53 protein-coding genes and 1 pseudogene (1 of these 54 running past the window's edge) are annotated in these 56,225 nt (G+C 63.3%); 30 read left to right on the top strand and 24 right to left on the bottom strand.

Features of this window, described 5'->3' with window-relative positions; all coding sequences use genetic code 11:
* Positions 1-125: the start of an agmatine deiminase gene (gene aguA / locus ABE456_RS13055; protein ID WP_346644285.1), read on the bottom strand. It extends 982 nt beyond the left edge of the window; the window shows 125 of its 1,107 coding nt (coding positions 1-125); the start codon lies at positions 123-125; the stop codon falls past the left edge of the window.
* Between the two features lie 278 nt (positions 126-403).
* Between aguA and rfbC the strand changes: the two genes are divergently transcribed.
* The 4 genes from rfbC to ABE456_RS13035 are packed head-to-tail and all read left to right on the top strand — an operon-like array spanning position 404 to position 4,664.
* Positions 404-949 carry a dTDP-4-dehydrorhamnose 3,5-epimerase gene (gene rfbC / locus ABE456_RS13050; RefSeq protein ID WP_346644284.1) on the top strand — a complete coding sequence of 182 codons (546 nt, stop codon included), beginning with the start codon at positions 404-406 and terminating at the stop codon, positions 947-949.
* Positions 950-991: 42 nt separating this feature from the next.
* A complete protein-coding gene (locus ABE456_RS13045) occupies positions 992-2,806 on the top strand; it encodes an ATP-binding protein (RefSeq protein WP_346644283.1) in 1,815 nt (604 codons plus the stop codon).
* On the top strand, positions 2,803-4,209 hold the full coding sequence (locus ABE456_RS13040) for a sigma-54 dependent transcriptional regulator (RefSeq protein WP_346644282.1): 1,407 nt from the start codon (positions 2,803-2,805) through the stop codon (positions 4,207-4,209). The genes ABE456_RS13045 and ABE456_RS13040 overlap by 4 nt, the downstream gene beginning before the upstream one ends.
* Complete coding sequence (locus tag ABE456_RS13035; protein ID WP_346644281.1) at positions 4,209-4,664, top strand: YiiD C-terminal domain-containing protein; 456 nt, start codon at positions 4,209-4,211, stop codon at positions 4,662-4,664. Before ABE456_RS13040 ends, ABE456_RS13035 begins: the two co-directional genes overlap by 1 nt.
* Positions 4,665-4,748: 84 nt before the next feature.
* Here the strand turns inward: ABE456_RS13035 and cysQ are convergent, their stop codons facing one another.
* Complete coding sequence (gene cysQ, locus ABE456_RS13030) at positions 4,749-5,567, bottom strand: 3'(2'),5'-bisphosphate nucleotidase CysQ (protein ID WP_346644280.1); 819 nt, start codon at positions 5,565-5,567, stop codon at positions 4,749-4,751.
* Positions 5,564-6,130, bottom strand: a complete 567-nt coding sequence (gene nudE, locus ABE456_RS13025) for an ADP compounds hydrolase NudE (protein ID WP_346644279.1) — start codon at positions 6,128-6,130, stop codon at positions 5,564-5,566. The genes cysQ and nudE overlap by 4 nt, the downstream gene beginning before the upstream one ends.
* 64 nt (positions 6,131-6,194) lie before the next feature.
* Between nudE and yrfG the strand changes: the two genes are divergently transcribed.
* Positions 6,195-6,857: a GMP/IMP nucleotidase gene (yrfG, locus tag ABE456_RS13020; RefSeq protein ID WP_346644278.1), complete on the top strand. Its 663-nt coding sequence runs from the start codon at positions 6,195-6,197 to the stop codon at positions 6,855-6,857.
* Positions 6,858-6,969: 112 nt separating this feature from the next.
* Here yrfG and lysM read toward each other — a convergent pair whose 3' ends face one another.
* Positions 6,970-7,410 (bottom strand): peptidoglycan-binding protein LysM, encoded by a 441-nt coding sequence (lysM, locus tag ABE456_RS13015; protein WP_286111984.1) that lies wholly within the window; start codon positions 7,408-7,410, stop codon positions 6,970-6,972.
* Positions 7,411-7,589: 179 nt separating this feature from the next.
* On the opposite strand from lysM, the gene fdhD reads away from it, so the two are divergent.
* The 3 genes from fdhD to ABE456_RS13000 all read left to right on the top strand — a co-directional run bounded on the left by fdhD (position 7,590) and on the right by ABE456_RS13000 (position 11,566).
* Positions 7,590-8,420, top strand: a complete 831-nt coding sequence (gene fdhD, locus ABE456_RS13010; protein WP_346644277.1) for a formate dehydrogenase accessory sulfurtransferase FdhD — start codon at positions 7,590-7,592, stop codon at positions 8,418-8,420.
* Positions 8,421-8,425: 5 nt separating this feature from the next.
* The gene (locus ABE456_RS13005) at positions 8,426-10,771 is read left to right on the top strand and encodes an FdhF/YdeP family oxidoreductase (RefSeq protein WP_346644276.1); all 2,346 of its coding nucleotides are present in this window, start codon (positions 8,426-8,428) and stop codon (positions 10,769-10,771) included.
* Between the two features lie 315 nt (positions 10,772-11,086).
* Positions 11,087-11,566: a glycine zipper domain-containing protein gene (locus ABE456_RS13000; RefSeq protein ID WP_027595195.1), complete on the top strand. Its 480-nt coding sequence runs from the start codon at positions 11,087-11,089 to the stop codon at positions 11,564-11,566.
* Positions 11,567-11,622: 56 nt separating this feature from the next.
* On the opposite strand, the gene ABE456_RS12995 is transcribed toward ABE456_RS13000, so the two are convergent.
* From ABE456_RS12995 to hslO, 3 genes are all read right to left on the bottom strand, one after another.
* Positions 11,623-12,063, bottom strand: a complete 441-nt coding sequence (locus ABE456_RS12995) for a thioesterase family protein (RefSeq protein WP_346644275.1) — start codon at positions 12,061-12,063, stop codon at positions 11,623-11,625.
* A gap of 170 nt (positions 12,064-12,233) precedes the next feature.
* Positions 12,234-13,775, bottom strand: coding sequence for a phosphoenolpyruvate carboxykinase (locus ABE456_RS12990; protein ID WP_346644274.1), 1,542 nt, complete (start codon positions 13,773-13,775; stop codon positions 12,234-12,236).
* A 179-nt stretch (positions 13,776-13,954) separates the two neighbouring features.
* Positions 13,955-14,854 (bottom strand): Hsp33 family molecular chaperone HslO, encoded by a 900-nt coding sequence (hslO, locus tag ABE456_RS12985; RefSeq protein ID WP_346644273.1) that lies wholly within the window; start codon positions 14,852-14,854, stop codon positions 13,955-13,957.
* A gap of 53 nt (positions 14,855-14,907) precedes the next feature.
* Here hslO and ABE456_RS12980 point away from each other — a divergent pair.
* Positions 14,908-15,225 (top strand): annotated as a pseudogene (locus ABE456_RS12980) (hypothetical protein).
* A gap of 28 nt (positions 15,226-15,253) precedes the next feature.
* On the opposite strand, the gene ABE456_RS12975 reads toward ABE456_RS12980, so the two are convergent.
* On the bottom strand, positions 15,254-15,655 hold the full coding sequence (locus ABE456_RS12975) for a S4 domain-containing protein (protein WP_019472833.1): 402 nt from the start codon (positions 15,653-15,655) through the stop codon (positions 15,254-15,256).
* Positions 15,656-15,797: 142 nt separating this feature from the next.
* Between ABE456_RS12975 and ABE456_RS12970 the strand changes: the two genes are divergently transcribed.
* Entirely contained in the window at positions 15,798-16,247 is a 450-nt protein-coding gene (locus ABE456_RS12970) for an ATP-dependent zinc protease (protein ID WP_174244688.1), read from the top strand.
* Positions 16,244-17,149 (top strand): 30S ribosomal protein S6--L-glutamate ligase, encoded by a 906-nt coding sequence (rimK, locus tag ABE456_RS12965; protein WP_012316721.1) that lies wholly within the window; start codon positions 16,244-16,246, stop codon positions 17,147-17,149. The genes ABE456_RS12970 and rimK overlap by 4 nt, the downstream gene beginning before the upstream one ends.
* 98 nt (positions 17,150-17,247) lie before the next feature.
* On the opposite strand, the gene ABE456_RS12960 is transcribed toward rimK, so the two are convergent.
* Together ABE456_RS12960 and ompR are read right to left on the bottom strand one after the other, a co-directional pair.
* Positions 17,248-18,561, bottom strand: a complete 1,314-nt coding sequence (locus ABE456_RS12960) for an ATP-binding protein (RefSeq protein ID WP_346644272.1) — start codon at positions 18,559-18,561, stop codon at positions 17,248-17,250.
* A 13-nt stretch (positions 18,562-18,574) separates the two neighbouring features.
* Positions 18,575-19,315, bottom strand: a complete 741-nt coding sequence (gene ompR, locus ABE456_RS12955) for a two-component system response regulator OmpR (protein WP_346644271.1) — start codon at positions 19,313-19,315, stop codon at positions 18,575-18,577.
* 217 nt (positions 19,316-19,532) lie between these two features.
* On the opposite strand from ompR, the gene ABE456_RS12950 reads away from it, so the two are divergent.
* From ABE456_RS12950 to ABE456_RS12935, 4 genes are all read left to right on the top strand, one after another.
* The gene (locus ABE456_RS12950; RefSeq protein WP_346644270.1) at positions 19,533-21,857 is read left to right on the top strand and encodes a Tex family protein; all 2,325 of its coding nucleotides are present in this window, start codon (positions 19,533-19,535) and stop codon (positions 21,855-21,857) included.
* Positions 21,857-22,240, top strand: coding sequence for a PaaI family thioesterase (locus ABE456_RS12945; protein ID WP_346644269.1), 384 nt, complete (start codon positions 21,857-21,859; stop codon positions 22,238-22,240). The genes ABE456_RS12950 and ABE456_RS12945 overlap by 1 nt, the downstream gene beginning before the upstream one ends.
* Positions 22,241-22,393: 153 nt before the next feature.
* Positions 22,394-23,971: a glutamate--cysteine ligase gene (gene gshA / locus ABE456_RS12940; protein WP_346644268.1), complete on the top strand. Its 1,578-nt coding sequence runs from the start codon at positions 22,394-22,396 to the stop codon at positions 23,969-23,971.
* Entirely contained in the window at positions 23,971-24,603 is a 633-nt protein-coding gene (locus ABE456_RS12935) for a TetR/AcrR family transcriptional regulator (protein ID WP_346644267.1), read from the top strand. Before gshA ends, ABE456_RS12935 begins: the two co-directional genes overlap by 1 nt.
* Positions 24,604-24,732: 129 nt before the next feature.
* On the opposite strand, the gene ABE456_RS12930 is transcribed toward ABE456_RS12935, so the two are convergent.
* From ABE456_RS12930 to ABE456_RS12895, 8 genes are all read right to left on the bottom strand, one after another.
* Positions 24,733-24,948 (bottom strand): molybdopterin-binding protein, encoded by a 216-nt coding sequence (locus tag ABE456_RS12930; RefSeq protein WP_003255829.1) that lies wholly within the window; start codon positions 24,946-24,948, stop codon positions 24,733-24,735.
* A 29-nt stretch (positions 24,949-24,977) separates the two neighbouring features.
* The gene (ssuB, locus tag ABE456_RS12925; RefSeq protein WP_346644266.1) at positions 24,978-25,790 is read right to left on the bottom strand and encodes an aliphatic sulfonates ABC transporter ATP-binding protein; all 813 of its coding nucleotides are present in this window, start codon (positions 25,788-25,790) and stop codon (positions 24,978-24,980) included.
* Positions 25,787-26,584 (bottom strand): aliphatic sulfonate ABC transporter permease SsuC, encoded by a 798-nt coding sequence (gene ssuC / locus ABE456_RS12920; protein ID WP_346644265.1) that lies wholly within the window; start codon positions 26,582-26,584, stop codon positions 25,787-25,789. Before ssuC ends, ssuB begins: the two co-directional genes overlap by 4 nt.
* A 10-nt stretch (positions 26,585-26,594) precedes the next feature.
* Positions 26,595-27,743 (bottom strand): FMNH2-dependent alkanesulfonate monooxygenase, encoded by a 1,149-nt coding sequence (gene ssuD, locus ABE456_RS12915; protein ID WP_346644264.1) that lies wholly within the window; start codon positions 27,741-27,743, stop codon positions 26,595-26,597.
* Positions 27,744-27,802: 59 nt separating this feature from the next.
* Positions 27,803-28,768, bottom strand: a complete 966-nt coding sequence (locus ABE456_RS12910; protein WP_346644263.1) for a sulfonate ABC transporter substrate-binding protein — start codon at positions 28,766-28,768, stop codon at positions 27,803-27,805.
* 84 nt (positions 28,769-28,852) lie between these two features.
* A complete protein-coding gene (gene ssuE, locus ABE456_RS12905; protein ID WP_346644262.1) occupies positions 28,853-29,446 on the bottom strand; it encodes an NADPH-dependent FMN reductase in 594 nt (197 codons plus the stop codon).
* Positions 29,447-29,733: 287 nt separating this feature from the next.
* Positions 29,734-30,372 carry a peroxiredoxin gene (locus tag ABE456_RS12900; RefSeq protein ID WP_019096904.1) on the bottom strand — a complete coding sequence of 213 codons (639 nt, stop codon included), beginning with the start codon at positions 30,370-30,372 and terminating at the stop codon, positions 29,734-29,736.
* A 165-nt stretch (positions 30,373-30,537) separates the two neighbouring features.
* A complete protein-coding gene (locus tag ABE456_RS12895; RefSeq protein ID WP_346644261.1) occupies positions 30,538-31,875 on the bottom strand; it encodes an OprD family porin in 1,338 nt (445 codons plus the stop codon).
* Positions 31,876-32,503: 628 nt separating this feature from the next.
* Here ABE456_RS12895 and tauA point away from each other — a divergent pair.
* Genes tauA through tauD form a run of 4 tightly spaced genes read left to right on the top strand, consistent with a single transcriptional unit; the run spans position 32,504 to position 35,998 of the window.
* Positions 32,504-33,475: a taurine ABC transporter substrate-binding protein gene (gene tauA, locus ABE456_RS12890; RefSeq protein WP_346644260.1), complete on the top strand. Its 972-nt coding sequence runs from the start codon at positions 32,504-32,506 to the stop codon at positions 33,473-33,475.
* A gap of 27 nt (positions 33,476-33,502) precedes the next feature.
* A complete protein-coding gene (gene tauB / locus ABE456_RS12885; RefSeq protein WP_346644259.1) occupies positions 33,503-34,291 on the top strand; it encodes a taurine ABC transporter ATP-binding subunit in 789 nt (262 codons plus the stop codon).
* Positions 34,288-35,127: a taurine ABC transporter permease TauC gene (gene tauC, locus ABE456_RS12880; RefSeq protein WP_346644258.1), complete on the top strand. Its 840-nt coding sequence runs from the start codon at positions 34,288-34,290 to the stop codon at positions 35,125-35,127. Before tauB ends, tauC begins: the two co-directional genes overlap by 4 nt.
* A 37-nt stretch (positions 35,128-35,164) precedes the next feature.
* On the top strand, positions 35,165-35,998 hold the full coding sequence (gene tauD / locus ABE456_RS12875; RefSeq protein ID WP_346644257.1) for a taurine dioxygenase: 834 nt from the start codon (positions 35,165-35,167) through the stop codon (positions 35,996-35,998).
* 119 nt (positions 35,999-36,117) lie between these two features.
* On the opposite strand, the gene betT is transcribed toward tauD, so the two are convergent.
* Together betT and epsC are read right to left on the bottom strand one after the other, a co-directional pair.
* Entirely contained in the window at positions 36,118-38,079 is a 1,962-nt protein-coding gene (betT, locus tag ABE456_RS12870; RefSeq protein ID WP_346644296.1) for a choline transporter BetT, read from the bottom strand.
* Positions 38,080-38,348: 269 nt separating this feature from the next.
* Positions 38,349-39,281: a serine O-acetyltransferase EpsC gene (gene epsC, locus ABE456_RS12865; RefSeq protein WP_346644256.1), complete on the bottom strand. Its 933-nt coding sequence runs from the start codon at positions 39,279-39,281 to the stop codon at positions 38,349-38,351.
* Positions 39,282-39,672: 391 nt separating this feature from the next.
* Here epsC and tcyJ point away from each other — a divergent pair, with 391 nt between their 5' ends.
* From tcyJ to ABE456_RS12820, 9 genes are all read left to right on the top strand, one after another.
* Positions 39,673-40,467, top strand: coding sequence for a cystine ABC transporter substrate-binding protein (tcyJ, locus tag ABE456_RS12860; RefSeq protein WP_233691831.1), 795 nt, complete (start codon positions 39,673-39,675; stop codon positions 40,465-40,467).
* Positions 40,464-41,132 carry a cystine ABC transporter permease gene (tcyL, locus tag ABE456_RS12855; RefSeq protein ID WP_051099126.1) on the top strand — a complete coding sequence of 223 codons (669 nt, stop codon included), beginning with the start codon at positions 40,464-40,466 and terminating at the stop codon, positions 41,130-41,132. Before tcyJ ends, tcyL begins: the two co-directional genes overlap by 4 nt.
* 2 nt (positions 41,133-41,134) lie before the next feature.
* The gene (gene tcyN / locus ABE456_RS12850; protein ID WP_346644255.1) at positions 41,135-41,893 is read left to right on the top strand and encodes an L-cystine ABC transporter ATP-binding protein TcyN; all 759 of its coding nucleotides are present in this window, start codon (positions 41,135-41,137) and stop codon (positions 41,891-41,893) included.
* Positions 41,894-42,157: 264 nt separating this feature from the next.
* Positions 42,158-43,399 (top strand): SfnB family sulfur acquisition oxidoreductase, encoded by a 1,242-nt coding sequence (locus ABE456_RS12845; RefSeq protein ID WP_346644254.1) that lies wholly within the window; start codon positions 42,158-42,160, stop codon positions 43,397-43,399.
* Positions 43,400-43,551: 152 nt separating this feature from the next.
* Positions 43,552-44,733, top strand: coding sequence for an SfnB family sulfur acquisition oxidoreductase (locus ABE456_RS12840; RefSeq protein ID WP_346644253.1), 1,182 nt, complete (start codon positions 43,552-43,554; stop codon positions 44,731-44,733).
* Positions 44,733-46,124 (top strand): LLM class flavin-dependent oxidoreductase, encoded by a 1,392-nt coding sequence (locus ABE456_RS12835; protein WP_346644252.1) that lies wholly within the window; start codon positions 44,733-44,735, stop codon positions 46,122-46,124. The genes ABE456_RS12840 and ABE456_RS12835 overlap by 1 nt, the downstream gene beginning before the upstream one ends.
* Positions 46,117-46,917 carry a MetQ/NlpA family ABC transporter substrate-binding protein gene (locus ABE456_RS12830; protein WP_346644251.1) on the top strand — a complete coding sequence of 267 codons (801 nt, stop codon included), beginning with the start codon at positions 46,117-46,119 and terminating at the stop codon, positions 46,915-46,917. The genes ABE456_RS12835 and ABE456_RS12830 overlap by 8 nt, the downstream gene beginning before the upstream one ends.
* A 1-nt stretch (position 46,918) precedes the next feature.
* Positions 46,919-48,028 carry a methionine ABC transporter ATP-binding protein gene (locus tag ABE456_RS12825; protein ID WP_346644250.1) on the top strand — a complete coding sequence of 370 codons (1,110 nt, stop codon included), beginning with the start codon at positions 46,919-46,921 and terminating at the stop codon, positions 48,026-48,028.
* On the top strand, positions 48,018-48,662 hold the full coding sequence (locus ABE456_RS12820) for a methionine ABC transporter permease (protein ID WP_008096606.1): 645 nt from the start codon (positions 48,018-48,020) through the stop codon (positions 48,660-48,662). Before ABE456_RS12825 ends, ABE456_RS12820 begins: the two co-directional genes overlap by 11 nt.
* Positions 48,663-48,692: 30 nt before the next feature.
* Here ABE456_RS12820 and dibA read toward each other — a convergent pair whose 3' ends face one another.
* Positions 48,693-50,588 (bottom strand): phosphodiesterase DibA, encoded by a 1,896-nt coding sequence (dibA, locus tag ABE456_RS12815; protein ID WP_346644249.1) that lies wholly within the window; start codon positions 50,586-50,588, stop codon positions 48,693-48,695.
* A gap of 146 nt (positions 50,589-50,734) precedes the next feature.
* Here dibA and desA point away from each other — a divergent pair, with 146 nt between their 5' ends.
* Together desA and ABE456_RS12805 are read left to right on the top strand one after the other, a co-directional pair.
* Positions 50,735-51,919 (top strand): delta-9 fatty acid desaturase DesA, encoded by a 1,185-nt coding sequence (gene desA, locus ABE456_RS12810; RefSeq protein ID WP_346644248.1) that lies wholly within the window; start codon positions 50,735-50,737, stop codon positions 51,917-51,919.
* Between the two features lie 100 nt (positions 51,920-52,019).
* The gene (locus ABE456_RS12805; protein ID WP_346644247.1) at positions 52,020-53,048 is read left to right on the top strand and encodes a sensor domain-containing diguanylate cyclase; all 1,029 of its coding nucleotides are present in this window, start codon (positions 52,020-52,022) and stop codon (positions 53,046-53,048) included.
* A 166-nt stretch (positions 53,049-53,214) separates the two neighbouring features.
* Here the strand turns inward: ABE456_RS12805 and ABE456_RS12800 are convergent, their stop codons facing one another.
* The 3 genes from ABE456_RS12800 to ABE456_RS12790 all read right to left on the bottom strand — a co-directional run.
* The gene (locus tag ABE456_RS12800; protein ID WP_346644246.1) at positions 53,215-54,480 is read right to left on the bottom strand and encodes a response regulator; all 1,266 of its coding nucleotides are present in this window, start codon (positions 54,478-54,480) and stop codon (positions 53,215-53,217) included.
* A gap of 137 nt (positions 54,481-54,617) precedes the next feature.
* A complete protein-coding gene (gene gabT / locus ABE456_RS12795; RefSeq protein WP_346644245.1) occupies positions 54,618-55,895 on the bottom strand; it encodes a 4-aminobutyrate--2-oxoglutarate transaminase in 1,278 nt (425 codons plus the stop codon).
* A 182-nt stretch (positions 55,896-56,077) separates the two neighbouring features.
* Positions 56,078-56,225: aldehyde dehydrogenase family protein (locus ABE456_RS12790; protein ID WP_346644295.1), on the bottom strand; the 148-nt coding region annotated here is incomplete at its 5' end.

Genomic DNA, 56,225 nt, shown 5'->3' with positions numbered 1-56,225 from the left:
GGCTTGCCGCCCAGGCGCCAGTTGTCTGGGCGCTCCGGCCAGACCATCCATACCTGGGTTTGCGCGGCCCACTCGGCAGGCATGTGGAAACCATCGGCACGGGGCGTGGAGTTGAGGGTTTTCATGGGTGACCTCTGTGATGGCCCTGAGCGGGAGTGTGCTGGGGCGTTTGTCATTTTATAACCGATATATGTCGGCATTTAAAGCCCGTCAATCGGGGAAACCTTGCGATTTTCTCACAATAAAATCGATAACAATCGAATAACTAAAGCCCTTGTCTGGTGCCAAGAACGGTCTGGCGTCTACCATAGCCACACCTTATGCATCCTGTTACAGCTCCACGCGGAATTTTCCTGCAGGGCCGACTAGGGTCATTACTTGAGCAACAGGCTAGCGAGCCGCTATGAACATCATCCCTACCGCAATCCCTGAAGTACTGATCATCGAGCCGAAGGTTTTCGGTGACAGCCGTGGTTTTTTCTTCGAGGCATTCAATGCGCGTGAGTTCGCGCGGCAAACCGGCGTGAAGGCCGAGTTCGTCCAGGACAACCACTCGCGTTCCATCAAGGGTGTGCTGCGTGGGCTGCACTATCAGGTGGTAAACACCCAGGGCAAGCTGGTGCGCGTGATACAGGGCGAAATCCGCGATATCGCTGTAGATGTACGCAAAAGCTCGCCAACGTTCGGCCAGTGGGTCGCGGTGCACCTGTCGGCCGACAACCATCGCCAGCTGTGGGTGCCACCCGGTTTCGCCCATGGCTTTGCGGTGATGAGCGAATCGGCCGAGTTCCTCTACAAGACCACCGACTACTACAACCCTGGCGCCGACCGCTGTATCCGCTGGGACGACCCGCAACTGGCCATCGACTGGGGGCTGCAGCAGCCACCGGTGCTGTCGGACAAGGACAAGATCGGCCTGCCGCTGGCAGAGGCGGAACTGCTGCCTTAACTAGCGCATAATTGCGTCAGACTTTTCTGGCGCATTTACGTGATGATTGCAAAACCCACGCCCCCACGCCGTCCCCGCTGGCGCAGCCTGGCCCTGTTGGCACTGTGCCTGGCCCCGTTACTGTGGCCCCTGCATCACTTGGCCGAACGCTACTACCAGCAGGAGCTGGCCTCGCAGAACCGTCAAACCCTCGACCTGTACGTCGCCAACCTGCTCGGCACCCTGCACCGCTACGAGACCTTGCCGCAGATCCTCGGCGACCTGCCCGCGCTGCGTGGCGTGCTGGCCGACCCGTTTCGCCTGGAAGCGGTGACCAACGCCAACCGCCTGCTCAAGGACATCGTCCAGCAGACCGGTGCCGAGGTGATGTACCTGATGGACGTCAGCGGCAACACCCTGGCCGCCTCCAACTGGGACAAGCACGACAGCTTCGTCGGGCGCAATTTCGCCTTCCGCCCCTACTTCAACGAAGCCATGGCCGGCCATCTGGGGCGCTTCTTCGGCCAGGGCACCACCTCGGCCAAGCGCGGCTACTTCTTTGCCGCCGCCGTGCACGACCGCGAGCGGATCGTCGGAGTGCTGGTGGTCAAAGTCGACCTCGACCACACCGAAACCCTGTGGGGGAGTACCCCCGAACAGCTGCTGCTGACCGATCACAATGGCGTGGTCATCCTCACCTCGCGCCCGGACTGGCGCTTCCGTGCCACCCGTGTACTGACCGAGGCCGAACGCCAGGCGATCATCGCCATCCAGCCCTATCCGACCCAGGCCCCGCAACCGCTGCTGCTCAACCCGGATGCCTGGCTCACCCAGACCCGCGACATCAAGGAAACCGGCTGGCAGGTCAGCATCCTCGCCCCGCGCATTTTGGTCGACCGCTCGGTACAGACGGTGATGGCCATCGGCGCCGGCACCTTGCTGGTGCTGATGCTGCTGGCCGGCCTGGTGATGCAGCGGCGCCGCCACTACATCGATCGCATCGACTTCGAGGCGCGTGGCCGCCAGGAGCTGGAAAAGCGCGTGGCCGAACGCACCGCCGACCTCGAAGGCCTGAACACCCGCCTAAAGCACGCCGTGCTGGAGCGCGAGAATGCCCAGCAGGAGGCGGTGCGTGCCCAGGACGAACTGGTGCAGGCCGGCAAGCTGTCGGTGCTCGGCACCATGTCGGCCAGCATCAGCCACGAGCTCAACCAGCCATTGGCAGCCATCCGCAGCTATGCGGAAAACGCCGAGATCCTGCTTGATCATCAGCGCACCGAAGACGCCCGCGGCAACCTCAAGCTGATCGGCGAGCTGACCGGGCGCATGGCCTCGATCATCGCCCACCTGCGCGCCTTCGCCCGCCGTGATCGCCACGCCCCGGAGAGCGTAGCCCTGCAACCAGCCCTGGACGATGCCCTGGCGCTGCTGGCCAAGCGCCGCCGGGCAATGGCCGTGGAGCTGATCCGCGACCTGCCGGAAGCCACCTTGTGGGTACAGGCCGGCGAAACCCGCCTGCGTCAGGTGCTGGGCAACCTGCTGGCCAATGCCCTCGACGCCCTGACTGAAAAAGCCAACCCGCGCCGCCTGTGGCTAAGTGCCGAGCAACGCGATGACTGCGTCTACCTGTACATCCGCGACAACGGCCCGGGCTTCAGCCGCCAGGCCCTTGAGCACGCCAAGGAGCCGTTTTTCACCACCAAGACCCGCACCCAGGGCTTGGGCCTGGGGCTGGCCATCTGCGAAAGCCTGATGCGCGCCCTGGGCGGTGAACTGCTGCTGGCCAACCACCCGGAAGGTGGCGCCCTGCTGACCCTGCAGCTGCGTGTGGCCGCGCCTGGCGCTACTTTGCCCAATTCGGAGGACCCCTCGGCATGACCACCGAGACACTGATCGACAGCCGAGCCCAGGTCATCCTGGTGGACGATGACCCGCACCTGCGCCAAGCCCTGAGCCAGACCCTGGACCTGGCCGGCCTCAAGGTGGTCGCCCTGGCCGACGCCCAAGGCCTGGCCGAACGCATCGAGGCCGACTGGCCCGGCGTGGTAGTCAGCGACATCCGCATGCCCGGTATCGATGGCCTGCAACTGTTGGAGCAACTGCATGCACGCGACAGCGAGCTGCCGGTGCTTCTGATCACCGGCCACGGCGATGTGCCACTGGCGGTGCAAGCGATGCGTGCCGGGGCTTATGACTTCCTGGAAAAACCCTTTGCCACCGACGCCCTGCTCGACAGCGTACGCCGCGCCCTGGCCCTGCGCCGCCTGGTGCTGGACAACCGCAGCCTGCGCCTGGCCCTGAGCGACCGCCAGCAGCTGGCCACCCGCCTGGTTGGCCAGTCCCCGGCCATGCAGCGCCTGCGCGAGCAGATCGGCGCCCTGGCTGGCACCCGCGCCGACGTGCTGATCCTGGGTGAGACCGGGGCCGGTAAAGAAGTAGTGGCCCGTGCCCTGCATGACCTGTCCAGCCGCCGCGACGGGCCGTTCGTGGCGATCAACGCCGGTGCACTGGCCGAGTCGGTGGTCGAAAGCGAGCTGTTTGGCCATGAACCCGGCGCGTTCACCGGCGCGCAAAAGCGCCGCATCGGCAAGTTCGAGTTCGCCAACGGTGGCACGCTGTTCCTCGACGAGATAGAGAGCATGAGCCTGGACGTACAGGTGAAACTGCTGCGCATGCTGCAGGAGCGGGTGGTCGAACGCTTGGGCGGCAACCAGCTGATCCCGCTGGATATCCGCATCATTGCCGCGACCAAGGAAGACCTGCGCCAGTCCGCCGACCAAGGGCGCTTCCGCGCCGACCTGTACTACCGCCTGAACGTGGCGCCGCTGCGTATTCCGCCGTTGCGCGAACGCGGCGACGACATCCTGGTGCTGTTCCAGCACTTCGCCGACGCCGCCAGCCAGCGCCACGGCCTGCCGCCGCACGCCCTGCAGCCAGCCCAACGGGCCCTGCTGCTGCGCCACGACTGGCCAGGTAATGTACGCGAGCTGCAGAACGCCGCCGAGCGCTTCGCCCTCGGCCTGGAGCTGGCCCTGGACGGCCAGGTGCCACCGGCGGCGGCACCTGCAGCGCCAATGCTGAGCGGCAACCTCAGCGAACAGGTCGAGCAGTTCGAACGCTCGCTGATCGCTGCCGAGCTGGCCCAGCCACACAGTTCCATGCGCAGCCTGGCCGAAGCGCTAGGTATCCCCCGCAAGACCCTGCACGACAAGCTGCGCAAGCACGGCTTGAGTTTCGACGGCGGTAGCGGCGGGCATGATGACCAAGAGGACAACCGTTGATGAGCACCGATAGCCAGTACCTGCAGTCCGTACTGCACAGCGACATCCCCCTGACCCGGGAAATGGGCCTGGAAGTGGTCGACTGGCAGCAGCACACCTTGCGCCTGCAACTGCCACTGGCGGCCAACGTCAACCACAAGAGCACCATGTTCGGTGGCAGCTTGTACTGCGCTGCGGTGCTGGTGGGTTGGGGCTGGCTGCACCTGCGCCTGCGCGAGTTGGGGATTGATGACGGGCATATCGTCATCCAGGAAGGGCAGATCAGTTATCCGCTGCCAGTTACCGGGGCAGCGGTGGCCCGCTGTGCGGCGCCGGACGAGAAAACCTGGGAGCGGTTCCTGACCATGTACCAGCGCCGTGGGCGGGCGCGGTTAACGTTGGAGACCACGGTGAGCAATGCCGGGAGTGACGAGCCGGCTGTGAAGTTCAGCGGCCAGTACGTCCTGCACCGCTGACACGCAGCAACCACTGTGGTGTATGGCACCGGCTCCGCCGGTGTTCGCGGCTAAAGCCGCTCCCACAGGATCGTGCCAAGGCAGCTAGATCAACTTCAGGAATTCCTGGCGCCATGCAGCATTTGCCGGCAGCGCCAGGAAATACGGGTTAAGCAACGACTCCCGCGGCGGATAGCGGAAGGGCAAGCGATCCAGCCCGATCACCTCGCCACCGGCCCCTTCCACTACGCCTTGCGCCGCAGCAGTATCCCACTGCGAAGTCGGCGCCAGGCGCGGATAGCAATCGGCGCTACCTTCAGCCAGTAGGCAAAACTTCAACGAGCTGCCGATATTGGCCAGCTCCAGCTCACCCACCGCAGCCCCCAGCCCTGCCAACAGCGCTTCCTGCTCCGGGCTGGAGTGTCGCCGGCTGGCCACCACGGTAAAACGCCCCCCCGCCGGCGGCGCGTTGCGCACCTGGATCGCTTGGGCAGCCTCACCCGCCTCCGCACGCCAGGCACCCAAACCACGGCCGCCGAAGTAGCAGCGCCCGTTGGTTGGCATCGACACCACGCCAAACACCACCTCGCCGTTTTCGACCAAAGCGATGTTGACCGTGAATTCTTCGCTGCCAGCAATGAATTCCTTGGTGCCATCCAGCGGGTCGACCAGCCACCAGCGGCTCCAGCCCTGGCGCTCGGCCAGCGCAATGTTGCAGTCCTCTTCGGACAGCACCGGAATCTGCGGCGCTAGCGCCAGCAAGCCATCGGCAATCACCCGGTGCGCCGCCAGGTCGGCGGCGGTGACCGGCGAATCATCAGCCTTGTTGGTCACGGCCACATCGGCGCGCCAGAACGGCAGGATCGCCTCGCCAGCGGTAAGGGCCAGCTTGACCACTTGGTGCATCAGTTGCAGGTCGTTCATAGCTCCAGCAGCCCCCGCTGAATCAGCAGGTCACGCGCCAGGTACAGCGCTGCCAGGGCGCGCCCCTCGGTGAACTGCGGGTGCATGGCTAACGCCGCCAACTCGCGCAGGTTGACCTTGTCGACCCGCATTGGCTCCGGTTCGTCGCCTTCCAGGCGCTCTTCGTACAGGTCGCTGGCCAGTACTACCTGGATCTTCTGGCTCATGTAGCCCGGCGACAGCGACAGCTCGGTCAGGTGCTCCAGTTGGCGCGCGCCAAAGCCGGCTTCTTCCTTGAGCTCCCGGTCGGCTGCCGCCAGCACATCCTCGCCCGGCTCGATCAGGCCCTTGGGCAACGACAACTCGTATTCATCGGTGCCGCCGCAGTATTCCTCCACCAGCACAGCGTGCTCGGCATCGAGCATGGCCACGATCATCACCGCACCGTAGCCATTGCCCCGGCCCACCAGACGCTCGTAGGTGCGCTCGCTGCCATTGCTGAAGCGCAATTGCACGGCTTCGACGCGAAACAGGCGGCTGCTGGCGACGATTTCGCGGCTGAGGACGGTGGGTTTCTGGCGCATGGGGCGGCTCCTTGGCGTGAACGGGTTACTATACCGTGGCTTGCCGACTGAACGAGAGTTTCCCATGCCTGTTCTTCCCTGGTCTGCCATCGATACCGTCCTGCTGGACATGGATGGCACCCTGCTCGACCTGCATTACGACAACCGCTTCTGGCTGGACCACCTGCCCCAGCGCTATGCCGAGCTGCACGGGGTGAGCCGGGCCATGGCGGAAATGGAGCTGCAGCCGCTGTTCGAGCGCAATGCCGGCACGCTGAACTGGTATTGCCTGGACTTCTGGAGCCGCGAGCTGCGCCTGCCGATCCGCGAGCTGAAGCGGGAAATCGCCGACCTGATCGCCTTGCGCCCCGATGCCGACACTTTCCTGGCAGCGATCCGCCAGGCGGGCAAGCGCGTGGTGATGATCACCAATGCCCACCGGGACTCGCTGTCGCTGAAGCTGGAGCGGGTGGAGCTGGCGCCATATTTCGAGCGGCTGATCAGCTCGCATGACTATGGCTACCCGAAGGAAAGCCCGCAGTTCTGGGATGCCTTGCAGGCGGATATCGGCTTTGAGCCGGGGCGCAGCCTGTTCATCGATGACACCCTGGCGATACTGCGCAGTGCGCGGCGGTTTGGTGTGGGGCATTTGCTGGCGGTGCGCCAGCCAGATAGCCAGGCACAGCCGCGCGATACCGAGGAGTTTGCCGCGGTCGAGGATTACCGGGATTTACTGGTTGGCCTGTGAGGGCCTCTTCGCGGGTAAACCCGCTCCCACAGGGACTGCACCAGCCTTGAATATGGTGCAGAACATGTGGGAGCGGGTTTACCCGCGAAAGGGCCGGTACAGGCTGAAAAGATCAGTCAGGTATACGCAGCACCTGCCCCGGGTAGATCTTGTCCGGGTGCTTGAGCATCGGTTTGTTGGCCTCGAAGATCTTGTTGTACTGGTTGGCATTGCCATACACGACTACGGAGATGGCCGACAGGGTGTCGCCCTTCTTCACGGTAACGAACCTTGCCGCCGCCACCACCGGCCCGGTCACGGTGATCTGGTCCTCGACACTCGCCACACCGTTGATGTTACCCGCCGCCAGAATGATCTTCTCCTTCTCTTCCTGGCTGGCCACCTCACCCTTGAGGATGATCTTGTCACCCTCTACAGTGGCGGAGATGTTCGGGTTGCCCAGGCCGACACTTTCCACGTGTTTCTTCAGTTGCTCTTCGGCATTGGCATTACCGGGGGTCAGCAGGTCGATCAACTTCTCGCCGGCTTCTTTCACGAAACTGAACAAGCTCATAGCACTCTCCTTGTTGACGAAACCTCGGACTCAGCAGTCTAGGCCAGCTTTTCCCCTACCGCCCCCATGCGACCAATCGACGCGGTCTATCAAGGCATAGACCCTAGCGATTAGACGCCGCCGGCCCGCAAGCCTAGGCTTGTGCTATCACAAAGCCGCCGAATGAACAGCCTGCCCCGATGAACAGCAAACCTCCGGTCTGCGCGGCCTCATCGCCCTTGTCCATGCCCGCCGCCAGCAACACCTACGATTACGTCCAGCTCAGCGACGGCAAACGCGACAGCACGCCGCTGGCCGAGGAAGTGGCCCTGGCCATTGCCTACAACGGCCTCAACCAGGCAGTGATGCTGGTCAGCCCCACCGACCTGGAAGACTTTGCCGTCGGCTTCAGCGTCGGCAGCGGCATTGTCGAAGGCACGGCAGAAATCTACGACCTGAAGCTTTCCGGCAGTGGTTCGGCGATGTATGCCGACCTGGAAATTTCCAGCCGGGCGTTCTGGAACCTGAAAAACCAGCGCCGCCAACTGGCCGGAACCAGCGGTTGCGGCCTGTGTGGGGTCGAGGCCCTGGAGCAGGCACTGCCAGAACTGGCCGAGCTGCCTGGTGCGCCCCTGCCTCCGGCTCAGTGGCTGGTCGGCCTGCGTGAGCGTATCGATGCCTTCCAGCCGCTGGGCCAGCATTGTGGCGCAGTGCATGCGGCGCTGTTCATGGACCGCCATGGCCAGTTGCTGCTCGGCCGCGAAGATATCGGCCGGCACAACGCCCTCGACAAGCTGATCGGCGCCCTGCTGCGCCAAGGCATCGACAGCCAGGGCGGCCTGGCCATCGTTACCAGCCGCTGCAGCCTGGAGCTGATCCAGAAGGTGTTGCGAGCCGGCATTCAAACCCTGGTCAGCCTGTCGGCGCCCACCGGCCTTGCCCTGCAATGGGCGCGCAAGCACAACCTCAACCTTATCCATCTGCCCAAGCACAGCGCACCGCGGGTCTACAGCCCAGCGGCGGAGTCGTAACAGCCGTGACCTCGTACCAACACCTCCCGGACAACGCCCCAGCCTCCTCCCCTCGCTTCAAGCCCTACCACGGCCCCGCCGGTGGCTGGGGCGCGCTGCGCAGCGTGGCCAAGGCCTGGGTTGGCAGCGATAACGCGCTGAAGAACATTCGCGCCCTGCTCAAGACCAACCAGAACGGCGGTTTCGACTGCCCCGGCTGTGCCTGGGGCGACTCGCCGGAAAGCGGCATGGTCAAATTCTGCGAGAACGGCGCCAAGGCGGTGAACTGGGAGGCGACCAAACGCCGTGTCGACGCTGCCTTCTTCGCCCGCTACAGCGTCACTTCGCTGCTGCAGCAGAGCGACTACTGGCTGGAGTACCAGGGCCGCCTGACCGAGCCGATGGTCTACGACGCGCCCACTGACCGCTACCAGCCGATCAGCTGGGACGCCGCCTTCGCCCTGATCGCCCGCGAGCTGAACAAGCTGGCCAACCCTGACCAGGCCGAGTTCTACACCTCGGGGCGCGCCAGCAACGAAGCGGCGTACCTGTACCAGCTGTTCGTGCGTGCCTACGGCACCAACAACTTCCCCGACTGCTCGAACATGTGCCACGAAGCCAGTGGCGTGGCCCTGGGGCAAAGCGTCGGGGTTGGCAAGGGCACCGTCACCTTCGACGACTTCGAGCATGCCGACGCCATTTTCGTCTGGGGCCAGAACCCCGGCACCAACCACCCGCGCATGCTCGACCCGCTACGCGACGCGGTGAAACGTGGCGCCCAGGTGGTGTGTATCAACCCGCTCAAGGAGCGTGGCCTGGAGCGCTTCCAGCACCCGCAGAACCCGCTGGAAATGCTGACCAACAGTGACCGGCCGACCAACACCGCATTCTTCCGCCCGGCCTTGGGCGGCGACATGGCAATGCTGCGCGGCATGGCCAAGTTCGTCCTGCAGTGGGAACGCGAGGCCCAGGCCAAAGGCGAACCGGCAGTGTTCGACCATGCGTTCATCGCTGAACACGGGCATGGCGTCGACGAGTACCTGGCAGTGGTGGATACCACGCCGTGGGAACACATCCAGGCCCAGTCCGGCCTGGCGCTGGCCGATATCGAACTGGCCGCACGCATGTACTGCCGTGGCAAGCGGGTAATCATGTGCTGGGCGATGGGCATCACCCAGCACCGCCACTCGGTGCCGACCATCCAGGAAATCGTCAACCTGCAGATGCTGCGCGGCAATATTGGCGCGCCAGGTGCCGGCTTGTGCCCGGTACGTGGCCACAGCAACGTGCAGGGTGACCGCACCATGGGCATCAACGAGCGCCCGCCGGTGGCCCTGCTCGATGCCATGGAAAAGCGCTTTGGCTTCCCCGTGCCGCGGCACAACGGCCACAACACCGTCGAAGCGATCCACGCCATGCTCGACGGCCGGGCCAAGGTGTTCATCGGCCTGGGCGGCAACTTCGCCCAGGCTACACCGGATACCGCGCGTACCGCCAAGGCGCTGCGCAATTGCGAGCTGACCGTGCAGATCAGCACCAAGCTCAACCGCAGCCACCTGGTCCACGGCAAGCAGGCACTGATCCTGCCGTGCCTCGGCCGCACCGACATCGACCTGCAAGCCGATGGGCCGCAAGCGGTGACGGTGGAAGATTCGTTCAGCATGGTTCACGCCTCCAATGGCCAGCTAAAACCACTGTCGGCACAAATGCGCTCGGAGCCCGCGGTCATTGCCGGCATCGCCGCTGCCACTCTGGGCAAAAAACCGGTGGACTGGCACTGGCTGGTGGCCGACTACGACCGCATCCGCGACCTGATCGGCGACACTATCGCCGGCTTCAGCGGCTTCAACCAGCGCCTGCAACACCCGGGCGGTTTCTACCTGGGCAACAGCGCCGCCAGTCGCGAATGGAGGACCAGTACCGGCCGAGCCAACTTCAAGGCCAACCTTTTGCCCGACACGCTGCTCGACGAACGCGTGCGCGCCAGCGGCCAGCGGCCGGACCTGATCATGCAATCGATGCGCTCGCACGATCAGTACAACACCACCATCTACGGCCTGGACGACCGCTATCGCGGTGTGCGCGGCCAGCGCGAAGTGCTGTTCGCCAACGAAGCCGACATCATCCGCCTGGGCTTCCAGCCGGGGCAGAAGGTCGACATCGTTTCGCTGTGGGGGGATGAGCATGTGCGTCGGGTACAGGGCTTTACCCTGCTGGCCTTCGATATCCCGGCTGGGCAGGCGGCGGCGTATTACCCGGAGGTGAACCCGCTGGTGCCGCTGGAGAGCATTGGCGATGGTAGCCATACGCCAACCTCGAAGTTCATTGCCATCAAGCTGGAGCGGGCGCAGGACGACGGGCGTATCCTGTAGGGCATGTGTGGGCTTCTTCGCGGCTAAAGCCGCTCCCACAGGTACCCCATAGGCCTGAAGGTGGCACTGAACCTGTAGGAGCGGCTTTAGCCGCGAATAGGCCGAAAGCCCCAGCGCAAAAAACAAAAAAGCCCTGTTCCGTAACGGTCCAGGGCTTTGTCATAAAAGTCTCAGACAGCCGAAAATCGATAAAGTTTCACTGCAAATACAGTAACTTAGAGAATTGTGTACAACTCGTGTTACTCGTCGGATTTCGTTTGCCAGCTACCCGTCTTAGCCTCAAATTCGCCTCGTCATCCTTATGAGGCTCTCTTGATGAAGAAGTACTCCTCGATTCTGTTGTTGTCTTTCAGCTTGCTCAGCGGCGTTGCCATGGCAGGCGGCAATACCGAGGCCGGCATTGGCGGCGCATTGGGTGGGGTACTCGGCTCCGTGGTGGGCAACTCCATCGGTGGTAGCACCGGCGGTGCCATTGGTGCCGGCCTGGGCGGCGCGGCCGGCGGTGCCCTGGGCGCCGACAAGCGCCAACGCGGTGAGGCCGCTATCGGCGGCGCACTGGGCGCTGCAGGCGGTAACGTGGTCGGTCGCTCGGTGGGCGGCACCACCGGTAGCTACATTGGCGCAGCAGCCGGCGGTGGCGCCGGTGGCGCACTGGGTAACTACATGGGCAACAAGGCCGACGAAGACGAACGCCATGACGACCGTCGCTACCGTCGCAGCTACGATGATCGTCGCCACTACGATCGCGGCCACCACTACGGCCACCGCAAGCACAAGCGCCACTGGCGCGACTAACGCCTGAGGGCCCTGCCCCGGCAACCAAAAGCCCCGCCCCTGCCAGCGGGGCTTTTTTATGCCTGCTGGTCCAGCACGAGACCAGACAGGGTCACCTGCAACGCCTCTGGCAGCGCCACAGGCCGGCCACTGGCACGTTCGATGAACACCTGAACCACCGTGCCGGCAGCGCACGCCTCCGGCTCCCCCGGGCGGTACAGCGCCAGGCGGTACTCCACCGTGCTGCCCGCCAGGCGCGTAACGCCCAGCCCAACTTCCAGCACGTCCGGGAAGCCCGGCAATGCATAGAAGTCCGCCGCCGAACTGACCACGAAAGCCGCCAATTCACCATCACGCAGGTCCAGCTCGGCCTGTTCGACGAGGAACGCCTGGATCGCGGTTTCGAAGAAGCCGTGCACTGTAGCGCCAGCGATGTGGCCGTTCAGGTCGTTGTCTTGCGGGCGGGTGAGGATCGGATGGAAGTGGGAGAAGGCAGTGCGCTGAGGGGATTCGGTCATCTGGCTGGCTCTTGTCTTCGCAATGGATGCTGACAGTGAAACAGAAAAACCAGATTTTGGCTGCCCGTGCCGGCCTCGTCGCGGGTAAACCCGCGAAGAGGCCCGCCCAGGCAACAGAAAACAAAAAAGCCGCCCCAAGGGGCGGCTTTCTCGTTGCGGCTGGTTGCAGCTTACAGCTGCGGACCAGCGGCCTTGATGGCGTCGGAAACTTCGAACTTCTTGAAGTTTTCGATGAACAGCTTGGCCAGGCCTTTGGCGGCCTCGTCGTAAGCAGCTTTGTCAGCCCAGTTGGTGCGCGGGTTGAGCAGCTCGGTTTCAACGCCCGGTACGGCCTTCGGCACGTCCAGGTTGATGATGTCCAGGTGCTCGGTTTCGGCACCGACCAGCGCGCCGCTCTGGATCGCAGCGATCACCGCACGGGTGGTCGGGATGCTGAAACGCTTGCCAACGCCGTAGCCACCGCCGGTCCAGCCGGTGTTGACCAGGTAGACCTTGGAGTTGAAGCCGTTGATACGCTTGATCAGCAGTTCGGCGTACTCGCCAGCCGGACGCGGGAAGAACGGTGCGCCGAAGCAGGTGGAGAAGGTCGACTTGATGCCGCCGCCCGAGCCCATTTCGGTGGAACCGACCAGCGCGGTGTAGCCGGACAGGAAGTGGTAGGCCGCCTGCTCGTTGTTCAGGATCGACACGGGTGGCAGAACACCGGTCAGGTCGCAGGTCAGGAAGATCACTGCGTTAGGCTCGCCGCCCAGGTTCGCTTCGGAACGCTTGGCAACGTGCTCCAGCGGGTAGGCCGCACGGCTGTTCTGGGTCAGGCTTACATCGGTGTAGTCGGCGTGCTGGTTGCCGTCGAGTACGACGTTTTCCAGTACGGCACCGTGCTTGATGGCTTTCCAAATGACCGGCTCGTTCTTCTCGGACAGGTCGATGCACTTGGCGTAGCAGCCGCCTTCCATGTTGAAGACAACGCCTTCGCCCCAGCCGTGCTCGTCGTCACCGATCAGGTAACGGCTTTCGTCGGCCGACAGGGTGGTCTTGCCGGTGCCGGACAGGCCGAAGAACAGGGTCACATCGCCTTCTTCGCCGATGTTGGCCGCGCAGTGCATTGGCAGTACGTCGGCAGCCGGCAGCAGGAAGTTCTGCACCGAGAACATGGCTTTCTTCATTTCGCCGGCATAGCGCATGCCAGCGATCAGCACTTTCTTCTGGGCGAAGTTGATGATCACGCAACCGTCGGAGTTGGTGCCGTCACGCTCAGGTTCGCACACGAAGTTGGCAACGTTGAGGACCTGCCACTGCTCGCGGCCAGCCGGGTTGAACTGCTCCGGGTTGATGAACAGGCAACGGCCGAACAGGTTCTGCCAGGCAGTCTGGGTGGTCATCTTCACCGGCAGGTAGTGCTCGGCAGCAGCCCCTACGTGAACGTAGGAAACGAAGTGATCCTGGGCGTTGTTGAACGCCTCGACGCGGTCCCACAGGGCATCGAACTTGTCGGCCGGGAACTTGCGGTTGATCGGGCCCCAGGAAATGGCGTCCTGGGTGGAAGGCTCTTCGACGATGAAACGGTCAGCCGGCGAACGGCCAGTACGGTGACCAGTCTCCACGACCAGTGCGCCAGTATCGGCTAGTACGCCTTCACCGCGTTGCAGCGCTTCTTTTACCAGCTCATCGACGCTCAGGTCGGTGTACACGGTGTTGTTGGCTTGCGTCATGAGATACCCCATCCGGCCCGAGGCCGAGTGCTCCAAACGTTTTGTAGTTGTCTTGAAAAAACTACTACAGCGAAAAAAGTGGCCGGATTATGCCAGAAACGCCCAAAAAAAGTAGGCCCCTCCTGTCAGAACTGCGCTTTTGCGCAATTCGACAGGAGATTGTCCTGTAGTTAAACGTTTCAGTGGCGAGTTTCTGAGGCTACGTCAGTGCCGCCACCCGCAAACAGTTGCGCCACATCGCTGGCATCGAACAGGTAGCGCTCGTTGCAGAACTGGCAATCGACTTCAACTTGCCCGCCACATTCCTCTACCAGCGCCTTGGCGTCGTGCTCGCCCAGGCTGACAAGCGCATTGCCAGAACGCTCGCGCGAGCAGCTGCAGTGGAAGCGCAACGGCTCGATGTCGAACAGGCGCACGGCATCCTCATGGTAAAGACGATGCAGCAAGGTTTCGTTATCGAGCGCCCACTCCTCCAGCTTCAGCGTTTTGGCCAGGGCCACGACGTGCTGCCAGCTTTCTTCCCGCTCTTCATCGTCAGGCTGGCGATCGCGCGGCAATTGCTGCAGCAGCAGGCCACGTGCCTTGCCGCTGGAAGTATCGAGCCAGAAGCGCGTATTGAGCTGCTGCGACTGGACAAAGTAGTTGGTGAAGCATTCCGACAGGTTGGCGCCATCAAGGTCAACGGTACCTTGGTAACGCTGGCCCTTGACCGGGTCGATGGTCAAGGTCAGGTGGCCGTCGGGCATCAACTGTTCCAGCGTCGCACCCGCAGGGATCTGCTCGGCTTCGTAGCGGGCCATGCCGCGGATGTCACGCTCGCCCGAACACTCCACCATCAGTAGCGGGATAGGGCCTGCGGAGCGTGCCTGCAGAATTAGCAGGCCATCGAACTTCAGCGCACCCACCAGCAGGGCGGTGGCGGCCATCAGTTCGCCAAGCAGTGCCTGCACCGGCTGCGGATAGTCATGACGCGCCAGCACCGCGGCGTAGCTGTCATCGAGAGACACCCACTCGCCGCGCACATCGCGCTCGTCGAAGATGAAACGTTGGGTGAAATCGGTATCAGGCAAATCGCTCATAGGTTTTGGCTATCTGAAAATGATGACAAAAGGGTTTGCAATAGACGCATTTTATGACCATTCGACCACTGTTCCAAGCAAGGTGGTCCTGGTGGCCATTGCAGCCTGTATGCTGCTACCCATCGTTCTACTGTGTTTCTGGTTATGGCCCATTGGCCAGATCCTGTGCCTGACTTTCGACGAGTGGCTGTTTCAAAGCCAGCCGCTGGCAGACAACACGCTGATCCTCTAAATGGTGATTCGCGCGCTGTTTTCCAAGTGGCTGGATGCTGGCGGCCAAAGGTAGTGAGGCGTTGAAGCGCTGGACGGCACCGCTGTGCTCGATCGTGGCAAAGCTACCGTTGGTCGGGCGAATGGCGGTTACCCGCTAAATCCCTGGGGCTGCAGCGCAGCCCCCGGCTATTCAAAGCTCCCATGCAGCTGGTGAATCTGGCGCCGCTGCTTCTTGGTCGGCCGGCCATCGGTAGTCACGCCCATCGCCCCCGCCTTGCGCATTTCGGCCGCTTGTTCACGCCGGCGCACACTCTCTTCGGTTTCCTCGTACAACGTCTGCGCCTCCGGCGCCCCACGCCGCACCACCGACAACGCCTTCACCACCACCGTGCGCTCATCAAACCCGGTCCGCAGCACAAACTCGTCACCCACCCGCGGCTCCTTGCCCGGCTTGCAGCGCTCACCCCGGCAATGCACCTTGCCACTCTCGATCGCCGCCTTGGCCAGCGCCCGGGTCTTGTAGAACCGCGCGGCCCACAGCCACTTGTCGAGGCGAACCTTGTCGTCATCTTCGGCTTTTTGTGCCATCCCGTTACCTCGGATTCTGTCTTTCATCGAACTGTACTACCTTCACATACGGATGCAAAAAGTCCCCATCGTGCTTACAGTTCACCACCTCATTCGCAGGGTGTGCTTCGTGAAGACATTTGACCATTTGACTGTGATCGGCCTGCGCGAGTGGGTCGCCCTGCCCGACCTTGGCGTGGCCGGGCTGCGCGCCAAGATCGACACCGGCGCCAGCACCTCCAGCCTGCACGCCACCGAGGTAGAACCGTTCGAGCGCGATGGCCAGCCCTGGGTCCGTTTCACCGCGCATCTGGGCTCGGTGGTGCAGTTGCGCCACCGCCGCTGCGAGGCACCACTGGTGACCATGAAAACCATCAAAAGCTCCAACGGCCAGGCCCAGACCCGCTATGTCATCCGCACGTCACTGGCGCTGGGCGATGGTGTGTGGGAAGTGGAATTCACCCTGGCCTGCCGCAAGAACATGCGTTACCGCCTGCTGCTAGGCTCCAAGGCCCTGATCCATGGCCAGCTGGTGGTCAACCCTGGCCTGAAATACGTACAAGACAAACCGGCCTTCCCGGCCACCCTTTCCCCTGCCACAGGTGCTGCATGAAGATCGCTGTGCTGTCGCGCAATCCGCGTCTGTATTCCACCCGCCGCCTGGTCGAAGCCGGTACCCAGCGTGGCCACGAAATGGTAGTGATCGATACCCTGCGGGCCTACATGAACATCGCCAGCCACAAGCCGCAGATCCATTACCGCGGCAAGCCGCTGGAAGGCTTCGATGCAGTGATCCCGCGCATCGGTGCTTCGGTCACTTTCTATGGCTGCGCAGTGCTGCGCCAGTTCGAAATGATGGGCGTGTACCCGCTCAACGAGTCGGTGGCCATCGCCCGTTCGCGCGACAAGTTGCGCTCTTTGCAGTTGCTGTCGCGGCGCGGCATCGGCCTGCCGATCACCGGCTTCGCCCACTCGCCGGACGATATCCCCGACCTGATCCAGATGGTCAACGGCGCCCCGCTGGTGATCAAGGTGCTGGAAGGCACCCAGGGCATCGGCGTGGTGCTGTGCGAAACCACCCAGGCGGCTGAGTCGGTGATCGAAGCGTTCATGGGCCTGAAGCAGAACATCATGGTGCAGGAGTACATCAAGGAAGCCGGCGGCGCCGACATTCGCTGCTTCGTGGTGGGAGACAAGGTAATCGCGTCGATGAAGCGCCAGGCCAAGCCGGGCGAGTTCCGCTCCAACCTGCACCGCGGGGGCGTCGCCAGCCTGATCAAGATTACCCCGGAAGAGAGGATCACCGCGATTCGTGCGGCCAAGGTGATGGGCTTGAGCGTGGCGGGTGTGGATATCCTGCGTTCCAACCACGGGCCGTTGGTGATGGAGGTGAACTCTTCGCCGGGGCTGGAAGGCATTGAAGTGACCACCGGCAAGAACGTGGCCGGGATGATCATCGAGCACCTGGAGAAGAATGGCGGGCCGAATCAGACCCGGACCAAAGGTAAGGGCTGATTAACGCCTGTACCGGCCTCTTCGCGGCTAAAGCCGCTCCCACAGGGATAGCGCAGTACCTGTGGGAGCAACTTTAGCCGCGAAGAGGCCAGTAAAGCTCACACGGCATTACGCGGCAGCAACAGCCCCAACGGCAGCCTTACACGCGCCTCGATCCCGCCGCCGGACCGGTTACGCAACTCCACATTCCCGCCATGCTGCGCCGCAATCCGCTTGACGATCGCCAACCCCAGCCCGGTGCCCTTGCCGCCCCGCGCGCGGTCGCCACGAATGAACGGGTTGAAGATGGTCTCCAGCTCCGACTCGTCAATCCCGGTGCCGCGGTCCAGCACGCTCAGCACCACATACGGCGCACTCTCGTCGCCCGACACATAAGCAGCCACCTCGACCCCCTTGCCGGCGTGGTGCAGGGCGTTGCCAATCAGGTTGCCAAGCATGCGCTTGAGTGAAACCCGGCGCAGCGGGAACGGCGGGATCGGCTCCAGGCATAGGCGCACGCGTTCCACCGGCTGGTTGTACGGCGCTACCACCTCGCGCACCAGGTCGGCCAGGTCGACCTCTTCCACCGGCTCGTCACGGCCATCGCGGATAAACGCCAGGAACTGGTCGAGAATCGCGTCCATGTCCTCGATATCGCGGACCATGTCATCACTCAAGTCGCTGTCGCTATTCAGCAACGACAGCGACAGACGCAGGCGTGTCAGCGGTGTGCGCAGGTCGTGGGAAACCCCGGCCAGCATCAGCTCGCGCTCACGCCCGGCCTGCTCGACATCCTCTGCCATCTGGTTGAAGGCCTTGTATACCTCGGTCATCTCGCTGGGCGTATCGCTGATCGGCAGGCGCACGCTGCGCCCCTGGCCCAGTTGACGAGCGGCGAACACCAGGCGCTTGAGCGGCTGGTTCAACTGGCGTACGAAGATCCAGGCCGAAGCGGTAGACAACAGGCCAATGGCCAGGAACCAGCCCAGCACGTTCCAGATCTTCTGCCCACGCAGCGGGTGCGGGTACAGCGGCACCTTCAGCCAACCCGGGCCGAGGCTTGGCGCATTGACCCACAACGCCGGTGGCGCATGAATGCGCAACCGCACCTCGGTGTCTTCGCCCAGTTCGGCCTGCATCTGCCGCTGGTAGATTTCGCTATATGGCCAGTGCTGCTCGCCTTCGGGCACACCCGAACCGGTCACGCGGATAAGGCCTGCCGCCTCGGCGATCTTGTCGCGGTTTTCTTCGTCGGCAGCCCAATAGGCGCGCAAGGTCAGCGCCACACCGTGGCTGTACTGACGGTCGACCAGCACGTCCTCGTTCATCAGCAGGTAGACCAGGGTCAGGGCCTTGGAGAACAGGACGACGATCAACACCAGCCACAGGGTGCGGGCGAAGAAGCTTTGCGGAAACCAGAGCGGTGTTTTCATCGACGGCGAGGCATCATTTACCGGCGTTTCCGTCTGGCACGAACACGTAGCCCACGCCCCACACGGTCTGGATGTAACGCGGCTTGGACGGATCGGGCTCGATCATGCGGCGCAGGCGCGAGATCTGCACGTCGATGGAGCGCTCCAGCGCATCCCATTCGCGGCCACGGGCCAGGTTCATCAGTTTGTCGCGGGTCAGCGGCTCACGGGCGTGCATCACCAGGGCCTTGAGCACGGCGAACTCGCCGGTGGTCAGCATATGCACTTCGTCGCCACGCTTGAGTTCACGGGTCGCCAGCGACAGCTCGTAGTCACCGAAGGTGACCGACTCGTCCTCGCTGCCCGGCGCACCTGGCACCGTCGGTGCCTGACGGCGTAGTACGGCCTTGACCCGGGCCATCAGTTCATCGGGGTTGAACGGCTTGCCCAGGTAGTCGTCGGCGCCCAGTTCAAGGCCCTTGATACGGCTAAGCTCGTCGCCCTTGGCGGTGAGCATGATGATCGGGATCTGGTTGTTCTGCTGACGCAGGCGCTTGCACGCGGACAGGCCATCTTCACCCGGCAGCATCAGGTCGAGCACCACCAGGTTGAACACCTCACGCTGCAGCAGGCGGTCCATCTGTTCGGTGTTGGGTACCGCACGGGCACGGTAGCCCTTGCTGGTGAAGAAACGTTCCAGCAGGCTGCTCAGCCCCGGATCGTCGTCGACGATGAGAATCTTGTCACCTTCAGCGGTGTTTGGCGTGCCGGTCATGAATAACTCCTCTGATATCGCCGCGCATTATGGCGTAGCCATTGCTGCACGTTGCGTGAGCATTGTTAGCAGATTTTTCCCCAGGCGCCAGTTCCGGCTGGCCGGGCGCCATCACCGCAAGCCGTTTTCGACGGGTATAATGCGCGGCTTTCATCCAGCGCCGCCGGGCGAAAAGCCCACAGGCGACCCCCGTATTCACAAATGTCAGGTGGTTTACATGGACAGCATCAACAGCCGTATCGCCGAGGAACTGGGCGTACGCCCCCAGCAGGTCGAGGCGGCCGTGGGCCTGTTGGACGAGGGCTCGACCGTGCCCTTCATCGCCCGTTACCGCAAGGAAGTGACCGGTAGCCTGGACGACACCCAGCTGCGCCATCTGGAAGAGCGCCTGCGTTACCTGCGAGAGTTGGACGAGCGCCGCGCCAGCATCCTTTCCAGCATCGAGGAACAGGGCAAGCTGACCCCGGAACTGGCCCGCGAAATCAAGCTGGCCGACACCAAGACCCGCCTCGAAGACCTGTACCTGCCGTACAAGCAAAAGCGCCGCACCAAGGGCCAGATTGCCCTGGAAGCCGGCCTCGGCGAGCTGGCCGACGGCCTGTTCAACGACCCAGGCCTGGCCCCGGAAAGCGAAGCCGCGCGCTTCGTCAACGCCGAAAAGGGCGTGGCCGACGTCAAGGCAGCGCTGGAAGGCGCCAAGTACATCCTCATGGAGCGTTTCGCCGAAGACGCCGCCCTGCTCGACAAACTGCGCAGCTTCCTCAAGCAGGAGGCGGTGCTCAGCGCCCGCGTGGTAGCCGGCAAGGAAGAAGAAGGCGCCAAGTTCCGCGACTACTTCGCCCATGACGAACTGCTGCGCAGCGCCCCGTCGCACCGCGCCCTGGCGATTTTCCGCGGGCGCAACGAAGGCGTGCTGAGCGCCTCGCTGAAGGTTGGTGAAGAGCTGCCCGGCACCCTGCACCCGTGCGAGCTGATGATCGGCAACCACGTCGGCATCGAAAACCGCAGCCGCCCGGCCGACAAATGGCTGGGCGAGGTGGTGCGCTGGACTTGGAAGGTCAAGCTCTACACCCACCTGGAAACCGACCTGTTCGGCGAGCTGCGCGACAACGCCGAAGGCGAGGCGATCAACGTGTTCGCCCACAACCTGCACGACCTGCTGCTGGCCGCACCGGCCGGCCCACGTGCCACCCTGGGCTTCGACCCGGGCCTGCGTACCGGTTGCAAGATCGCCGTGGTCGATGCCACCGGCAAGCTGCTGGACTACACCACGGTCTACCCGCACGCGCCGAAGAACGACTGGGACCGCACCATTTCCATCATGGCCGCGCTGTGCGCCAAGCACTCGGTGGAGCTGATCGCCATCGGCAACGGCACCGCCAGCCGCGAGAGCGACAAGCTGGTGGCCGAGCTGGTCAAAAAATATCCAGCGCTGAAGATCACCAAGATCATGGTTTCCGAAGCCGGCGCTTCGGTGTACTCGGCCTCGGAACTGGCCGCCCGCGAGTTCCCGGACCTCGACGTGTCGATCCGTGGCGCCGTGTCGATTGCCCGCCGCCTGCAAGACCCGCTGGCCGAGCTGGTGAAGATCGACCCGAAATCCATCGGGGTCGGCCAGTACCAGCACGACGTGTCGCAGCTGAAACTGGCGCGCGGCCTGGACGCCGTGGTCGAGGACTGCGTGAACGCCGTCGGCGTGGACGTCAACACCGCGTCGGTGGCGCTGCTGACGCGCATTTCCGGCCTTAACGCCACCCTGGCCCAGAACATTGTCGCCCACCGCGACGCCAACGGCCCGTTCGCTACCCGTGCGGCGCTGAAAAAAGTCAGCCGCCTGGGTGAAAAAACCTTCGAACAGGCCGCCGGCTTCCTGCGCGTGATGAACGGTGACAACCCGCTGGACGCCTCGGCAGTTCACCCCGAGGCCTACCCGCTGGTACAGCGCATCGCCGCCGGCACCGACCGCGACATCCGCTCACTGATCGGTGACAGCAGCTTCCTCAAGCGCCTCGACCCGAAGAAGTTCACCGACGAAACCTTCGGCCTGCCAACCGTTACCGACATCCTGCAGGAACTGGACAAGCCTGGCCGCGACCCACGCCCCGAGTTCAAGACCGCCACCTTCCAGGACGGCGTCGAAGACCTCAAGGACCTGGAACCAGGCATGATCCTCGAAGGCGTGGTGACCAACGTCACCAACTTCGGTGCCTTCGTCGACATCGGCGTGCACCAGGACGGCCTGGTGCACATTTCGGCACTGTCGGAGAAGTTCATCAAGGACCCGCGTGAAGCGGTCAAGGCCGGCGACGTGGTCAAGGTCAAGGTCATGGAAGTGGACATCCCGCGCAAGCGCGTTGGCCTGTCGATGCGCATGAGCGACACCCCGGGCGAGAAGGTCGAAGGCAACCGCGGCGGTAACCGTGGCAATGGCGGCAACCGCCAGCAGCAGGCGCCGCGCCAGCGTGAAACTGCCACTGCCGCACCGGCCAACAACGCCATGGCCTCCCTGTTCGCCAACGCCAAGCAGTTGAAGAAGAAGTGATGGACGTACCACGCGAATACGTCGAAAGCGCCTTCAGCCAACTGCTGGGCTGCCGCCTGCAACGCCTGGAAACAGGTGTTGCCGAAGTGGCCCTGGCGCTCGAGCCACAGTTGCGCAACCGTGGCCAGAAGCTGCACGGCGGGGCGATCTTCAGCCTGGTGGACATCGCCATGGGCCTGGCCTGTTCGGCCAGCCATGGCTTTGACCAGCAAAGCGTCACCATCGAGTGCAAGATCAACTACATGCGCGCGGTCAGTGACGGCGAAGTACTGTGCACCGCCCGTGTGTTGCACGCCGGGCGGCGCACCCTGGTGGTCGACGCCGACGTAGTCCAGGGCGACAAGCTGGTGGCCAAAGCGCAAGGAACCTTCGCGGTTCTCTAGCTCACCAAGCAGTATCTGCGGTATTTTCAGCAGTGCGCTGGCACTGCTGGAACCGCGTAAACCAGGCGACAACGCCAGTTCCTTTCTTCCTACCCTTGTAGACCGTTATCTCTACCCCCATATTGGGGCGACTGACGCGTGAAGGAATACATCTTGAGCGACCTCCTCAACCGCCGCCTGAGCCTGCTCGGCGCTAATCTTCCCCTGCTCAAGCAGTGCCTGCACGGTATTGAGCGCGAATGCCTGCGCGTGACCGACGAAGGTCGCCTGGCCCAGACCCCGCATCCGGATGCACTGGGATCGGCGCTGACCAACGAGCAGATCACCACCGACTATTCCGAGTCGCTGCTGGAGTTCATCACCCCAGCACTGGCCGACCCGGCCAAGGTGCTCGAAAGCCTCGAACAGACCCACCGTTTCGTCTACAGCAAGCTGGGTGACGAATACCTGTGGAGCCCGTCGATGCCATGCACGCTGCCGGCCGAGGAGGACATCCCGATCGCCGAGTACGGCACCTCCAACATCGGCAAGCTCAAGCACGTCTACCGCAAAGGCCTGGCCCTGCGTTACGGCCGCACCATGCAGTGCATCGCCGGTATCCATTACAACTTCTCGCTGCCTGAAGCACTGTGGCCGCTGCTGCGCGCCGCCGAAGGTGGCAGCGAGAACGACCGCGACTATCAGTCGTCGGCCTACATCGCATTGATCCGCAACTTCCGCCGCTACAGCTGGCTGCTGATGTACCTGTTCGGCGCCTCGCCGGCCCTGGACAAAGGCTTCCTGCGTGGCCGCCCGCACCAGCTCGAAGAGCTGGATGCCGAAACCCTGTTCCTGCCCTATGCCACCAGCCTGCGCATGAGCGACCTGGGCTACCAGAGCAACGCCCAGGCCGGCCTTACGCCGTGCTACAACAACCTGGCCAGCTACACCGACAGCCTGCGCAAGGCGGTGGGCACGCCCTACCCGCCCTACGTTGAAGTCGGTACGCACGTGGACGGCGAGTGGGTGCAACTGAACACCAACATCCTGCAGATCGAAAACGAGTACTACTCGAACATCCGCCCCAAGCGCGTCACCTACACCGGCGAACGGCCGATCCAGGCCCTGACCTCGCGTGGCGTGCAGTATGTGGAAGTGCGCTGCCTGGACATCAACCCGTTCCTGCCAGTGGGTATCGACCTGACCGAGGCACGCTTCCTCGATGCATTCCTGCTGTTCTGCGCGCTGGAAGACAGCCCGCAGCTGGACAACGGCGAGTGCGGCCAGTGCACCAACAACTTCCTGACCGTGGTCAAGGAAGGCCGTCGTCCGGGCTTGGAACTGCAACGCAATGGCCAGCCGATCGGCCTGCAAGACTGGGCCAGCGAGCTGATCGAGCGCATCCGGCCATTGGCCAACCTGCTCGACCAGGCGCAAGGCTTTGATGAGCACGCCAAGGCCCTGAATGCTCAGCAGGCCAAGGTCGACGATACCTCGCTGACGCCATCGGCCCAGGTGCTGGCACGCATGACTGAGCATGACGAGAGCTTCGTCCAGTTTTCCCTGCGCCAAAGCCGTATCCACGCCGAAACCTTCCGCGAACAGCCGCTGAGCAACGAACAGCAACAGGCTTTCGAAACACTGGCGCGCGAATCGCTCGCCAAACAGTCCGAGCTGGAACAAGAAGAAGTCGGCGACTTCGACCTGTTCGTCGGTGCCTACCAGGCCAGCATCCTGGCGATCAGCAACTGATGAGCCGCACCGCCACCCCGCGCAAGCCGCGCGCCAGCAGCCAGGCCAGGATCGAGGCGATCCTGGCAGCCGCACGCGAATTGCTGGCCGAGCAAGGGGTGGCAGGCCTGTCGATCTACAGCGTGGCCGAGCGCGCGCAGATTCCGCCGTCGTCGGTGTACCACTTCTTCGCCAGCGTGCCAGCCTTGCTGGAGGCGCTGACCGCCGACGTGCACCGCGCGTTTCGCGAAGCGTTGAGTGCGCCGATCGACAGCAGTGCGCTCAGTACCTGGCACGAACTGTCACGGCTGATCGAGCAGCGCATGCTGGATATCTATAATGAAGATGCGGCGGCGCGGCAGCTGATTCTGGCCCAGCATGGCCTGAGTGAAGTGGTGCAGGCCGACCGGCAGCACGACATGGAACTGGGCGACTTGATGCACAAGTTGTTCGACCAGCATTTCCACTTGCCGGTGATGCCGCTGGATGTGGATGTGTTTGCCTTGGCCATGGAGCTGAGCGACCGGGTGTATGCGCGGTCGGTGCAGTTGCACGAGGCGATCACCCCGCGCATGGCCGAGGAAGGCAAGCGGGTGTTCGAGGCCTATTTGGGGCTTTATCTGCCGCCGTTTCTGGCCAAGCGTTCCAGCTGAATATCCTGGGGGCCGCTTTGCGGCCCAATCGCGACACAAGGCCGCTCCCACATAGTCCTGCGTACACCGGACAAATGTGGGGGCGGCCTTGTGTCGCGATTGGGCTGCAACGCAGCCCCTGAGGCCCCATCACAATTTGGCGATAGACACTTCAGTCGACTTCACAAAGGCAATCACTTCACTGCCCACCTGCAGCTCCAGCTCACGCACGGAGCGGGTGGTGATCACCGAAGTGACGATGCCCGAAGCCGTCTGCACGTCGATTTCCGACAATACCGGCCCTTCGAGGATTTCTTTCACGGTGCCTTTGAACTGGTTGCGAACGTTGATGGCTTTGATAGTCATGATTTGCTTCCTTTTTTGGCTTCTGGGATTCAGTGCGCCCAACGCAGTTGCGTGGGCAAAGGGGCTACAGGATCCGGCTCGGGCGCAGCGCCCGGGGCCGACAGAACACGGTTGAGCACTTCACTTTCCAGCGCAGCCAGGCGGTGCGAACCACGCGCCCGGGGCCGCGGCAGGTCGACAGTGAGGTCGAGCCCGACCTCGCCGTCCTCGATCAGGATCACCCGGTCAGCCACGGCGACCGCCTCGCTGACATCGTGGGTGACCAGCAGCACAGTGAAACCGTGCTGACGCCACAGGCGTTCGATCAGTTGCTGCATTTCGATACGGGTCAATGCGTCCAGCGCGCCGAGCGGCTCGTCCAACAGCAGCAGGCGCGGTTGGTGAATCAGCGCACGGGCCAATGCCACACGCTGCTTCTGGCCACCCGACAGTGCCGCTGGCCACTCATTGGCGCGGTCGGCAAGGCCAACCGCCTCAAGTGCATCCAGTGCTCGTGAACGCCAGTCGCCAGAAAGGCCCAGGCCTACGTTGTCGATCACCTTCTTCCAGGGCAGCAGGCGGGCGTCCTGGAACATCAGGCGGGTCTCTTCACGGGCCTGCTCCAGCGGCGCGGCACCGGCCAGCAGTTGCCCGGCAGTGGGCTGGTCGAGGCCGGCCAGCAGGCGCAGCAGGGTGCTCTTGCCGCAACCACTACGGCCGACGATGGCAACGAACTGGCCGGCCGGAATGTGCAGCTCGATGCCCTTCAACACTTCGCGCTGGCCAAAGGTTTTGCGCAGGCCATTGGCGGCCAGCGGGATGCCACGCAACAGGCGTGGCGGCTGTTCCTTGAGCACGGTCATGCGCCCTCCTTCCTGGCAACTTGATAGGCCGGGTGCCAGCGCAACCACACACGCTCCAGGCCACGGGCAGCGAGGTCGGCGAGCTTGCCAAGCACGGCATACAGGACGATGGCCAGTACCACTACATCGGTCTGCAGGAATTCGCGGGCGTTCATTGCCAGGTAACCGATACCGGCATTGGCCGAAATGGTTTCAGCCACGATCAGGGTCAGCCACATGAAGCCCAGGGCAAAGCGTACGCCCACCAGGATCGAAGGCAGCGCCCCCGGCAGAATCACTTGGCGGAACAGGCTGAAGCCAGACAGGCCATAGCTGCGGGCCATTTCCACCAACGCCGGGTCGACGTTGCGAATGCCGTGGTAGGTGTTCAGGTAGATCGGGAACAGGGTGCCCAGCGCAACCAGGAAGACCTTGGCCGACTCGTCGATACCGAACCACAGGATCACCAGCGGGATCAGCGCCAGGTGCGGCACGTTGCGGATCATCTGCACCGAGCTGTCGAGCAGGCGTTCGCCCCAGTTCGAAAGGCCGGTGATGAAGCCCAGCACCAGGCCGATACTGCCGCCGATGACGAAGCCCAGGCCGGCACGCCAGCCACTGATGGCCAGGTGGGTCCAGATCTCGCCACTTCGCACCAACTCAACGCCGGCGCTAACCACCGCACTGGGCGCCGGCAGGATGCGCGTCGACAGCCAGCCGGCGCTGACCGCCAGCTGCCAGGCAGCCAGCAGCAGTACCGGCAGCGCCCACGGCGCCAGACGCTGGCCGAGGTTGTTGGAAGTTGCACGACTCATGGCCTGGCCCTCAGCTCTGCGCAACGGACTTGGGCAGGATGTCGTTGGCCACCATCTCACCGAACGGGCTCACATAACCGCCGGTCTTGGGTTGCTCCGGGCGCTGCACGTCCAGGTGCGGGAACAGCAGCTCAGCCACCCGGTACGACTCTTCCAGGTGCGGGTAGCCAGAAAAGATGAAGGTGTCGATGCCCAGCGCGGCGTATTCCTTGACCCGCGCCGCAACGGTTGGGCCATCGCCCACCAGCGCGGTGCCGGCACCGCCACGCACCAGCCCGACGCCGGCCCACAGGTTGGGGCTGACTTCCAGCTTGTCGCGGTTGCCGTTGTGCAGGGCCGCCATGCGTTGCTGGCCTACCGAGTCGAAGCGCGCCAGCGAGGCCTGGGCACGGGCGATGGTGTCGTCGTCCAGGTGCGAGATCAGCTTGTCGGCGGCAGCCCAGGCTTCTTCGTTGGTTTCACGCACGATCACGTGCAGGCGGATGCCAAAGCGCACTTCACGGCCTTGGGCGGCGGCTTTCTCACGCACCTGGGCGATTTTCTCGGCGACAGCGCTTGGTGGCTCGCCCCAGGTCAGGTACAGCTCGACCTGCTCGGCAGCCAGGTCCTGTGCGGCGTCGGAAGAACCGCCGAAATACAGGGGTGGGCGCGGTTGCTGGATCGGTGGGTAGAGCAGCTTGGCGCCCTTGACCTGGATGTGCTTGCCGTCGTAGTCAACAGACTCGCCTTCCAGCACCTTGCGCCAGATGCGGGTGAACTCTACCGAGGCCTCGTAGCGCTCCTGGTGGTTCAGGTGCAGGCCATCACCGGCCAGCTCGTCCGGGTCGCCGCCGGTCACCAGGTTGAACAAGGCACGGCCATTGGACAGGCGGTCCAGGGTCGCTGCCTGGCGTGCGGCAACGGTTGGCGAAATGATGCCTGGGCGCAGGGCAACCAGGAATTTCAGGCGCTGGGTCACAGGGATCAGCGACGCGGCCACCAGCCAGGAATCCTCGCAGGAACGCCCGGTGGGGATCAGCACGCCACCAAAGCCGAGGCGGTCGGCTGCCTGGGCGATCTGCTGCAGGTAGCCGTGGTCGACGGCGCGAGCGCCATCGGACGTGCCCAGGTACTTACCGTCACCGTGCGTGGGCAGGAACCAGAAAATGTTAAGACTCATTGGAGTTGTCTCCTCAAGGGTGGCTCAGCCAGGGCGATGCCCCGGCACAGGCGTATCAATCAAGGCGCGCTAGCGACCTTGGCCGGGGGTGTCCAGATCACGTCCTTGATGCTCAGCGGCTTGGGTATCAGCTTGAGCGCCTGGAAGGTGTCGGCGATTTTCTGTTGTGCGGCCACGACCTCGGGAGTCAGCGGTGCAGCACCGTAGCCTTGGCGCTTGACCGAGGTCAGGGTGATGTCGGCGGGCAGGCCGAGCAGTGGTGCGACCTGGTCGGTCACCTCCTGCGGGTTGGCCTGGGACCACTCGCCCACGGCGCGCACTTCTTCGATCACGGTGTTGATCACCACCGGGTGCTGGGTGGCGTAGTTGCGGGTGGCGAGGTAGAACTGGTGGTTATCGACCAGGCCCTTGCCGTCACGCAGGGTACGGGCCTGCAGCTGTTGCTCGGCGGCGGCCTGGTACGGGTCCCAGATCACCCAGGCATCCACGCTGCCGCGCTCGAAGGCAGCGCGGGCGTCGGCCGGGGGCAGGTAGACGGGCTGGATGTCGCTGTATTTCAGGCCGGCATCTTCCAGGGCGCGAACCAGCAGGTAGTGAACGTTGGAGCCTTTGTTGAGGACGACTTTCTTGCCCTTGAGGTCTTTCACCGACTGAATCGGCGAACCCTTGGGTATCAGGATCGCCTCGCTGTGCGGTGCTGGTGGCTCATAGGCCACGTAGAGCAGATCGGCACCAGCGGCTTGGGCGAACACTGGCGGGGTCTCGCCGGTTACGCCGAAATCGATGGAGCCGACGTTCAGCCCTTCAAGCAGCTGCGGGCCGCCGGGGAACTCGGTCCACTGCACCTGCACGCCCTGCTCGGCCAAGCGCTTTTCCAGCGTGCCCTTGGCCTTGAGCAGCACCAGGGTGCCGTATTTCTGGTAACCGATACGCAGGCTTTCGGCCTGGGCTTGGGTAATGGCGCCGAAGGACACAGCCGCCGCAAACAGGGCGACCAGACCGCGACGCAAGAAGACTGTGCGCATGGCGCTCTCCTGTGCGAATGGGTTCGGGTTGCACCTGCTTGCCTCGTTGTCGGGCGAGTAAGGTGGTGAAGCGGGTTGGGCCGATCAGATGCTCCAGCGAGCACCGATCAGGCGTTCGTTCAATACGCCGGGGGCCACGGGGCGCGGCCGGCGGGCCAAGGCAACGTGGAAGGTTTCCAGCGAGTCCTGCAGGCGTTCTTCCAGCGCGGGTACCAGCTGCGCGGGCTTGCTGCCTTCTGCGTAAGCGACCTGGCTGTCGTCGGCGAAGATCCCTTGCAGGGTCTCTTGCGCCTTGAGTGCCGACAGCACGGGTTTCAGTGCGTAGTCCACCGCCAGCATGTGGGCGATGCTGCCGCCGGTGGCGATCGGCAACACGATCTTGTGGGCCAGGGCGCGTTCGGGCAGCAGGTCGAGCAAGGTTTTCAAAGCGCCGGCGAACGATGCCTTGTACACCGGCGTGGCAACGATCAGGCCATCGGCCTGGGCCACCAGCTGCTGGAAGTGCTGCACCTGGGGGCTGTCGAAACGGGCATGCAGCAGGTCTTCGGCAGGGAAGTCACGCACCTGGAACGTCACCACTTCAACACCGCGGCCCTGCAGCCACTGGCGCGAACGCTCCAGCAACACGCCGGAGCGTGAACGATGACTTGGGCTACCACCGATTGATACCACCAGCATTGCAGCGTTTCCTTGTGTTCTGTTGGGACTGACATTAACAGCCACCATATATATCTAGAAATCATATTTTTTCATTTGTTTATTCCATTTTAATCATTTCCCTGTGCCGGCCCTTTCGCGGGTAAACCCGCTCCCACAGGGCCCCACAACGCCTGAGACTTGCGCTTCTCCTGTGGGAGCGGGTTTACCCGCGAAGAAGCCCACGCGGTTTCAGCAGGCATAAAAAAGGGCCGTCGAAACGGCCCGAAAATCCCTGCTTGGCTAAGAGCAATGCAACGAGGAATCCATTAACGATTTGGCTGCGGAGTCAGCCGCAGATAGGGTTTGACCGCCCGGTAACCTTTGGGGAAGCGCTGCTTGATCTCTTCCTCATCCTTCAGCGAAGGCACGATCACCACTTCGTCACCGTCCTGCCAGTTACCTGGCGTGGCGACCTTGTGGTTGTCGGTCAGCTGCAGCGAGTCGATCACCCGCAGGATTTCGTTGAAGTTGCGCCCGGTACTGGCCGGGTAGGTGATGGTCAGGCGCACCTTCTTGTTCGGGTCGATGACGAACAGCGAGCGCACGGTCAGGGTATCGCTGGCGTTTGGGTGGATCAGGTCGTACAGGTCGGACACCTTGCGGTCGGCGTCGGCGATGATCGGGAAGTTGACCACGGTGTTCTGGGTTTCGTTGATGTCATCGATCCAGCGGTGGTGCGAGTCGACCGGGTCCACCGACAGGGCGATGGCCTTGACCCCGCGCTTGGCGAAGTCGTCCTTGAGCTTGGCGGTCAGGCCCAGCTCGGTGGTGCATACCGGGGTGAAGTCGGCCGGATGGGAGAACAACACCCCCCAGCTGTTGCCCAGCCACTCGTGGAAGCGGATCTTGCCTTCGCTGGAATCCTGTTCGAAGTCGGGGGCGATATCGCCGAGTTTGAGGCTCATGGGCTGCGGCTCCTGTGCTGGGGTCTGTACCGTATGGGTTCAATGTGCCTGCATTCGATTAAAAACAAAAAGAATAAATACTGATTTGTTTATAACCATAATGCATACGAAATTGCAGGCACAAAAAAGCCTCGCACTAGGCGAGGCTTCTTGTTGAGCTACGGCTTACAGGAAGTTGTAAGTGTAGTTCACGATGAAGCGAGTCTGGTCTTTGTCCGGGCTGCTTTCGCCGCTACCACGGTAGACGCCTTGACGCAGGCTGAAGCCCAGGCCTTTGAGGGTGCCTTCCTGAAGGGTGTAGTCGACGCGTGCGTCACGTTCCCATTCGTTGTAGCTGCCGTCGCCCGACTTGTTGCGCACATCGTCACCACGCAGGTAGGCCACCGAAGCCTTCAGGCCTGGAACGCCCAGCGACGCGAAGTCATAGGAGTACTGACCGAAAGTGGTGTTTTCGCCGGCACGGGCGAACTGGTTGATCATGCTGTCGGTGAACAGGTAGAAGCTCGCGCCGCCGTTGCCTTCCAGCGAAGAAGTGGCGCCGTCCTTACGGACGCTACCTTGGTTCAGCCAGACGAAGCCACCATCATCACCCACTTGCTGGTGACCGAGCATCAGCGCGTGGCCACCCAGGGTGTAGGTGAACATGGCGCTCCAGGTCTTGTTGTCGACCTCGCCCGCGTTCTTGGCAAAGCCACCGTTGTTGTCGAAGGCATAACCGGTCTGACCATTCTTGCCATCGCTGCTGCTGTCGAAGTAGCGCAGGTCAGTCTTGAACGACTGGTTGTCGGCAATCTTGAAGACGTGAGTAGCACCCAGGAAGTGCTGCTTGTAGAAGTCTTCCAGGTTCGAGTAGTAGTACTGCAGGGTCAGGTCTGGGGTGAGCTTGTAGTCACCGCCGGCGAACTGGAACTTGTTGCTGTCGCGGAAAGCGCCAGAAACGGAAAGGCCGGTACGGTTGCTCGAAGCACGACCCATGGCGTGCGTCAGTTGACCTGCGTTGATGGTCAGGTTGTCGATTTCCTTCGACTGCAGGGTGCCACCCTCGAAGGTCTGCGGCAGCAGGCGACCATCGTTGGAGACCAGGATCGGCAGCATAGGCGCCAGGGCGCTACCGTAGTGGACCTCGGTCTTGGAGAAGCGAGCTTTGGCGTTACCACCAATGCGTGCCCAGTCATGGACTGCCGAACCATCGGAGTCGCTTGGGAAGAAGGTGTTGTTGGCATTTGGACGGCTACCACGGCCACCATCCAGGTGAATGCCCCACAGCGCTTGAATGTCAACACCAACGCCTACGGTGCCTTCGGTGAAGCCAGACAGGTAGTCGAGCTTGAAGCCCTGACCGCTTTCTTTCTGGTCAGTACCGCCGGTTTCACGGTTGTCGTCGTTGAAGTACATGGTGCGCGAGCTGAGCGACAGCTTGCTGTCTTCGACGAAACCGGCAGCGCCTGCTTGTTGGGCGAGAACCCCCAGTGCCACGGCCAGAGCCAGGCTGGACTTGTACATGTTTTGCTCCTCTACGTTCTAATTCTTGTGTATCTCTGGCGGTGGGATCTGCTGCCCCGCTCACCGTGGATTGGCGATTTAGTCCCAAAGCGTGACTAGTAAGTCAATCGTTTCTAAACGTTTCGAGACTTTGGTCTAAGGCGCCACCTGCGCTACAGGATAATGACAATCCTATAAATCCAAAATGACCGTTTTATGAATTTGTAAGATTTTTAAGGAATATGTTAGGAACCTTTACTACCGTTGGTTGTAGCGCCCACCCGCCTAATAACTATTGGTTATTTGCAAACGTTTGCTCATAACCTAATTCCGTATCGTTCTATAGGGACGGAAAAGCGTAGTTGGCTCCTCTGATTTCGCCATTGATAACGCGATCGGTGTGGGAGCGGCCTTGCGTCGCGAAAGGGCTGCACAGCAGCCCCAGCAATTTATGCAGTGCTGCTGATGCCCAGGGGCCGCGTTGCGGCCCTTTCGCGACACAAGGCCGCTCCCACAAAGCCCCCACTCTCCTGATGCTTAAAGCATTTGGCTCCTAAGCTAATGCAAAAAAGTTATTTATTTTAACTTTCTTAGATCATTTAGCCTTCTCGTCAACCCATCACACCCATCGCCTGACGAGAGGTTCACCATGATCCCGCACGCTCCGCTGCGCCTGTTCGCCGCCCTGACCCTCGCCAGCGCCAGCTGGTTGGCCCAGGCTGCCGACCTGACCGTTGCCTACCAGACCACCGTCGACCCGGCCAAAGTGGCGCAGGTCGATGGCGACTACGAAAAAGCCAGCAAGGCCAGCATCGACTGGCGCAAATTCGACAACGGCGCCGACGTGATCACCGCCGTGGCCAGCGGCGACGTGCAAATCGGCTACCTGGGTTCCAGCCCGCTGGCCGCTGCCGCCACCCGCAAGTTGCCGGTCGAAACCTTCCTTATCGCCACGCAGATTGGCGCCGGTGAAGCGCTGGTCGCCCGCGACAGCATCAAGACCCCGCAGGACCTGGTCGGCAAGAAGGTCGCCGTGCCGTTCGTGTCCACCGGCCACTACAGCCTGCTGGCCGCACTGAAAAGCTGGAACATCGACCCGTCCAAGGTACAGATCCTGAACCTGGCGCCACCGGCGATCATTGCCGCCTGGAAACGCGGCGACATCGATGCCACCTACGTCTGGGACCCGGCACTGGGCGTGGCCAAGGAAAGCGGCAAGGTGCTGATCACCTCCGGCGAGCTGGCCGAAAAAGGCGCACCAACCTTCGATGCCTGGATCGTGCGCAAGGACTTCGCCGCCAAGCACCCGGACGTGGTCAAGGCTTTCGCCAAGGTCACCCTCGACGCCTACGCCGACTACCGCAAAGACCCGAAAGCCTGGCTGGCCAACCCCGACAACGTGGCCAAACTGGCCAAGCTGTCCGGCGCCAAGCCCGGCGACATCCCGGTGCTGCTGCAGGGCAACGTCTACCCACTGGCCGCCGACCAGGCCAGCGCCTTGGGGGCGCCGACCACCCAGGCACTGACCGACACCGCCACCTTCCTCAAGCAACAAGGCAAGGTCGACGCGGTGCTGCCGGACTACTCGCCGTACGTCAGCGCCCAGTACCTGCCCAATTAAGCCTGTAGAACCCGACCGGAGCCCGCCATGGCCTTGCTCGAACTGGAGCGCATCAGCGCACAGTACCCCGGTGCCGCCACCCCGGTACTGGCCGACATCAACCTGAGCCTGGGGCCGCGCCAGTTACTGGTGGCCCTGGGGCCTTCCGGCAGCGGCAAGACCTCGCTGCTCAACCTGATCGCTGGCTTCGTCGCCCCCAGCAGCGGGCGCATCACGCTCGACGGTGTACCGGTGCAAGGCCCCGGTGCCGAGCGCGGTGTGGTTTTTCAGGACGATGCGCTGCTGCCCTGGCAGAACGTGCTGGGCAATGTCGCCTTCGGCCTGGAGCTGGCCGGCGTGCCGCGTGCAGAACGTGAAGCCAAGGCCCGCGAGATGCTGGCCCTGGTCGATCTCGCCGGCTTTGGCGAGCGGCGTATCTGGCAACTGTCCGGTGGCCAGAAACAGCGCGTGGGCCTGGCCCGGGCGCTGGCGGCCGACCCTCGGGTGCTGCTGATGGACGAACCGTTCGGTGCCCTAGATGCCTTCACCCGTAAGCAGATGCAAGAGCTGCTGCTGCAGGTGTGGCAACGCACCGCCAAACCGGTGTTCCTGATTACCCACGACATCGAAGAGGCGGTGTTCCTCGCCAGCGAGCTGGTACTGCTGGCACCCAACCCCGGGCGCGTAGTGGAGCGCCTGCAACTGGACTTCGGCCAGCGCTATGCCGCTGGCGAATCGGCCCGGGCGATCAAGTCCGACCCGGCCTTCATCGAAACCCGCGAGCACGTACTGGCCCGCGTGTTCTCCCAACGCCAAAGCCTGCAGGAGCGCGCATGAGCAGCCTGGACCTGCCGGTTACCGGCAAACCCGACAACCAAGCCCGGCCGGCCGCCAAGCTGCGCCGCCCGCTGTCCACCCGCTGGATCAGCACCCTGACCCTGGGCAGCCTGCTGCTGGCCTGGTGGCTGGTGACTGCCGCCGGCTGGGTCGAGCCGCTGTTCCTGCCCTCGCCCGCCGACATCCTGGCCAAGGCCTGGACCCTGCTGACCCAAGGCTATATGGATGCCAGCCTGTGGCAGCACCTGGGCGCCAGCCTGGGGCGCATTGGCGTGGCCCTGCTGGCCGCCACGCTGACCGCCATCCCGGTGGGCATCGCCATCGGCTACAACCGCGTGGCGCGCGGCATCCTCGACCCGCTGATCGAGTTTTACCGGCCGATCCCGCCGCTGGCCTATCTGCCGCTGATCGTCATCTGGTGCGGCATCGGCGAGCTGTCGAAGGTGCTGCTGATCTACCTGGCGATCTTCGCCCCGATCGCCATCGCCACCGCCACCGGCGTGCGCACGGTCGACCCGGCCAAGCTGCGTGCGGCGCAGTCGCTGGGTGCCAGCAAGGCGCAGTTGATTCGCCACGTGATCCTGCCCAGCGCGTTGCCCGACATCCTTACCGGCATCCGCATTGGCCTGGGCGTCGGCTGGTCCACCCTGGTGGCCGCCGAGCTGATCGCCGCCACCAGCGGCCTGGGCTTCATGGTGCAGTCGGCGGCGCAGTTCCTGGTTACCGATGTGGTGGTGCTGGGCATCCTGCTGATCGCCCTCATCGCCTTCGCCCTGGAAATGAGCCTGCGTGCCCTGCAACGCAAACTGGTGCCGTGGCACGGGCAAACACACTGACCACGCCAGCACACTGGTGCCTGACAAAGAGACCGACATGAGCCTGACCATCACCCCCCTCAGCCCGGCGCTCGGCGCCCAGATCAGCGGCGTGGACATCAGCCGCGACATCACTGCCGAACAACGCGACGCCATCGAGCAGGCGCTGCTGCAGCACCAGGTGCTGTTCTTCCGCGACCAGCCGATCAACCCGGAGCAACAGGCACGCTTTGCCGCCCGCTTTGGCGACCTGCACATCCACCCGATCTACCCCAACGTGCCAGAAACCCCTCAGGTGCTGGTGCTCGACACGGCGGTAACCGATGTGCGCGACAACGCCGTGTGGCACACCGACGTGACCTTCTTGCCGACCCCGGCCCTGGGCGCGGTGCTCAGTGCCAAGCAGTTGCCGGCCTACGGTGGCGATACCCTGTGGGCCAGCGGCATTGCGGCTTTCGAGGCGTTGTCGGCACCGCTGCGTGAAATGCTCGACGGGCTGACGGCCACCCATGACTTCACCAAGTCGTTCCCGCTGGAGCGCTTTGGCACCACGCCGGAAGACCTGGCGCGCTGGGAAGCCACGCGGCGCACCAACCCACCGCTGTCGCACCCGGTGGTGCGCACACACCCGGTGAGCGGGCGCAAGGCGTTGTTCGTCAATGAGGGGTTCACCACGCGCATCAATGAGCTGAGCGAGCTGGAAAGCGAGGCGCTGCTGAAGCTGCTGTTCGCCCATGCGACGCGGCCGGAGTTCAGCATTCGCTGGAGGTGGCAGGAGAATGATGTGGCGTTCTGGGACAACCGCGTGACCCAGCATTTTGCGGTGGATGATTACCGGCCCAATCGGCGGGTGATGCACCGGGCGACCATTCTGGGGGATGCGCCCTTTTAGTAGTTGCCTGTGCCGGCCTCTTCGCGGGTAAACCCGCTCCCACAGGTACAACACAGGCTTCGAAACCGGTGCCGTACCTGTGGGAGCGGGTTTACCCGCGAAGAGGCCAGTACAGGTTATTACCTGACCAGATGCAGGTACTGCATGTGCCGCTCGTACTGGTCGAGGATGTCGTTGATGATCTGTTCCTTGCTGTAGCCCACCAGGTCATAGTTCTGGCTGCCTTCGCTCAGGTGCACCTCCGCCCGGTAATAGCGGCGGTTCTTCAACTCCTGCGTGCCCAACCCACCCAGGGCGAACGATGGCGTGAAATAGCCACGCATCTGCACCTGGTAAATGAACGGCTGCTCCTCGCCATGGCCAATCTTCAGGCTGACGTTGTCGTGGCTCGGGTCGTCCTGGGTAATCAGCACCAGGCCCTTCTGCTCGAACACTTCGCGCACATCGGCAATTGCCGGGCGCACCACGTCGTCCATGAAGCGGTACACCTCATCACGCGACGGGAAGTGCACCGCCTGGCTCAGGCGTTGGCGCCAGCCGCCACGGCCGCGGCGTGAATGGGCAAACGGTGCCAGCGAATGCATCTGCGCGATCTGCCGCTGCGACTCCAGGTAGAACGCCTTGTGCAGGCCCCACATCATGCACAGCAGAATCAGCGAGAACGGCAATGAGGTCAGCACCACCGCCGACTTCAGCGAATCGATACTGCCGGCGAACAAAAGCGCACTGGTGATCAGCGCGGTCATCGCCCCCCAGAAGATGCGCAGCCAGTTCGGCCCGTCTTCATCGGCTTCCCCACCCTTGGCCGACAAGGTCGACAGCACCACGGTGCCCGAATCGGCCGAAGTGACGAAGAACACGAAGCTGATGAACACCGTCGTGGCGATCACCGCCTTGCTCCACGGGTAGGTCTCCAGCAGCAGGTACAGGCTCATCGACGGGTTATCCAGTGCCGACTGGCCCAACGCAGTCATGCCATGGTTGATTACCTGGTCGAGGGCGCTGTTGCCGAAGATCGACATCCACGCAAGGGTGAAGCCCAGCGGGATCAACAGCACGCCAAAGACGAACTCGCGGATGGTGCGGCCACGGGAGATGCGCGCGATGAACAGGCCCACGAACGGCGCCCAGGCAATCCACCAGGCCCAGTAGAACACCGTCCAGCCGCCCAGCCAGTCACGGTTCTCACCGTAGGCATACACGTCGAAGCTCTTGCGCGGCAGGGCGCCCAGGTAGTCGCCGAGGTTCTGGATCAGCGTATTGAACAGGTGCTGGGTAGGCCCGGCGAACAGCACAAACAGCAACAGCGCGCAGGCCAGGAACAGGTTGATGTCGCTCATCACCCGCACGCCCTTTTCCACCCCGGCGACGGCCACGGCCACCGCCGCGCCCATCATCAGGGTGATGAGGATCACCTGCACCCACTGGCTGTGGCTGATGCCGAACAGGTAGTCGAGGCCGGCATTCAGGTGCAGCACGCCAAAGCCCATGTCGGCGCCCAGGCCGAACACCGTGGCGATGATGCCAAAGCCGTCCACTGCGTAGCCGATCGGCCCGTTGATGCGCTTGCCGATCAATGGGTACAGCGCCGAGCGCAAGGCCAGCGGCAGGTTGTGCCGGTAGGCGAAGTAGGCCAGGGCCATACCGACGAAGGCGAACACCCCCCAGCCATGCAGGCCCCAATGCAGGAACAGGATCTGCATCGCCTGGCGCCCGGCCTCGGCCGTACTCGCTTCGCCCTGGGGCGGTTGCAGCATGTGGGTCAGCGGTTCGGAAACGCAGAAGAAGAACAGGGTGATGCTGATACCGGCGGCGAACAGCATGCCGGCCCACGACAGGTAGCTGAACTCGGGCTCGTCGTGGTCGGCACCGAGCTTGATCTTGCCATAGCCGGACAAGGCGGTGACCACCACGAAGACCAGGTACAGCGTCATTGCCAGCATGTAGTACCAGCCGACCGTGTTGGCCGCCCAGTTCTGCGCCGCCAGCAACCAGTCACCTGCGGCTTGCGGATAGGAAATGACCACCAGGCCGAAGATGAGGATGAAACTTGCCGCAAAGTAGAACACCGGGGGGTTCATGCGGATCTTGCCATTGGCAAGGGCAGGGGTCGGCGCACTCATTGGGGGTGCACCTCGTCGAATGACGTAAGGTTCGGAATGAACGGGTTCAGCAAAGGAATCCTCCTGTTGAACACCGGCAGCGGACCAGCGTTTTTCATTGAACAAGCGTTCAAGTTAAACATGGATCGGATTTCATTGCGAATTGGGGCGCTGATTGGTGCACGCCTGTTCTGGCCCTTTCGCGGGCTTGCCCGCGAAAAGGCCAGCACAGTTATAGAGAGGCTAGATCAATTCTTGTCCTGGCAATCCAGCTGCAGGTTGGCCTGGGTAATGTTGCTCTCGGCCGGCACACTGCGGGTCAGCCACACATTGCCGCCAATGGTCGAGCCTTTGCCGATGGTAATGCGCCCCAGCACCGTGGCCCCGGCATAGATCACCACGTCGTCCTCGACGATCGGGTGACGTGGCAGGCCTTTGTGCAGGGTGCCCGATTCATCGCTTGGGAAACGCTTGGCACCCAGGGTCACCGCCTGGTAGATGCGCACGCGCTCGCCAATGATCGCGGTTTCGCCGATTACCACACCGGTACCGTGGTCGATGAAGAAGCTCGGGCCGATCTGCGCCCCTGGGTGAATGTCGATACCGGTGGCCGAATGCGCCAGCTCCGAGCTGATCCGCGCCAGCAGCGGCAGGCCGGCCTGGTACAGGTGATGGGCCAGGCGGTGGTGGATGATCGCCAGGATGCCCGGGTAGCACAGCAGCACTTCATCGACGCTGCGCGCCGCCGGGTCGCCGTGGTAGGCGGCCAGCACGTCGGTGTCGAGCAATACGCGCAAGTCTGGCAGTGCGGCAGCAAAGCCCTGGACCAGGCTCAGGGCGTGGGCATCGACGCCAGCCAGTTCAGCCTTGCTTTGCCGTGCGGCGTAGCGCAGTTCCAGGCGGGCTTGGGCCAACAAGGCGGTCAGCGCGGCATCCAGGGTATGGCCAACGTAGAAGTCTTCACTTTCTTCGCGCAGGTCGACCGGGCCGAGGCGCATGGGGAACAGCGCGCCGCACAGTTGCTCCAGAATATGCCGCATCGCCTCGCGTGAAGGCAGCTCGCGCCCACCTTGCTCGCCACTGCTGCGGCCGTTGCGGGTGCGCCACTGCTCACGGGCGCCGCGCAGGCCGGTAACGATGCTCTGCAACTGCCAGTGCCCGGATGAAGATTGTTCGCTCACGGTGTTCTCCTGCCTGAGTAGGCCAACTATTTTTATCGGCAGGTCCGGCCTCTTCGCGGGTGAACCCGCTCCCACAGGTACTGCGCAACATTCAATATTTGCGCGATCCCTGTGGGAGCGGGTTTACCCGCGAAAGGGCCGGGCCTGCCTACATGCAATCCACTCTACGGCAAATCCGGCCCTTGGAAAAAACAACGCTTTATTCCATCCTGCACTAAGTCAGGCATAAGCAGCGATGACGGCGCGGGCAACCTCGCCTACCCTCAAAGCAGCCAGCACTTGGCACAAATCAAAAAGGAAATAACAAAATAATTTTTTATTATTTCCTGGCCTAAGCAGCCAACCCTATAGTCGCCACCCACTACTAACACCAAAAGCGCGGGGCTCCCACATGTCGAAATTCGCCAAACCGCTACTCAACGCCAGCCTGGCCCTCTTGCTGGGTGCCGGCCTGCTCAGCCAGGCCTTCGCCGGCGAGCAACTGAAGACCATCCAGGAAAAAGGCGTGATCAACGTCGGCCTGGAAGGCACCTACCCACCGTTCAGCTTCCAGGACGAAAACGGCAAGCTGACCGGCTTCGAAGTGGAGCTGTCCGAGTTGCTGGCCAAGGAGCTGGGGGTCAAGGCCAAGATCCAGCCGACCAAGTGGGACGGCATCCTCGCCGCACTGGAGTCCAAACGCCTGGACGTAGTAGTCAACCAGGTGACCATTTCCGAAGAGCGCAAGAAGAAGTACGACTTCTCCGAGCCCTACACCATCTCCGGCATCCAGGCACTGATCCTGAAGAAGAAGGCCGAGCAGCTGAATATCAAGGGCGCGCAGGACCTGGCCGGCAAGAAGGTCGGTGTGGGCCTGGGCACCAACTACGAACAATGGGTGAAAAAGGACGTGCCGCAGGCCGATGTTCGCACCTATGAAGACGACCCGAGCAAGTTCGCCGACCTGCGCAACGGCCGTATCGACGCCATCCTGATCGACCGCCTGGCCGCACTGGAATACGCGCAAAAAGCCAAGGACACCGAACTTGCCGGCGATGCCTTCTCGCGCCTGGAAAGCGGCGTGGCCCTGCGCAAAGGCGAGCCTGAACTGCTGGCGGCAATCAACAAGGCCATCGACAAGCTCAAGGCTGACGGCACGCTGGCCAAGCTGTCGGAAAAATACTTCGGTGCCGATGTCACCAAATGATCGCTGAAAGCCTGCAACTCGTTGTCGATTCCACGCCCTTCCTGCTGAAGGGCGCGGGTTATACGGTGCTGCTCAGCGTTGGCGGCATGTTCTTCGGCCTGGTGCTGGGCTTTGCCCTGGCACTGATGCGGCTGTCGAAGATCCTGCCGTTGAACTGGCTGGCGCGGGTCTACGTGTCGTTCTTCCGCGGCACGCCGCTGCTGGTGCAGCTGTTCGTGATCTATTTCGGCATGCCGCAGATCGGCATCGAGCTAGACCCTATCCCGGCCTCGCTGATCGGCCTGTCGCTGAACATGGCCGCCTACATCTGCGAAATCCTGCGCGCGGCGATCTCCTCGATCGACCGTGGTCAGTGGGAAGCCGCCGCCAGCATCGGCATGACCCGCGTCCAGGCCATGCGCCGGGCGATCCTGCCCCAGGCCCTGCGCACTGCCCTACCACCGTTGGGCAACAGCTTTATCTCGCTGGTCAAGGACACCGCCCTGGCGGCAACCATCCAGGTGCCCGAGTTGTTCCGCCAGGCCCAGCTGATTACCGCACGCACCTTCGAAGTGTTCACCATGTACGTGGCGGTCGCGGTCATCTACTGGGTGCTGTGCAGTATCCTCGCGCACTTCCAGAACCGCATGGAAGCGCGGGTCAACCAGCATGACCAGGAGCACTGAGCATGATTGAAGTCAAAGGCCTGTCCAAGCGGTTCAAGGGCCAGACCGTGCTCAACGGTATCGACCTGACCGTGCAGCCCGGCGAAGTGGTGGCCATCATCGGCCCCAGCGGCTCGGGCAAGACCACCTTCCTGCGCTGCCTGAACCTGCTGGAAACCCCCGATGCCGGGCAGATCCAGATTGGCGCCATCAGCATCGACGCCAACCGCCCGCTGGGTGGCCAGCAAAGTGCGATTCGCCGTTTACGCCAGCAGGCCGGGTTCGTGTTCCAGAACTTCAACCTGTTCCCGCACCGCACTGCCCTGGAGAACGTGATCGAGGGGCCGGTGATCGTCAAGAAGACACCCCGCGAGCAGGCCATCGAGCTGGGCCGGCGCCTGCTGGCCAAGGTCGGCCTGGCGGGCAAGGAAGACGCTTACCCCCGGCGCCTGTCGGGTGGCCAGCAGCAACGGGTGGCTATCGCCCGCGCCCTGGCCATGGAGCCGGAGGTGATCCTGTTCGACGAACCGACCTCGGCGCTGGACCCGGAGCTGGTGGGTGAAGTGCTGGCGACCATCCGCGGCCTGGCCGAGGAGAAGCGCACCATGATCATCGTCACCCACGAAATGAGCTTTGCGCGTGATGTGGCGAACCGGGTGATCTTCTTCGACAAGGGCGTGATCGTGGAACAGGGCGAAGCCAAGGCGCTGTTTGCGGCGCCAAAGGAAGAGCGTACCCGGCAGTTCCTGCGCAAGTTCCTCGGTACTGCTGCCTCGGAGTAAGCCTGTTCCGGTCTCTTCGCGGGCGTGCCCGCGAAAGGGCCGGCACATCCTCAACAAATCCCTCCTTCTATAAATATTCCAAAAAGTTAGTTCATAAACTTTTTATAAAGCATTAGGGTATATAAACCGGACCACCGGACCAACACACATCTGCCGCGATCAGCTGTAGCGGCATAACTATTTTGTGAGGTCAGGTATGGTCAGGATCACAATCACCCCAGTGCGTATCGCCAGGGCATTGAGTGCAGCCAAGGAGCGGTACTGATGTCCAGCCAACCCAATACCCAACTCCACAGCGACCTCGACAGCACGCCCCTGCTGCTGCCGGCCAAGGTACTGCGCAACGACGCCGAAGCCCTGCAAGCAGCCCGCGAACTGGCCAAGGTCGCCCGCGAGCAGGCCGCGCGCCGCGACCAGCAACGCAAATTGCCCTGGGCCGAGATCGAGCTGTTCACCCGCAGCGGCCTGGGCAGCATCAGCGTACCCAAGGCCCATGGCGGCGCCGATGTTTCGTTCGAAACCGTGGCCGAAGTGTTCCGCCTGATCAGCGCCGCCGACCCGGCCCTCGGGCAGATCCCGCAGAACCAGTTCGGCATTTTGCAGCTACTGCGCCTGACGGCCACCGAAGCGCAGCAGGCAGTCATCTTCCGCAGCGTGCTCGATGGCTGGCGCATCGGCAATGCCGGGCCTGAGCGCGGCACCAAGGACACCCTCACGCTCAAGGCGCGGATCACCCGCGTTGGCGATAGCTATCGCATCAGCGGCGAGAAGTTCTATTCCACCGGTGCCCTGTTCGCCCACTGGGTGGCAGTAAAAGCTTTGGATGACGAAGGCCGCCAGCGCCTGGCATTCGTGCGCCGAGGCAGCCCGGGGCTGCGTATCGTCGATGACTGGTCCGGGTTCGGCCAGCGCACCACCGCCAGCGGCACCGTGCTGCTCGACCAGGTGCCGGTGGATGCGGAGCTTGTGATCGACAACTGGCGCCAGCGCGATATCGCCAATATCCAGGGCGCGGTCTCGCAGCTGATCCAGGCGGCGATCGATGCCGGCATCGCCGAAGCAGCCATCGAAGACGCCATCAGCTTTGTGCGCGAAAAGTCCCGACCATGGATCGAGGCCAACGTGGACCGTGCCAGTGACGACCCCTATGTGATCGCCGATATCGGCCGCCTGAAACTTGAGCTGCACGCGGCAGAAGCATTACTGCGCAAGGCTGCGCGGGTGCTCGACGAGGTCAATGCAGCGCCGATCGATGCTGCCTCCGCAGCCCGCGCCTCGATCGCCGTGGCCGAGGCCAAGGTGCTGACTACCGAAATCGCCTTGCAGGCCAGCGAGAAGCTGTTCGAGCTGGCCGGCAGCCGTGCCACCCTCGCCGAGTTCAACCTCGACCGCCACTGGCGCAATGCCCGCGTGCACACCCTGCACGACCCGGTGCGCTGGAAGTATCACGCGGTGGGCGCTTACCACCTTAACGGCACCCTGCCTGCGCGGCATTCCTGGATCTGATTTGCGGGCCTTGGGGCTGCTTTGCAGCCCATCGCGACACAAGGCCGCTACTACAGGGATACGCGGCCCCATGCCGGTACGCGATCCCCTGTAGGAGCGGCCTTGTGTCGCGATGGGCCGCAAAGCGGCCCCTAGGGCCCCGGAGAAACACCATGACTACAAACATCATCACCAACGACACCCAAGCCCTGAATGTCGCCGAAGACATCGCCCAACAACTGCGCCGCGATAGCGCCCTGCGCGACCGCGAGCGCCGCCTGCCGCACGCCGAACTGGAGCTGTTCACCCGCTCCGGCCTGTGGGCCATCAGCGTGCCCAAGGCCTTCGGCGGCGCCGGCGTATCCAACGTCACCCTGGCCAAGGTCATCGCCCGCATCGCCCAGGCCGACGGCTCACTCGGGCAGATCCCGCAAAACCATTTCTACGGCCTGGAAGTACTACGGGTAAACGGCAGCCCCGCACAGCAACAGCGCCTGTACGCCGAAGTACTGGCCGGCCGCCGCTTTGGCAACGCCCTGGCCGAACTGGGCACCAAGACCGCCAACGACCGCACCACCCGCCTGAGCCGTGACGGCGACGGCTTCCGCATCAACGGGCGCAAGTTCTATTCCACCGGGGCTATCTACGCCCAGCGCATTCCCACCTCGGTGGTCGACGAACACGGCGTGCAGCACCTGGCCTTCGTCCCGGCCGACAGCCAGGGCCTGCAGGTGATCGACGACTGGAGCGGCTTCGGCCAGCGCACCACCGGCAGCGGCTCGGTGGTGTTCGACAATGTCTACGTCAGCGCCGCCGACGTGGTGCCGTTCCAGAGCGCCTTTGAACGCCCAACCCCGGTCGGCCCGCTGGCGCAGATCCTCCATGCCGCCATCGACACCGGCATCGCCCGCGCCGCTTACGAAGACGCCCTGCACTTCGTGCGCACCCGCAGCCGCCCGTGGGTCGACTCCGGCCTGGACAAAGCTACGGATGACCCACTGACGCTGAAGAGCTTCGGCCACCTGGCAATCCGCCTGCACGCAGCCGAGGCCCTGCTGGAACGTGCCGGCGAATACCTCGACCGCGCCCGCGACGACAGCACGGCCGAAAACGTTGCCGCGGCCTCCATCGCCGTGGCCGAGGCACGGGCCATCAGCACCGAGATTTCCCTTGCAGCCGGTACCGCGCTGTTCGAACTGGGCGGCAGCCAGGCCACCCTGGCCGAGCACAACCTCGACCGCCACTGGCGCAACGCCCGCGTGCACACGCTGCACGACCCAGTGCGCTGGAAGTACCACGCCATCGGCAACTACTACCTCAACGATGCCAACCCACCGCGCCGGGGGACCATCTGATGGCCAAGCAGATCCTGCTCAATGCCTTCAACATGAACTGCATCGGGCACATCAACCACGGCCTGTGGACCCATCCACGGGACACCTCGACCCAGTACAAGACCCTGGACTACTGGACCCATCTGGCACGCCTGCTGGAGCGTGGCCTGTTCGACGGGCTGTTCATCGCCGATATCGTCGGCACCTACGACATCTACGGCCAGTCGCTGGATGTCACCCTCAAGGAGTCGATCCAGCTGCCGGTCAACGACCCGCTGTTGCTGGTTTCGGCCATGGCTGCGGTTACCCGGCACCTGGGTTTCGGCCTTACCGCCAACCTCACCTACGAGGCGCCGTACCTGTTCGCCCGTCGCCTCTCCACCCTCGACCACTTGAGCAATGGCCGGGTGGGCTGGAACATCGTCACCGGCTACCTCGACAGCGCCGCCCGGGCCATGGGCCTGGCGCAGCAACCCGAGCATGACCGCCGTTACGACCAGGCCGATGAATACCTGCAGGTGCTGTACAAGCTGCTGGAAGGCAGCTGGGCCGACGATGCCGTGGTCGCCGACCGCCAGCAGCGCGTTTACGCCCAGCCCGACAAGGTGCGCAAGGTTCAGCACCAAGGCGAGTTCTACAAGGTCGACGGCTACCACCTGTGCGAGCCCTCGCCGCAGCGCACCCCGGTGCTGTTCCAGGCCGGCAGCTCGCAACGTGGCCTGGCCTTTGCCGGCAACCATGCCGAATGCGTGTTCATCAGCGGCCAGGACAAGGCTGCCACCCGCACCCAGGTCGACAAGGTGCGCGCCGCGGCCCAGGCCGCCGGGCGCGACCCGCAGGCGGTCAAGGTGTTCATGGGCATCACGGTGATCGTCGCCGAGACCGAGCAACAGGCCCAGGCCAAGCACACCGAGTACCTGCGCCATGCCAGTGCCGAGGCCGGGGTGGCGCACTTCGCCGCATCCACCGGCATCGACTTCGCCGCCTTTGAGCTGGACGAGCCGATTGCCTTCAGCCAGGGCAACGCCATCCAGTCCGCCACGCACCAGTTGCAGGACAGCGCCTGGACCCGCCGGCGCCTGCTGCAGCAACACGCCCTGGGTGGCCGCTACGTAACCCTGGTCGGCGCGCCCGAGCAGGTGGCCGAGCAGTTGATCGCCTGGATCGATGAAACCGGCCTGGACGGCTTCAACCTGACCCGCACCGTCACCCCGGAAAGTTATGAAGACTTCATCGACCTGGTCATCCCGCAATTGCAACAGCGTGGTCGCTACAAGACCGCCTACGCCGAAGGCACCCTGCGCGAAAAGCTGTTCCAGGCCGACCACCCGCACCTGCCCGCCGACCACCCCGGTTCGGCTTACCGCTTCACCCCTACCCCTGCCCCGACTGGAGCCCTGCACCATGCTTGAGAAACTGTTCCGGCCCGTTGCGGCCATTGCCCTCACCCTCGGCCTGTCCGCCAGTGCCCTGGCTGCCGAACCACTGAAGATCGGCACCACCTCGGCCTTTGCCATTCCGCTGGAAGCTGCAGTCGAAGAAGCGCACAAGCAGGGCCTGGAAGTGAAGCTGATCGAGTTCAGCGACTGGATTGCGCCCAATGTCAGCCTCAACAGCGGCGACATCGACGTGAACTACTTCCAGCACATCCCGTTCCTGGAAAACGCCAAGGCTGCTGCGGGCTTCAACCTGGTGCCATACGCGTCGGGCATCATCAACAACGTTGGCCTGTACTCGAAAAAGTACAAAAGCTTCGCCGAGCTGCCTGAGGGTGCCAGCGTGGCCATCGCCAACGACCCGATCAACAGTGGCCGTGGCTTGCAACTGCTGGCCAAGGCCGGGCTGATCAGCCTCAAGCCTGGGGTTGGCTACAAGGCCACCGAGGACGATATTGTCGCCAACCCGAAAAAGCTGAAGATCCTGCAGGTGGAGGCGGTGCAGCTGGTACGCGCCTATGACGATGCCGACCTGGTGCAGGGCTACCCGGCCTACATCCGCCTGGCCAACAGCTTCGACGCCAGCTCGGCGCTGCTGTTCGATGGCCTGGAAAACAAGGAGTACGTGATCCAGTTCGTCATTCGCCCACAGAGCAAGGACGACCCGCGCCTGGCCAAGTTCGTCGATATCTACCAGCACTCGCCAGCTGTGCGTGCGGCGCTGGACAAGGCCCACGGCAAGCTCTACCAGGCCGGCTGGGAGGGCTGACATGAGCCAGGCCAGCGCGCTCAGGGCGCCCACCGCACAACCACTGCCAGCAACCGCCAGGGAGCAGGCCCTGCGCCCAGAGGTCAATGAAGCCCATGTGCGCTTCATTGGCCTGGGCAAGACCTACCCAGGGCAGGCGCAACCGGCCTTGCAAGGCATCGACCTGAACATCCGCCGTGGCGAGATCTTCGGCATCATCGGCCGCAGCGGTGCCGGTAAGTCATCGCTGCTACGCACCATCAACCGCCTGGAGCAACCCAGCCAGGGCCGGGTGCTGATCGACCAGGTGGACATCGCGCCGTTCGACGAGGACCACCTGGTAGCGCTGCGCCGGCGCATCGGCATGATCTTCCAGCACTTCAACCTGATGTCGGCCAAGACCGTGTGGCAGAACGTCGAGCTGCCGTTGCAGGTGGCCGGTGTGGCCAAGGCCGAGCGCCAGCGCAAGGTGCGCGAACTGCTGGAACTGGTCGGCCTGCAGGAAAAGCATCACGTCTACCCGGCGCAGCTGTCTGGCGGGCAGAAGCAGCGCGTGGGTATTGCCCGGGCGCTGGTGCATGACCCCGAGATCCTGCTGTGCGACGAGGCCACCTCGGCGCTGGACCCGGAAACCACCGCCTCGATCCTTGAACTGCTGCGCGACATCAACCAGCGCCTTGGCCTGACCATCGTGCTGATTACGCATGAGATGGCGGTTATCCGCGATATCTGCCACCGGGTGGTGGTGCTGGAACGCGGTGCAGTGGTCGAGCAGGGCGAAGTATGGCGGGTGTTCGGTTCACCACGCCACGAGGTCACCCGCACGTTGCTGGCACCGTTGCAGGCTAGGCTGCCAGCCACACTGCAAGCCAGCCTGCGGGCCAGCCCGGCGAGCCACGACAGTGCCGTGGTGTTGAAGCTGACCCTGTTCGGCGAGCCGGAGCTGTCCGCTCTGTTCAACGACCTGGGCGGCCGTGTGCGCCTGCTGCAAGGCGGTGTGGAAACCATTGGCGACCATGCCCTGGGGCAGTTGATCCTGTCGGTGCAGCACTCGCCGCACGACACCCATCAATTGCTGGAACACGCCCGCCGCTGGGCCGAGGACGTGGAGGTACTGGGCCATGTGGTTTGATCGCCTGCTCGAAGGCTTGCTCGACACCCTGCTGATGGTCGGTGTGTCTTCGTTGATTGCCCTGCTGGTGGGGGTGCCGATGGCCGTGCTGCTGGTTACCAGCGACAAAGGCGGGATCTTCGAAGCGCCGCTGCTGAACCGGGTACTGGGCGCCTTCGTCAACCTGTTCCGCTCGATCCCGTTCCTGATCCTGATGGTCGCACTGATCCCCTTCACCCGCCTGGTGGTGGGTACCACCTATGGTGTGTGGGCAGCAGTGGTGCCACTGACGATTGCCGCCACGCCGTTCTTTGCACGGATAGCCGAGGTGAGCCTGCGCGAAGTCGACCATGGCCTGGTGGAAGCCGCGCAGGCCATGGGCTGCCGGCGCTGGCACATCGTTTGGCATGTGCTGTTGCCCGAGGCGCTGCCAGGGATCGTAGGTGGCTTCACCATTACCCTGGTAACCCTGATCAACTCCTCGGCCATGGCCGGGGCGATTGGTGCCGGGGGCCTGGGGGATATCGCCTACCGCTATGGCTACCAGCGCTTCGACAGCCAGATCATGCTGACCGTGATCGCCATGCTGGTGGCGTTGGTGGCGTTGATCCAGCTGGGTGGGGACCGGCTGGCGAAGGGCTTGAACAAGCGATAGACAGAGGGCCGCAAAGCGGCCCCGGCAATCTCAACCCCAGTGCAGATCTGCAGGTGGCACTGGCCGCCCGAACCAGTACCCCTGCCCCAGCTGACACAGCTCCTGCAGCAGGAAACTGGCCTGCTCCGCCTGCTCGATGCCCTCGGCATGCACCTGCATGCCCATGCTGCGTGCCAGGGCAATGATCACCCGCACAATCGCGATGTCATCCTCATCCAGCGGCAAGCCGGCAACGAAGCCCTGGTCGATCTTCAGCTTCTGCACCGGCAAGCGCTTGAGCCGCAGCAGCGACGAATAGCCGGTGCCAAAGTCATCGATGGCCAGCGTCACGCCCAGCTCACGCAGACGATGCAGTTGTTCCAGCGCCACTTCAGGGTCTTCCATCACCGCGCTTTCGGTCACTTCCAGCTCCAGCAAGGCCGGAGCCAGGCCGGTGTCGTGCAGTACCTCGGCCACCTGCCGGTACAACTCGTGCTGGCCAAACAGGCGGCTGGAGATATTCACCGCCACAAATGCCAGCTGCCGGCCTTCCCCCTGCCATTGCACCATCTGCTGGCACGCCTGGCGCAACACCCAAGTGTCGATCTCGGCAATCAACCCGGTGCGTTCGGCAATCGGGATGAACTCGCCTGGCGGTACCAGGCCACGCTGGGGGTGCTGCCAGCGCACCAGCGCTTCGACCCCGACCTGGCTGCCGGTAGCCAGGTCGTGCACTGGCTGGTAGAACACCCGCAGCTCGTCCTGTTCCAGCGCCCGGCGTAGCTCGCCGGCAGTTTCAACCCGGTGCTGGGCGTGGGCGGTCAGCTCTTCGGTGTACAGCGCATAGCAGGCCCGCCCATTGCTCTTGGCCTTGTACAACGCCGAGTCGGCATTGCGCAGCAACTGCTCGGCACTCAAGGCGTCGCTGGGGAACAGGCTGATGCCCGCGCTGACACTGATGAACAGGCGATGGCCATCAAACAGGAACGGCTCACGCATGCGCTCGATGATGCGCTGCGCCAGCTTGCCGGCCTGGCCAACCTGCTGGCAGTTCTCGGCCAGCACGCCGAACTCGTCGCCGCCCAGGCGCGCCAGGGTCACACCAGTGCCCAGCACCTCGCCCAGGCGCTCGCCCACCAGCTTCAGCAACTGATCACCGATGGTATGGCCAAGGCCGTCGTTGATGCTCTGGAAGTGGTCCAGGTCCAGCAGCAACAGGGCACAACCACGCTTGTTGAGCTGGGCTGCCGCCAGGGCTTGCTCGACCCGGTCGGTGAACAAGAGGCGGTTGGGCAGGCCGGTTAGCGGGTCGTGGTGAGCCAGGTAGGCCAGCTCCTGCTCCGAATGCTTGATCGCGCTGATGTCACTGAACACTGCCACGTAGTGGCTAAGCTCACCCTCATCGTCGCGGATGGCGCAAATGGTCTGCCACTGCGGGTAGATTTCGCCGCTCTTGCGCCGGTTCCAGATTTCCCCGCTCCATTCGCCCTGGTCAGCCAGCGTGGCGAAGATCTGCTGGTAGAACGCCACGCCATGGCGGCCGGACTTGAACTTGTTCGGGCGCTGGCCGATGACTTCGTCCTGCTGGTAGCCGGTGATGCGCATGAAGGCGCGGTTGACGTGCACGATCAGGCCATGGCGGTCGGTCACCAGCACGCCTTCGAGGGTGCTGTCGAACACCGCGGCGGCCATGCGCAGCCGCTCACGGTCCTCACAACGCAAGCGTGCGCCGTGGCCGATGAAGTTGAGCAAGCGCACCCGCGACACATAAATCAGCAAGGCACTGAGCAGCACCCACACCACCACGTTGATCTGCCGGCCAACGATCAGCGCCAGCGTGTCGTCAGTCATACCGTGCAGCACCACCTCGGCCAGGGTCAGCCAAAGGATCGAGAGCACCACATACAGCGCAGCCATGCGCAAGGCGTCGCGAACAGAAACAGACATGTCGGGTGCAATTGCCCATAAAAAAAGATGGGGCATTATAAAGGCTGAAACATGTCGTGACCTCCTATCTGAAAGGGTGACTGGTTTTATTTCCTCCTCAAGGGATAATCAGCCCCTCCTCCTGCATTCCGAGGGTTTTTACACCTATGTGGTACAACGGCCTGCTCGACTTGTCGGCCTGGCAACTGGTCGGCATCACCTTGTTGATGACCCACGTGACCATCGTCAGCGTCACGGTCTACCTGCATCGCTACTCCGCGCACCGGGCCCTGGAGCTCAACGGCGCGCTCAAGCATTTCTTCCGCTTCTGGCTGTGGCTGACCACGGCGCAGAACACCCGCGAATGGACAGCCGTCCACCGCAAGCACCACGCCAAGTGCGAAACCCCCGACGACCCGCACAGCCCGGTGTACAAGGGCCTGGGTACCGTGCTGCGTAAAGGTGCCGAGCTTTATCGGGAAGAGGCGCGCAACCCCGAAACCCTGCGCATCTACGGCAAGAACTGCCCGGACGACTGGGTCGAGCGCAACCTCTACTCGCGCTACAAGCTGGGCGGTATTGCCCTGATGGCGGTGATCGACCTGCTGCTGTTCGGCACCATCGGCATCACCATCTGGGCGGTGCAAATGATGTGGATCCCGTTCTGGGCCGCCGGTGTGGTCAACGGCCTGGGCCATGCGCTCGGCTACCGCAATTTCGAATGCCGCGACGCCGCCACCAACCTGGTGCCGTGGGGCATCGTCATCGGTGGCGAAGAGCTGCACAACAACCACCACACCTACCCCAACTCGGCCAAGCTGTCGGTCAAGCGCTGGGAGTTCGACATGGGCTGGGCGTGGATCCGCCTGTTCTGCCTGTTGCGCCTGGACAAGGTGCAGCGTGTGGCACCTATCGCCCACCGGGTGACGGGCAAGGCCAGCCTGGACATGGACACCGCCATGGCCATCCTCAACAACCGCTTCCAGATCATGGCCCAGTACCGCAAGCTGGTGATCGGCCCGCTGGTCAAGCAGGAACTGGCCCGGGTCGACGCCTCGGTGCGCCACCACTTCCGCCGCGCCAAGCGCCTGCTGTCGCGTGAAACCAGCCTGCTGGAAGACCGCCACCATGTGCGCATCGAGTCCATGCTCGCCCACAGCCAGGCGCTGAAGACCATCTACGAAAAACGCCTGGCGCTGCAGCAGATCTGGGCGCGCACCAGCGCCAACGGCCACGACATGCTGGCCGCCATGAAGGACTGGGTACACGAGGCCGAAACCAGCGGTATCCATGCCCTGCGTGACTTCGCGGCACAACTCAAGACCTACTCCCTGCGCCCGACCGGCGCCTGAGCGCCGTTGATCGGCACGCCCCCTTGGCGGGGCGTGCCGTTCGGAACTTCGCCCCCTCGTTTCCACTCCAATCCGGCACATCGCCCGCGTGGCGGGCCGGATGCTGGCCGCACGCCTTTATGTCGAGACCCGTTTCGTGCACATGGCCAAGAACATTACAACGACATTGCCCGGCACCGCTCCTCCTGAAGCCGCACAGACCTTGCTGGCCCTGCTCCACGCCCAGGGCGAGGTTGCCCGCCTGAGCGAGCGCGAGCAGCTGTTCAGCTCGCTGCTCGACAGCGTCAATGCGGTGCTTTGGGCTTTCGACTGGGAAACCCGTCAGGTGCTTTACGTAAGCCCCGCCTATGAGCGTATCTTCGGCCGCCCGGCCAGCCTGGTGCTGGCCGACTACAACGAGTGGCGCGACAGCATCTACCCCGATGACCTGGAGTTCGCCGAGCGCAGCCTGGCCCAGGTGCTGCTCCAGGGTTCGGTGGAAGACCGCGAGTACCGCATCCTCAACGCCGACGGCCAGCTGCGCTGGCTGAGCGACAAGTGCTACATCAACCAGCAGCGCGATGGCGAGCGGGTGATCATCGTCGGCATCGCCGAAGACATCACCGAGAAGAAACAGCTCGAAGGCGAGCTTCAGCGCCTGGCCACCACCGACGCGCTGACCCAGAGCAGCAATCGCCGGCACTTCTTTGAATGCGCCCAGCAAGCCTTCGACAGCGCCCGCGAAAACGGCACGCCGCTGGCTTTCCTGCTGCTGGATATCGACGACTTCAAGCGTATCAACGACAGCTACGGCCACCAGGAAGGCGACCAGGTGCTGCAACACATCGCCGACAGCGGCAAGGCCGTGCTACGCCGTGGCGACCTGTTCGGGCGCATTGGCGGCGAAGAATTCGCAGCGGTGTTCCCGGGCTGCAGTGCCCAGGAAGCAGAGCAGATTGCCGAGCGCTTGCAGCGCCAGATTCAGCACCTGAGCTTCAGCCATGGCGAGCAGACGTATGGGGTAACGGTAAGCCAGGGGCTGACTGGGTTGACCGATGAGGATGTGGCACTGGACAGCCTGTATGCCCGGGCCGATGCCGCGATGTACCAAGCCAAGCGGCAAGGCAAGAACCAGATCGTCCGCGGCTGACTGCCCGACACAGTACTTGCAGGCCTGCACGATCCCTGTAGGAGCGGCCTTGTGTCGCGAAAGGGCTGCGAAGCAGCCCCGGCGATTTCAGCTTGAAGCAAAAATCGAGGGGCGCTTCGCACCCCGATCGCGACACAAGGCCGCTCCTACAGGGTCTGTGCCAAGCTCAAGGAGCCTCGTCGGCTTGTACTGGGTCTTCAGCCGCTGGCGCCGGCTTGGTTTCGGGGTTTTCCACCTTACGCAGCCGGTTAAGCTCCGGCAGGCCAAGCTTGAGCAAACGCGCGGTCTTGCCACTGGCCACCTTCTCCAGCCCCTGCTCGGCCGGCAGCCGCGACAGCTGCCCGGCCAGGTTCATGGCCAGGATCTCTCGCGAATACACCCCGCCGCCCAACTGATAGATCGCCGCGATCAACTCACGCAGTGCCAGTGGCAAACGCCAACGCGTACGCAGCGCCGAGCCGAACGCCGCACCGAATTCGTTTAGCGCCAGCTGGACCTTGTCCTCGTCCAGCTCGCCCCCGGCCAGCCGCCATTCCTGCAGGCAACGCAGCACCGCCAAGTCGCCCAGGCAATGCAGCAACCCCGCGCAGTAGCAACGCCCCTCGTCCAGCTCCAGCATGCGCGCCAGGGTACGGCCATATTCGGCCGTGTGCAGCGACAAGTCCCAATAACGGGCCGCATGCTCGGCCAGCAGCGGGTCGCTAAGGCGTGCGCTGCGCTTGAGGGTCATGCCCAGGATCAGGTTCATGCTCTGGGTGCTGCCAAGCTTGTTCAGGGCTTGCAGCAACGTCTGTACCGGTGCTTCACGGTGCAGCGCCGCGCTGTTGGCCGCAGCGATCAATACGGCGGTAACCTGAGGGTCGTTACGCACCTCCTCTTCGAGCACCCTCAGGTTCAGGCCCTGTGGGTTGAGCGCGCGCTTGATCGCCTTTTGCACATCGGCCAGCAGCGGCCCGCCATCGGCGTTAGCCCGGCGCTGCTCAAGGTAGGCCGGCAGGCTGGCACCTGCCTGCAAGGCCGGCGCCACCGGGCAGGCTATTTCTTCGCCAACGGCCACCAGCAACTCTTCCAGGCGCTTGCGCAGCTTGTCCAGGTTCAGCGGCTTGCTCAGGTAGGCTGTGGGGTGCAGCGGCAGCGCCTCGCGCACACTGGCGCTATCGCTGCGGTTGCTCATGAGGATGAACGGCAAGCTTGACCCTTTGGCGCGCACCTTGCGCAGCAGGTCGAGGCCATCGACACCAGCCAGTTCGCGGGCTGCGATGATCAGGTCGGGTTTGCTGGACAAGGCACTGAGCGCCTGCGAGCCGTCGGCGCATACCTGCACGCGCGCGTCACAGCGCACGCTGAGCAGCATTTCGCTGAGCATGTCACGTACCCAAGGGTCGCCTTCGACAATCAGTACGCTTGGTGGGGTGGGGTCTGCAGCGTTCATCGCCAACTACTCCTGAATAGCCTGACACACAGTCCGTCGCAGCTTCCAAAGCAAGTCCTGCGACAACCATAGCGCCACATGGCTTTTCTGGGCACAAAAAAACCCGCCGAGGCGGGTTTTTTCTGAAGCGTGTCACATCAGGCGATTTCAGCGAAGCACTCTTCGATGATGGCCAGGCCTTTGTCCAGCAGCGCGTCTTCGGCGGTCAGCGGAACCAGGATACGCAGGACGTTGCCGTAGGTGCCGCAAGACAGCAGGATCAGACCCTTTTCGCGTGCCTTGGCCACAACCTGGCCAACAGCAGCAGCGTTCGGGGTGTGAGTGCCATTCTCGAACACTTCGACGGCAATCATCGAGCCCAGACCACGGACGTCGCCGATGATCGGGTGCTTCTTCTGGATTTCGCGCAGGCCAGCGGTCAGGCGCTCACCCACAGCCTTGCTGCGGTCCAGCAGTTTTTCTTCTTCGAACACTTCGATCACGGCCAGGGCCGCGGCGCAAGCGATCGGCGAACCGGCGTAGGTGCCGCCCAGGCCGCCTGGGGCGATGGCGTCCATGTACTCGGCCTTGCCGCACACACCGGCCAGCGGGAAGCCGCCAGCGATGGATTTGGCGAAGGTGGTCAGGTCAGGCGCAACGCCCATCTGTTCCATGGCGAAGAAGGTGCCGGTACGGCCAGCGCCAGTCTGTACTTCGTCGGCGATCAGCAGGATGCCGTGCTGGTCGCACAGGGCGCGCAGGCGCTTCATCAGCTCTTTCGGCGCTGGCAGGAAGCCGCCTTCGCCTTGTACTGGCTCGAGGATGATCGCGGCGATGTCACGTGGCTCGGCGTCGTTCTTGAAAATGCGCTCGACCGAGGCGATAGCGTCGTCAACGCTGATACCGTGCAGTTCGCTCGGGAACAGGGCGCGGAAGATGCCGCCTGGCATCAGGCCCATGCCGGCGGAGTACGGCACGACCTTGCCGGTCAGGCCCAGGGTCATCATGGTACGGCCGTGGTAGCCGCCGGTGAAGGCGATGACGCCAGCGCGGCCAGTGGCAGCACGGGCGATCTTGACGGCGTTTTCAACGGCTTCGGAGCCAGTGGTAACCAGCAGGGTCTTCTTGTCGAAGTCGCCTGGCACCAGCTTGTTGATCTTTTCGCACAGCTCTACGTAAGGCTCGTAGGCCAGCACCTGGAAGCAGGTGTGGCTGACCTTGGTCAGCTGGTCTTGCACAGCTGCAACCACTTTCGGGTGCAGGTGGCCGGTGTTCAGTACTGCGATGCCGCCAGCGAAGTCGATCAGTTCGCGGCCTTCAACGTCGATCACGGTCGAGTTCTTCGCGGTGTCGACGAAGATCGGGTGGATCTGGCCGACGCCACGTGGGACGGCAGCTACACGACGTTGCATCAAGGATTCGTTGGTCTTGCTCATAATGCCCTCATTGCGCCGACAGGAATGGCGCTTTTATTCGGGGGTGGCTGGGAGTGCTCGCGAACAGTATTCGTTGATCGACTGCCGCAAACGCCCTGGCCACCAGGTACTGCAATGTAAAAAAGGCCAGCGAGACGTCGCTCTCGCGCCCCGCTGGCAGAGGTAAAGCCTTTACCGTGCGATCAGACGCTGATGCACAGGTATTTGATTTCGAGGTAGTCCTCGATACCGTACTTGGAACCTTCGCGGCCCAGGCCCGAAGCCTTGATGCCACCGAACGGTGCCACTTCGTTGGAGATCAGGCCGGTGTTGATACCCACCATGCCGTAT

The organism is Pseudomonas sp. TWI929, from assembly GCF_039673335.1.
Lineage (GTDB): Bacteria > Pseudomonadota > Gammaproteobacteria > Pseudomonadales > Pseudomonadaceae > Aquipseudomonas.
The sequence above is the reverse complement of the archived record's forward strand: the minus strand, read 5'-3'. Positions and strand labels throughout refer to the sequence as shown.

Bases quoted from the DNA above. Each gene is read 5' to 3' on its own strand.
- ABE456_RS12930 (WP_003255829.1), bottom strand. From the start codon at position 24,948: ATGACTATCAAAGCCATCAACGTTCGCAACCAGTTCAAAGGCACCGTG.
- cysQ (WP_346644280.1), bottom strand. From the start codon at position 5,567: ATGAACGACCTGCAACTGATGCACCAAGTGGTCAAGCTGGCCCTTACC.
- ABE456_RS13045 (WP_346644283.1), top strand. From the start codon at position 992: ATGATTGCAAAACCCACGCCCCCACGCCGTCCCCGCTGGCGCAGCCTG.
- ABE456_RS12825 (WP_346644250.1), top strand. From the start codon at position 46,919: ATGAGCCAGGCCAGCGCGCTCAGGGCGCCCACCGCACAACCACTGCCA.
- ABE456_RS12845 (WP_346644254.1), top strand. From the start codon at position 42,158: ATGTCCAGCCAACCCAATACCCAACTCCACAGCGACCTCGACAGCACG.
- ABE456_RS12835 (WP_346644252.1), top strand. From the start codon at position 44,733: ATGGCCAAGCAGATCCTGCTCAATGCCTTCAACATGAACTGCATCGGG.
- ABE456_RS12935 (WP_346644267.1), top strand. From the start codon at position 23,971: ATGAGCCGCACCGCCACCCCGCGCAAGCCGCGCGCCAGCAGCCAGGCC.
- ABE456_RS12990 (WP_346644274.1), bottom strand. From the start codon at position 13,775: ATGACGCAAGCCAACAACACCGTGTACACCGACCTGAGCGTCGATGAG.
- ssuB (WP_346644266.1), bottom strand. From the start codon at position 25,790: ATGACCGTGCTCAAGGAACAGCCGCCACGCCTGTTGCGTGGCATCCCG.
- desA (WP_346644248.1), top strand. From the start codon at position 50,735: ATGTGGTACAACGGCCTGCTCGACTTGTCGGCCTGGCAACTGGTCGGC.
- lysM (WP_286111984.1), bottom strand. From the start codon at position 7,410: ATGAGCTTGTTCAGTTTCGTGAAAGAAGCCGGCGAGAAGTTGATCGAC.
- tauC (WP_346644258.1), top strand. From the start codon at position 34,288: ATGAGCAGCCTGGACCTGCCGGTTACCGGCAAACCCGACAACCAAGCC.
- ssuD (WP_346644264.1), bottom strand. From the start codon at position 27,743: ATGAGTCTTAACATTTTCTGGTTCCTGCCCACGCACGGTGACGGTAAG.
- ABE456_RS12895 (WP_346644261.1), bottom strand. From the start codon at position 31,875: ATGTACAAGTCCAGCCTGGCTCTGGCCGTGGCACTGGGGGTTCTCGCC.
- ABE456_RS12975 (WP_019472833.1), bottom strand. From the start codon at position 15,655: ATGGCACAAAAAGCCGAAGATGACGACAAGGTTCGCCTCGACAAGTGG.
- tauD (WP_346644257.1), top strand. From the start codon at position 35,165: ATGAGCCTGACCATCACCCCCCTCAGCCCGGCGCTCGGCGCCCAGATC.
- dibA (WP_346644249.1), bottom strand. From the start codon at position 50,588: ATGTCTGTTTCTGTTCGCGACGCCTTGCGCATGGCTGCGCTGTATGTG.
- hslO (WP_346644273.1), bottom strand. From the start codon at position 14,854: ATGAGCGATTTGCCTGATACCGATTTCACCCAACGTTTCATCTTCGAC.
- ssuE (WP_346644262.1), bottom strand. From the start codon at position 29,446: ATGCTGGTGGTATCAATCGGTGGTAGCCCAAGTCATCGTTCACGCTCC.
- ABE456_RS12945 (WP_346644269.1), top strand. From the start codon at position 21,857: ATGGACGTACCACGCGAATACGTCGAAAGCGCCTTCAGCCAACTGCTG.
- ABE456_RS12805 (WP_346644247.1), top strand. From the start codon at position 52,020: ATGCTGGCCGCACGCCTTTATGTCGAGACCCGTTTCGTGCACATGGCC.
- gabT (WP_346644245.1), bottom strand. From the start codon at position 55,895: ATGAGCAAGACCAACGAATCCTTGATGCAACGTCGTGTAGCTGCCGTC.
- yrfG (WP_346644278.1), top strand. From the start codon at position 6,195: ATGCCTGTTCTTCCCTGGTCTGCCATCGATACCGTCCTGCTGGACATG.
- ABE456_RS12910 (WP_346644263.1), bottom strand. From the start codon at position 28,768: ATGCGCACAGTCTTCTTGCGTCGCGGTCTGGTCGCCCTGTTTGCGGCG.
- ompR (WP_346644271.1), bottom strand. From the start codon at position 19,315: ATGACCGGCACGCCAAACACCGCTGAAGGTGACAAGATTCTCATCGTC.
- ABE456_RS12840 (WP_346644253.1), top strand. From the start codon at position 43,552: ATGACTACAAACATCATCACCAACGACACCCAAGCCCTGAATGTCGCC.
- nudE (WP_346644279.1), bottom strand. From the start codon at position 6,130: ATGCGCCAGAAACCCACCGTCCTCAGCCGCGAAATCGTCGCCAGCAGC.
- tauB (WP_346644259.1), top strand. From the start codon at position 33,503: ATGGCCTTGCTCGAACTGGAGCGCATCAGCGCACAGTACCCCGGTGCC.
- ABE456_RS12995 (WP_346644275.1), bottom strand. From the start codon at position 12,063: ATGACCGAATCCCCTCAGCGCACTGCCTTCTCCCACTTCCATCCGATC.
- ABE456_RS13000 (WP_027595195.1), top strand. From the start codon at position 11,087: ATGAAGAAGTACTCCTCGATTCTGTTGTTGTCTTTCAGCTTGCTCAGC.
- ABE456_RS12800 (WP_346644246.1), bottom strand. From the start codon at position 54,480: ATGAACGCTGCAGACCCCACCCCACCAAGCGTACTGATTGTCGAAGGC.
- ABE456_RS12950 (WP_346644270.1), top strand. From the start codon at position 19,533: ATGGACAGCATCAACAGCCGTATCGCCGAGGAACTGGGCGTACGCCCC.
- tauA (WP_346644260.1), top strand. From the start codon at position 32,504: ATGATCCCGCACGCTCCGCTGCGCCTGTTCGCCGCCCTGACCCTCGCC.
- tcyJ (WP_233691831.1), top strand. From the start codon at position 39,673: ATGTCGAAATTCGCCAAACCGCTACTCAACGCCAGCCTGGCCCTCTTG.
- tcyN (WP_346644255.1), top strand. From the start codon at position 41,135: ATGATTGAAGTCAAAGGCCTGTCCAAGCGGTTCAAGGGCCAGACCGTG.
- ABE456_RS12960 (WP_346644272.1), bottom strand. From the start codon at position 18,561: ATGAAAACACCGCTCTGGTTTCCGCAAAGCTTCTTCGCCCGCACCCTG.
- ABE456_RS12900 (WP_019096904.1), bottom strand. From the start codon at position 30,372: ATGAGCCTCAAACTCGGCGATATCGCCCCCGACTTCGAACAGGATTCC.
- ABE456_RS12830 (WP_346644251.1), top strand. From the start codon at position 46,117: ATGCTTGAGAAACTGTTCCGGCCCGTTGCGGCCATTGCCCTCACCCTC.
- rfbC (WP_346644284.1), top strand. From the start codon at position 404: ATGAACATCATCCCTACCGCAATCCCTGAAGTACTGATCATCGAGCCG.
- ABE456_RS13035 (WP_346644281.1), top strand. From the start codon at position 4,209: ATGAGCACCGATAGCCAGTACCTGCAGTCCGTACTGCACAGCGACATC.
- ABE456_RS12820 (WP_008096606.1), top strand. From the start codon at position 48,018: ATGTGGTTTGATCGCCTGCTCGAAGGCTTGCTCGACACCCTGCTGATG.
- tcyL (WP_051099126.1), top strand. From the start codon at position 40,464: ATGATCGCTGAAAGCCTGCAACTCGTTGTCGATTCCACGCCCTTCCTG.
- betT (WP_346644296.1), bottom strand. From the start codon at position 38,079: ATGAACCCCCCGGTGTTCTACTTTGCGGCAAGTTTCATCCTCATCTTC.
- rimK (WP_012316721.1), top strand. From the start codon at position 16,244: ATGAAGATCGCTGTGCTGTCGCGCAATCCGCGTCTGTATTCCACCCGC.
- ssuC (WP_346644265.1), bottom strand. From the start codon at position 26,584: ATGAGTCGTGCAACTTCCAACAACCTCGGCCAGCGTCTGGCGCCGTGG.
- ABE456_RS13040 (WP_346644282.1), top strand. From the start codon at position 2,803: ATGACCACCGAGACACTGATCGACAGCCGAGCCCAGGTCATCCTGGTG.
- fdhD (WP_346644277.1), top strand. From the start codon at position 7,590: ATGAACAGCAAACCTCCGGTCTGCGCGGCCTCATCGCCCTTGTCCATG.